The organism is Parabacteroides sp. AF39-10AC, from assembly GCF_003635405.1.
Classification (GTDB): Bacteria; Bacteroidota; Bacteroidia; order Bacteroidales; family Tannerellaceae; genus Parabacteroides; species Parabacteroides distasonis.
Genome location: NZ_QTLP01000012.1, coordinates 1 through 57,671, shown reverse-complemented (window position 1 = coordinate 57,671; position 57,671 = coordinate 1). Strand labels below are relative to the sequence as shown.

Below are 57,671 nucleotides of genomic sequence, written 5' to 3'. Positions count from 1 at the left end.
TTCGCTTGATACTCGTAAGATACAGCTTGTATCACGAAGCAAAGTAAGATCAGCATCCATACCCAATAGGCTCCGCCGAAGCTTGTGGAATAAAATAAAGGGAAAGAGGCGAAGAAAGCACCTCCGAAAGTGACCAACGTAGTGAAAGTAAACTCCCACTTACGCCCGGTCGAGTTCAATAACATTTTTTGCTGTATCTCCGTCTTGCCGATAGTGAAGAGTAGAGATTGGCCTCCTTGTACAAAAAGAAGGAATACTAATAGCGCTCCCAGTAGAGATACCAGAAACCACCAGTAATGTTGTAACAATATATATGTACTATCCATAGGACTTTCTAATTAAGAATTGATATTTGAAAATTGAAAATTAGTGGGCGGCAGCTTCCGGCCCTTTCTTGATGGCCTTAACCATGATTCCAATCTCTGCGATCAGCAGGATCGTAAATAAGATAAGGAACAGGTAGAAAGTGGTCTGTACCGAGGACGGGTTTAACTTGGATATCGAAGCGCTGGTCGGCAAGATATCCTGTATAGCCCAAGGCTGACGTCCTACCTCCGCTACGATCCAACCGGCTTGTCCCGCTATATATCCTAAAGGTATAGACCATAGGCCCACGTATTGCAACCAACGTGTATTAGCGATTTTCCCTTTTTTATCCCATATCAACGTAATAATGAATAGTAAGATGAAGAAACAACCAAGGATCACCATCACACGGAAAGAATAGAATGTCAATCCTACATGCGGGATTAACTCTGCCGGATCCTTAATATAACCATATCCGAAATAGGGGAAATTCTCTTCCAAAGTTACCCTGTATTGCCCGGCGGCTGCGGTATCTTTATCTTTGACCGCTTTACGATAATCAGCTAACGCTTTGATAGCGGCTTTACCTTTCTCAATTTTTTCTTTGGCGGAGAGCGCTACCGTTCCCTTATTGGTCGTATAGCCTCCCTCTATCAAGTTTACGATACCCGGAACGTATGCGTTGATGTCACGTTCTGCTAAGAAGGAGAGGAGCTTGGGGAACTTAATGTCAAAAATAAATGCGTTCTGGTTATCCAGATAACTCGTCTTTGCCGGATTTAAGATGCCGATACCTACGAGTCCTACTCCGTTGCCACCCTCATAAAGACCTTCCATGGCGGCTAGTTTCATCGGCTGCTTTTGAGCGACTTGGTAAGCGGAGCCATCACCCGTCCAGATAATAAGGATGGAGGCTACCAACCCGAATATAGCGCTGACCTTGATACTTGACAAAGCGAATTCGGTATTCCGTTTCTTTAATAAATACCAGCAGCTGATTCCTAGTACGAACAAGGCGCCTACGATCCAACCGGACAATACCGTATGGAAAAACTTATTAATGGCGACAGGCGATAAGGCTACGGCCCAGAAATCGAACATCTCGTTACGGACCGTATCCGGATTGAAATGCATACCGACCGGATATTGCATCCATGCGTTAGCGATCAAGATCCAGAGAGCGGAAAGAGTAGCACCGATAATCGTCAGCCAAGTGGAGGCGAGATGAAAGCGTTTGCTAACCTTGTCCCAACCAAAAAACATAACAGCGATAAAGGTAGCTTCCATAAAGAAGGCGAGAATTCCCTCGATAGCCAAAGGTGCCCCGAAGATATCCCCGACAAACCAACTATAGTTAGACCAGTTGGTTCCGAACTCGAACTCGAGGATCAATCCCGTAGCGACACCGATAGCGAAATTGATACCGAATAATTTCATCCAAAATTGGGCGGTCTTTTTCCATGCCTCATTACCTGTCCGATAATAAATCGTCTCCATAATAGCTTGGATAACGCCAAGTCCTAGTGTTAGTGGCACGAAGAGCCAATGATACATGGCAGTAAGGGCAAATTGAGCCCTCGACCAATCGATCAATGAAGTGTCAATGTTTTCAATCATATTTATTAATGTTTTAAGGATTTATTGCCCGTTGTATGAGTTCGTTCGATACGTGGTTCTCCTTCTCACTATCGCTATCGAATTGCCCGAGATAATTAGGAAAGAAGAATAATCTCAGGATAAAAAACATGATAAACAATTTGACTAGAATGATTAGCCAAAGAGTCTTGCCCAGCTTCATCTCCCGGAATCCTTCCAGATAAAAGCGATATATTCGTATGAATGCAGATTCTTTTTTCATATAGTTGTTCTCATTTAAGATAACAGTTGTTAATATGAATATGTTTTCATGTTTTTACAAATATATCCAAACTGCGTTAATAAAATACCCCCAATCCTATAGATAATATTTATGAAATTATAAATAAGATCTATCCTGTCTGTTAAAAAAAACTATTTTAAATAAGAAAGCGGTCTTTTGATCTTGTCAATAATACAGCATTGGCTATATTTGCGACAATTTGTTGCCTGTAAAGGTGTAAAGACACATGAAATATCATTGTTAAGTGCTAATCTATAAAAAATTATTACTATGTCAAACATTACTAGAAGATCTTTTCTTCAAAAAGGTACGGCTGCCGCAGCAGCTTTGACTATTGTTCCGAGTGCGGTCCTAGGTAAAACCCATGGTCATATCGCTCCAACTGATAAATTGAATATTGCCGGTGTAGGTATCGGAGGTATGGGTAACGCTAACTTAAAGAACATGGAGACTACCGAGAATATCGTAGCTCTTTGTGATATTGACTGGAAGTATGCGAAACCGGTATTCGACCGTCATCCTCAAGCTAAGAAATACTGGGATTATCGTAAGATGTATGATGAGATGGGTAAATCTATCGACGCTGTGTTGGTAGCTACCGCCGACCATACTCATGCCATGATCACGGCTGACGCTATGACGCTTGGCAAACACGTATACACTCAGAAACCGTTGACTCACTCTGTTTATGAGTCCCGTTTGCTTACGAACTTGGCTAAGAAGTATGACGTAGCTACTCAGATGGGTAACCAAGGTTCTTCATTGGCTGAAGGTGTAGATTTGATCTGCGAATGGATTTGGAATGGTGAGATTGGTGAGGTTACTAAAGTAGAATGCGCTACCAACCGTCCTATTTGGCCGCAAGGTTTGAACGCTCCTGAGAAAGTAGATAAGATTCCTTCTACATTGAATTGGGATTTGTTTACGGGTCCTGCTAAATTGAGACCGTTTAATAAGACATATCATCCTTGGAACTGGCGCGGATGGTGGGATTATGGTACAGGTGCGTTGGGTGATATGGCTTGCCACATCTTGCATCCGGTATTCAAAGGCTTGAATTTAGGCTATCCGACAAGAGTACAAGGTTCTTCTACATTGTTATTACAAGACTGTGCTCCTAACGCTCAGCATGTTAAGTTGGTATTCCCGGCTCGTGATAATATGCCGAAGGTAGCTATGCCGGAGGTTGAAGTTCACTGGTATGATGGTGGTATGATGCCGGATCGTCCAGAAGGATTCCCTCAAGGTAAGGAATTGATGGGTGAAGGTGGTGGATTGTGTATCTTCCACGGTACGAAAGATACATTGATCTGCGGTTGCTACGGTGTTAACCCATGGTTGTTATCTGGTCGTAAACCGAACGTTCCTCAAACATTGCGCCGTGTGAAAGATGCTATGAAGGGTGGTCACGAACAAGACTGGATCCGTGCTTGTAAGGAAAGCGCTGGTAGCCGTGTTCAGACGAAGTCTAACTTCTTGGAGGCTGGTCCGTTCAATGAAATGGTTGTAATGGGTGTATTGGCTGTTCGTTTACAAAGATTGAATAAAGAATTGTTGTGGGATGGTCCTAACATGAGATTTACGAATATCGATCCGAATGATACGATCAAGATTATCCAGAAAGATACCTTCGAGGTTATCGATGGCGACCCGAAATTTAAGACAGTGTGGACGGATCCTATCAACGCTCAAGAATTTGCTGCAGGTTTGATTAAGCACAATTATCGTGACGGTTGGAAGCTGGTAGATATGCCGAGATAATAGTTTTAACTCAATAAATAAAATGAAAAAGTCAGTATTATTAGCAAGTGCTGCTATCATGATGTGTTATTTTACATCTTGTGGTGGTGGAAAGAAAACAGAAGAAGCTCCTGCAGCTGCTGAGACTACAACAGAAGCCGCAGCTCCTGAGTACAAGCTCATGACAGATCTTCCTACTGTAGATATCACGACTTTCCCGAAAGATAAAGAGGGTAGATATGTGATCTTCGATGGTAAGACATTCAATGGCTGGAGAGGTTATGACCGTGCTGACGTTCCGGGTGCTTGGACAATCGAGGACGGAGCGATCAAAATCAATGGCTCTGGTGCTGGTGAGGCTGGTGCTTCCAACGGTGGGGACTTGATCTTCGCTCATAAGTTGGGTAACTTCGAGCTTGAGTTCGAATGGAAAGTAGGTAAAGGATCTAACTCTGGTGTATTCATCATGATTCAAGAGGTAGAAGGACAACCTTCTTACATCTCTGCTCCTGAGTACCAAGTATTGGATAACGAGAACCATCCGGACGCTAAGTTAGGTAAGGATGGCAACCGTAAATCTTCTTCTTTGTATGACATGATTCCTGCTAAACCGCAGAACGCAAAACCGTTCGGTGAGTGGAACAAGGGTAAGATCATGTGCTATAAGGGTACAGTTGTTCACTATTTGAATAGCGATGAACCTGTTGTTGAGTATCACTTGTGGACTCCGCAATGGAAAGAAATGTTGGATAACAGCAAATTTAGCAAAGACAAATGGCCGTTGGCTTATGAGTTGTTGTTGAATTGCGGTGGCGCTAACAAAGAAGGTTTCATCGGATTTCAAGACCACGGGGATGATGTTTGGTTCCGTAACATTACTGTTAAAGTTTTGGATTAATCGTATCAAGCACATTTTAGCATAAATAACGCCCGAGGCCTAAATCTATGATTTTAGCTTCGGGTGTTGTGTTTTTAATAATCGACTTTTTCTAAACCAATTTTTTAGGACCAAGAAATGAAAATAGAACAAGGTTACACGAAAGCGCAGATGACTTGGCTGATGATGCTGCGTCTTTTTATAGGTTGGCACTTTATGTATGAAGGCCTAGTAAAAATCATGAACCCAAAATGGACATCTCTACCCTATCTACTCGATTCAAAGGGTCCCGCTGCTTCATTTTTTATCAAATTGACTCAAGACGACAGTTTGATGACGACCATCAACTTCTTGAATGAGTGGGCTCTGTTATTGATCGGCCTAGGCTTGACTTTAGGCTGTTTGTATCGTTTATCTTCTGTTGGAGGTATGATTCTTCTTGCTATGTACACGTTATCCCACCCTTCTTTCGTGGGAGCAAGCTATATGATGCCGTTTGAAGGCTCTTATTTATGGATTGACAAGAACCTTGTGGAGTTCGCCGCTTTAGGCTTGATGTGCGTATTCCCTACATCACAAATCATAGGATTCGATCGTGTGTTAGGACGTGTGTGTCCGATATTGCATAAACTTAAATTTATTTGATACCCATGGCAACAGAAGATGCAAAAAATACTCCTTCTCAGGAGCAAATGCCCGATAAAGGACGTCGGGACACATTGAAGACGTTGGCTACAGTGCCTATCTTAGGTGCTTTGGCATATGGCGTTTACCAAAAAAGGAAAGACGCTTTAAGAGGCCGTAACATATCAGATGTATTTCAGGTAAGTAACAGACAGGCCTCCTATTTGGAGCCGCAAGGCGATGGCAAGAAAATCCGTATCGGTTTGGTCGGCTTTGGTATTCGTGGAAAGCAATTGATGCGTGCCGCAGGTTTCGCTGAGCCTTCTTGGATCGATAAGATGAATGAGGCTAATAAGCTGAATAAGAAGGATACGCGTTATCAGCAATATATGGAGCAAGATGATCTGAATATTGAGATAACCGCGGTTTGTGATATATTTGATGTATATGGTGAGGCCGCTGTATTGACTGGTTCCAATATCCATCGTGAGGGTAGCGGCGGTAAGTTCGGGCCTGCTCCGAAACGTTACCGGACTTATCAAGAGCTGGTAACGGCTCCGGATGTGGATGCCGTTATTATCGCTGGTCCGGACCACTGGCATAGCACGATCGCTATGGCTGCGGCACGTGCCGGAAAGCATGTGTATTGCGAGAAACCGTTATCATGGACGGTTCCTGAGACGTATATGGTTCGCCAAGTGATCAAAGAGACCGGCGTTGTATTTCAGTTAGGTCACCAAGGACGTCAGACCGACTGTTATCAGAAGGCCGAGGAGATTATCGGTAACGGATTATTAGGCCCTGTTAACTTGATCGAGGTTTGTACGAACCGTAACTCTCCAAATGGTGCTTGGGTATATGATATTATCGAAGGCTCAAATCCTAATACGATTGATTGGAAGCAGTTCGAGGGTGATCCTGAGCGTATTAAGGAATATATGGATTATATGACATCCAACAAGCTTGAAAGATATATCGGTCCGGACGAGCGTAGCAAGTTCAGTCTGGAACGTTTCTTCCGCTGGCGTTGCTGGTGGGATTATAGTACAGGTCTTTCCGGTGACTTGTTGACACATGAGTATGACGCTGTCAACCAGATCATGCATGTGGGTATACCTCATTCCGCTACTTCATCCGGCGGTGTTTATTTCTTCAAGGACGGACGTACGGTACCTGATGTATTGCAGACTACTTTCGAGTGGCCGGATCGTGACTTGACGATGTTGTATAGCGCTACATTGGCAAGTAGCCGTAACCGTGGCAAGGTGTTCATGGGGCATGATGCTTCTATGGAGGTTTCCAATATCTTGGCTATTACGGTTGACCAAGATTCCACTCGTTATGCGGATAAGATCAAGGAAGGTATTATTCCTACAGATACTCCGTTCTATACCTATGTACCGGGACAAAATAGCTCGGATTCCGTTACATCTCCTACGGAGTTGTATTTCGCTAAACGTGGTTTGCTGTATACGTATGTAAATGGTAAACGTTATGATACGACTCACTTGCATATCCGTGAGTGGCTGGAATGTATCCGTCAAGGCAAGACTCCTAGCTGTAATATCGACGCTGCTTTCCAAGAAGCTATGACTGCCCACATGGGTACGCGTGCTTATCTGGAAGGACGTACGATGTACTGGGATAAGGACAAAGAAGAGATTGTAAGAGGTGAACTTGCGTAAGTATCTAAAAAGACGATAAATAACTTTCCCAAGAAGCGAACTTCATAAATGGATGGAGTTCGCTTCTTTTATTTGTGCATGTATAAAATTTCTTCTCTTTTTTGTAACCGATTTGTGATTACTCATGTCTTATTGATAAAAGCGAATAATTTATTAAACCTTTAAAGAATAAAAGATATGAACGAGTTGTGGATTCCTATTTTAGGTGTTATTTGTGCGGTAGGTATGCCGGTATTGTTAGGTATTATCGCTAGTTACATGACCATTAAAAGTAAGCATGAGGAAAAGATGGCGATGATCGAGAAAGGAATTGTGCTGGAAGAGGCTATGCGCCCCGAGAGAAGGCCTAATCGTTATAATACCCTGCGTAACGGTATTTTTATGATCGGTTTGTCATTGGGTGTGATTGTCGGTATGATGCTCGACTCTGCTTTCACTTACGATAGCGATTGGTTCTTTTTGTTAGTTCCGGCTATTACGATTATGTTCGGTGGAGTAGCTTTTATAATTTATTTCTTTCTTTCCCGTTCTTTAATGGAGAAGGAGAGATTGGAGGACGAGAAGAAAATGCGTCTGGAAGAATAAACGATACCGAATGGATGAGCGAAAGTGGATAGAACGTATTTTGGCAGGGGACACGCAAAGTTTCTCCTGCCTTGTCGCGAAGTATGAGAAGATGGCTTATACCATCGCTCTTCGTATCTTGGAAAATCGCGAGGAGGCAGAAGAGGCCGTACAGGATGCGTTCGTGAAGATGTATCGTGCTCTTTCCGATTTTCATTTCGATAGTAAGTTCTCAACATGGTTTTATAGGATCGTGTATCGTACGGCGTTGACGGCCTTGAGACAACAGCGTATGTTCGTGAGTTATGAGGAGGCGGGCCCTGTAGACCTTTCGAATGACGAGGTTGAATCGGCTACGGCTTTATTAGAGCGTGAGGACCGGAAAGAGATGATCGCACGTACGCTGAAAAAGCTTCCGGCTGATGAGGCCTTGTTGCTTACTCTTTATTATTTGGAGGAATGCTCGGTGGAAGAGATCTGTCAGATCACTGAATTGAGCGCTTCTAATGTGAAAGTAAAACTATTCCGTGGGCGGAAACGGTTTTATGAAGTGTTGCAAGATAAAATGAAATTAGAGACAGCTGATTTGTTATGAATATGAATGAGAAAGATATTGATCATTTGACACGTAAGTTGATGCGAGGGACGGCGGAACAACCTTCGGCCTCATTAAACTCCCGTATTATGGCATTGATTATACAAGAGAAGAAGCGGGTATATAAGTACTATATCAAGAAACGATTTACACCTGTAGGCATTTTTAGCATATTTGTCGCTTATATGCTTGTGTTAGTAGGCATCTTGTATTTGGTTAAGCTTTCTCCGGGCGGGGCGGAAACGGTTTTAGGCTCTTTGCGAGCCTATTTCCCGATTGTTTTAACGATTGCTTCCGGGATCTCTTGTTTCTTCCTGTTTACACAACTCGATAACTGGTTGAAGAGAGAAGAGATACGCCGGCAAAACACCTCAAAATAAAAATATCCGGTTGTAGAGACGGGGCATGCCCCGTCTCTACAACCGATTAATTGGCCTTGACTTTTAGATTTCCATATCGATTTCCTTCGAAGTGAATCGTCGGTTGCTTTCCACCATTAATCTCATAGGTGTAATTCTTGTCACGATCCTCATCGTCAAAATGCTTGCGGGTGATATTGAAACCGTTCACGTCGCAGCTTGAATACTTCATGTTCTCCGCTACTATCCGGAAAGAAGTTTTTGCGGGAAGCGCTACCTCTAAATTCCCATAATGAGATTCTACGTTCACCTTCGAGAAAGAGGGAGACAAGTTTCGTATCTTTAAGTTACTATAGCTAAGGCTACTTACATTCAAGGCATCTTTAAGGGTCCCAATTTTAGCGTCGCTGTACTTAATCTCCATGTCTAGTCTGCTTACGCTTTCAATGGTGAGATTACCATATTTAATCTCCATGCGTAAAGATTGTATATCCTGTATATCCAGATTGGAATATTTGCTGTCTATCGTTAAATCTTTAGCGTTGCGAATCTTGGCGGTTCCTACGTAGCCCAGATCCAGTTGGGCGTCCTGCAGATTTCCTACCTCGATGTTACCATATTTGGCCTCTATCATTGCGTTGGCTGTGAAATTACCCGCATTCAGGTTGCCGTATTTTACATGGATATCCATGTTGCCGTTATTATCGCTTGGCAAGTTGATATTTCCATATTTCTGGTTCAAGTCTGCGGCGAGCTTAGGAGGCATCTGGATATAATAATTGATCGTCATGGACTCATTATTTGAATTGCTATTCATCTCCTTCTTTATCGTAGTGACCGCTGAGACAATACCACCTATCTTCTTGGTCTCGATTTGGATACGGTCCAAGTTCTCTTGAGCACGTTCCTCGCTGCGAGCCTTACATTCTACCTCAACCCGTATAGCTACCGTATTCTGATTCCAGTGGGTAACGGTGATGTTTCCATAACGATTTTCTACTTGGAGACGATCACCGGCGCTTACGCTGTAGGATTGGGATATCTCTTTTTTCTTGATCTTCTCTTGTGGCCTAGCTATTGCCGATAGATTGCATAGCAGCAATACGAAAGTCAGCAATACGGCGGGACTCAATTTTACGTGTGTCGTGTTCATGATTGATATGTATTAATTGTTATTACTATTTCTGGTTATCCGTGACTTGTTCCATTTGCTTAAGCATCAGCGTGAGGCCCTCCAAGCTATTGCTGTAATGCTGGGTCATGGCGAAGAGACCGTCGTTGGAACAAGGCAAGGTAGGGAGTATCGTTTCCTCGAACATATAATTATCCGTGAGGATCCGTTTGCTCTCTTGCAATAACTCTTCCGCTCCCGGTGTCCGGTCCTGTTTATACAACTTCTTCATCTGCGTCAATACGTCGTTCATTTGCATATTGTAATATAGACGTAGTTCCTCGATCTCTTCTTGGGCCTCGCAGGTCTGGGCCGTGGTCTTTTGCGCGGGTTCCGGCAGACCGGTCCCTCCCGGCAAGCGGAATAAGAGCAACAAAGCGATAGAGGCAGCTATGGCAAAGGCCGATAGGTTGTATAGGGCCGCACGGTTTTTCCGTGGCTTCGGCAGTTTCTGCTCGAAACGTTCGAAGTGACCTTCGGGAAGCATCTCATCTTCCTCGAATGCGTCACGGTTTGCGTCTATGAAATTCTTTAGTTTATCCATGTTTAATTGGCTGCTATAATGTCTAACAATTTCCGCTTAGCGCGTAGGTACTGGCTACGGACACTTGGCGGTTGGATTTTCAGGATAGAGGCGATCTCTTCCATATCATATCCCTCAAAGAGGTAAAGCGAGAGGATTATGCGGTAGCCTGCCGGCAACTTCTTGGTAGCTTCCTTTATCTGTGCCACGGAATATTGGATTTCTTCCTCGTCCGGTCCGTCCGTTTCCGGTTCGGCCAGATTGTCGGAAAGCTCCTCTTGGTCCGGTGCTTGGCGGCGTACATAATCGATGGCCGTATGGATGGCGATGCGATGCATCCATGCCTCAAAGCATTGCCCGTCATGATATTGGTCCAAGCGTGTGAAGATCTTGAGGAACGAGTCCTGCATGGCTTCTTCCGCCTCGGATGAGTTGCCTACGATACGCGAGCAGGCTATATACAATCGCTGTGCGTATTGTTTGTACAACTTCAGTTGCGAGCTCCGGTCTCCCCGGCGGCAACCCTCGATCAGATGTTCGGTTACTTTGTCCATTTGTTTATATAAACGAGAGTGATGCCTTGACCGTTGCATCTTGTAGCGTAAAAATACAAAAAAAAGAAAGGCATCATCTCGACGCCTCTCCTCCTGAACTAAATGATAAAAATAAAAGTTATGTGGGAAGGTTTATTTCATGTCTGTTATATTGGAGATACTATCGTTCGTATAGCCTTGCGAAGTATCCTCCATTTTGGTCTTATCCGAATTATATTTTAATTTATAAGCCTGTTTCCCTTCGGAAGTCCAATAGTTTACGACAAGATCGACCGTCTCTCCTTTGGTATCCGGCAAGGAAGACAAATTGAACGCCACACGTCCGGCCCCGATCGTATATTGGGGATCATCGTAAGCGTTATGCCTAAACTCCAGCGTATAAGGATCATTCTCGGCATCCGGTTGGATCAGGTTGATAAAGTGGGCGGTCTTGCCTCCCCAGAGTGTCTCGAAATAGATATTCAAATATCCGTCTCCGATCCACATATTATTGTTATAAATACTTACCGGGTCCGTACCATAGATAGAATCATTAGCCGCTCCCTCGTTCTTAGCGATGGATTTCGTAAGGATGTTATGGATCGCATTCACCTTGATATAGTGGGAGAAACCTCCTAGGTTACTTTGGGTGGAATCCGCCAATATCGTGAAGTTAACCAAGGCACGTTGGTTAGGCTTCGGCTGATAGTTCGGATAGTTGGTGGCGGCGGGCCATAGCTTATCACCGTCATCCAGCCGTAAGTAATATACGTTATTGCCTTCCGGTACTACGGTAGCGACCGCTATCCAGATATCACCTAAAGAATACGAGTTATCGTCATCTAAGCAAGAGGGTAGGGTGAGGGATACTAAAGCGATCCCGATAACCAATAAAAAAGCTCTCAACGTCTTCATTCCTTTTGTTTCTTAAAAAGTTCACATTTCATCGTTCTATGAAGAAAGATGTAAGTTCGGGGTGAAATGCTGCAAAAGACGTTAATAAAAGATGTTAAGAACCAAGGGATTCAACGATTAGCCGTGCCGTACGCTTTGAAGCCCCGGGCATTCCTAGCGTATGGATAATCTTGTCGTATCCGTCTAGCATTCGTTTTCGATAGGCTGGATCTTGTAGGATGCGTCCTAGCTCGTCTTGTATTTGCGATTCGGAGAAGCGGGCTCCGAATAGTTCTTGTACGATCTCCCGTCCCCCGATCAGGTTCACGAGGGATATGTATTTCGTATGGAAGAAATGCTTGAAAATAAAGCTGGCCAACTGTCCGGCTACGACGTAGTAGCAAACGACTTGCGGAACCCGGAACAGGGCGGTTTCCAAGGTTGCCGTGCCGGAGGTTACCAAGGCGGCGGCACTATGTTGTAGCAAGGGATAGGTTTTACCGAACACGATCTTGGCAGGATAAGAGCCTATGTATTCTTGATAGTAGGCAGGATCGATGCCTGGTGCTCCGGCTATTACCGGCTGGTAGTCGGGATATGCGGAGGCTACTTTCAGCATGGTCGGTAAATTATCCTTGATCTCTTGTTTGCGGCTACCAGATAGCAAGGCGAGGATAGGCTTGTCGGCCAATCCTTCCTCTTTGATAAATGTATCTTTGGGGATCGCTTGATGCTCCTTGTAATAGGCTACGGAGTCTACAGAAGGATTTCCTACGTAATCTACCGAATAATTAAGCTTCCGGAAAAACTCGGTCTCGAACGGCAGGATGCAGAACATACGATCTACATAACGCCGGAAGTCCCTGATGCGGTATTGTTTCCAGGCCCATATCTTGGGGGATATATAGTAATATACCGGGAGACCCAATTGGGTTTTCACATATTTGGCGATCTTCAGGTTGAATCCCGGGTAGTCAATTAAGATGACGACATCTGGTTGATAGCGGCGGATATCCTCTTGGCACGTCTTCATGTTATTTAAGATGGTGCGCAAGTTCAGCAATACCGGGATAAAGCCCATGAACGCCATTTCCCGGTAATGTTTGACAAGGGTTCCTCCGACGGCTCTCATCAGATCGCCGCCCAGAAAGCGGAACTCGGCCTTCGGGTCATTCTCTTTCAAGGCTGCCATCAAATTCGAGGCGTGCAGGTCTCCGGAGGCTTCTCCGGCTATCAGGTAATACTTCATGAATTGAAAATTGAGAATTGAAAATTAAAGGATCCAGTTGTTTAGGGTGGCCATGAAGTTGTAGTCCGTAACGTCGATCTTGCAGGGGACTAGGGAGGCGTATCCGCTGTCCAGCGCAAGCATATCATTGTCCGGGTGGATGGGTTTGGCGCTTTCGAAAGCTCCTGTCAACCAGAATACGGGCTCTCCGCTGGCGTTCTCGGAACGCTTGAATTCACGTACCCAACGACCGTCAGCTTGGCGACAAACTTTCAATCCTTTCACTTGCGGTAGCTTCGGCACGTTGAGGTTTAAGTAGGTTCCGTGCGGTAAGCCTTCTTTTAATACCCGGCGTGCCAGCATACGTCCAAGACGGCAGCATTCGGAGAAGTCGGCATCGGCCGCATGGTCCAGTAAGGATACACCCATGGAAGGGACGTTGAAAATACAGCCTTCGGCGGTGGCACCCATCGTTCCGGAATAATTTACGCAGATAGCCATATTCCCCCCGTGGTTGATACCGGAGACTAACAGATCGGGCTTGCGCTCCAAAACCTCATTAATCGCTAATTTAACGCAATCAACCGGTGTCCCGGTGCAACTATAGATGGTAAGTCCTTCCTCCTTTTTCAACAAGGTATACTTGATAGGAACTAAAGATGTAATGGCACTACCCATCCCGGAACGAGGTCCATCGGGAGCGAATACCACCAAATCGCCTAGATCTTTCAGGCACTCAATCAATTCGTTAATACCTTTGGCCCATACGCCATCATCATTCGTGATCAGAATCAACGGTCTCTCGTTTGTCATATCGTTTTATCCTTATAGTTGTCGTACAAAGGTAACAATAATTTGCGAACAATGGTTGGGGTGTGAGGGATGGGAGTTGTCCTTTCGCCTAATCAGTTGTTGATCAAGCGAAAGGTCTCAGATTATTATAGTTTCTCTATTTCTTCTATGGAGAGGCCGGTGGCAAAGGCGATTTGCTCTATACTAACTCCTAATTTCTTAAGATTAAGTGCTATGGAGTGTTTCTCTTCCTGTCGTCCTTCTGCTTTTCCTTTTTGCAAACCTTTCTGTAGCCCTTCCTCCAATCCTTTTTGCAATCCTTTTTCCATGCCTTCTTCCATCCCTTTTTTCATGCCTTTCTCAACGGCGAAGTCCAAGGTGTTATAATAATCATTATACATCTTCCACTCCGCCTCGTACTGCGCCCGTTGTTTGGGGGTGAGGTTCGCCATGGATCCGATGCGTTCCAACCGCTCGAATATGGCCTTGCGTGCCTTGAATGGCATTCTGTCTAATGTGTCCATATGCTTTAGTACATAAATCCAACGTTCAAAATCGGTCTCGCATTCTTCCTCCTCTTTGTTGAATCGGGGAAGCTCAATATAGATCTGGCGGAACTTGGGGTTGAATACCTGTCCGTTCTCTCGGTCCGCCAGCACGATGTCCCTTCGGAACTTTCCTTCGTTCCTGTTATTGTTTGGCCTGTTCTCCTCGTCTAGCGTGAAGTTCAAGAAAAAAACACCGTACACGGCCGCCAGCTCATAGTCCCATGTTCCCTTTATCCCCTGTTCCACCACCGAGTGCGAGAGGTAATACAAGGCCCTGTCCTTGAAGTGGGGCTGTTCCCTGTTCTGCATCTCGATTATGATCCGTTCGCCCTTGTCGGTCTCGCAATGAATGTCAAAGATGACTTTCCTTCCTTGCTCTGTCTCGGGCAATCGCTCATTGTTCATGATCCTCAAGTCCATGATCGTATGCTCCCCTTCGAGGAGGTCGTTCAGGAACTCGATTAGTATGTCCTTGTCCATTTCCCTACCGAATATGTGCTTGAAGCCGAAATCGGTGAAGGGATTGATAAATTTTCCCATAGTGTTTATAGGTTTTAGTGATTAATAATGAATAATAGTATAATGAGACGGGGCATCCTGTCTTCCGGTTGTAAAGATACTACTTTTTTAATAGGATAGGCATCGTTTTAGCTTTTAAGAAAACACGTACGAGTTTTTTCGGAAACACGTACATGTTTTTCGAAAAACTCGTACGTGTTTTTTGAGAGGCATAATGTAACTACTTCAAATACCGGATCAGCCGATAAATCGTGGGGATAATTTTCCTGAATGTATATTCCACCAAGGGATAGTATGGCCAGGCACTACATGATCTGATTATTTCGCATAGGTGAAAAGATTGTATCACAACCGTGAAACGATTTCATGGGCAGATAGAGCAAGCGACAGCCGATAATGTTTGTATTAAATAGAAAGGCTCAACGGTAACAACTCTTCGTAGGCATCTCTGCGCTCCCTTTCACATCCTTCACAACATATCACTGACATAAAGCAAGTTGGCCGACGTGAAACGTGTGATAAACAAATTAAAGTGTAGATAAAAGTACATTGCGAGATTATCCTCACTATTTATCGGGTGAGCTTGAAAAAGTCGATTCTCCGGGAGTTAAGAATACAAAATGTCAAAGTGCTATATTTTGATATAGATATAAAATGTACGTGCATACATTAGTATAGAAGAGTAAAGTTTGTATGATTAGTAAATATTTTTCATTAGATGAAACGACTAGTTTAAACGATCGATTCTTTTAGTCATTTGCAAAGGTACGCGTTTCTTCGATACTTGCAACCCTTCCAGACGATTTTTTTATCGCTTATTCTCTTTCTTATCAATAGGATAGGTTATCCTTCACGAAACAAGCGATTCCTTCAACGAACCTCCCGTTTCGACGCTCAAAAAACGCAAGATTTAGACGATCGTTTAGACTAGTCGTTTTTAATAGCAAACGACGATTTTCAATTAGTCTAACAGGTTGATTATCTTAATAAACACTAGTATTAATATTAATTTATTTATTATGAACAAAAAGTTTTCTACTCTTTTGGCAGGTGCTGCGCTTGTTGCTGCGGTATCTGCTAATGCGCAGAATCTTGCTGATGTTAAGGACGGAGTGGCTCTTAACATTAACAAAAGTGCACAAGCTTTGCCTACGTATGACAAAGATACCAAGGGCGGTCTTTATCAATTGAGAGATGCGAATGATCAGATCTTGATGATGAAGGAAGTGAATGGCGAATATTCATTGGTCGCAATGAGTGCCAATGATAAGGATTTCGTTTTGAAAAATACGTTATGGTGTGTGACTACTCAGCCGTATAGTCAAGGTCAAGCGGTAAAATTCGATTTCATGAACAAGGGTACTGGCATGATGTTGGATATCGCTATGGGTGATGATCTGAAAAGTGCGGATGGTAAGAAGGGCTATTGGTGGAAGCCTATAATCGGTGGTGAGATCTCTGGTTGGGCCTTTTCTTCTGTATTGAATAAGTTGGAGAAGAATGTTCCTTTGTATTCTCACTTTAGCACAGACTCTGTTATTGGTTTGTTGAACGATAACGGAACTATCAAGGTCGCTAAATATGCCTTGAATGATGTAAAGGTAGATCCTACAGCTGCTACAGACGTTACAGATCTTTCAAACCTTTCAACTGAAGCGAAGAATACGTTCTCTGGCTTTACTTTGTATCAAGCAGAAGATATCGTATTAGATGCGGATCAATTGAATAAGATTTTCGATTTGCAGGATGCTGATGCGGGTGTTAAATTGAATTTCTCTCCGGATGTTAAGGGTACCAGCTTAAAGAATCCGTTCAACGAGAAGGAATTTATCGCTGAATCTACAGGTGATAACAAGTATTACGATGTGAATGCTAGCAGTACTGCGACTTTGACAAATGGCGAATGGCTTTATGTGACACGTAAGAACGATGATAATAAGGACACTTATTTGAAGGTCGATACAGCTTATACAAATGAGACCGGTGCCAAGTTCTTGGCTTATGGCTGGACTGGTCCTAGCAAAACACAAGAGGCTATTGATCGCTTAGGGGATTTACAAGATCAACATAAGTTCTTATTTGTTTATTCTCCTAGCAAAGATGAATTGAAGATCTATGTAAAAAAGATCACTTGGAGAGGTGATGATGATAAGGTAAAATATTGGAAAGAGATTTATCAAAAGACAGACAACCAAAGAAATAACTGGCGTGTGTCTTTGCAAGATTTGATCAAGGATGAGACTCGTATCTTGACCGTTGATTATTCCAAACAGAATACAACCATCAAATTAGGTTATGGTGGTTGCGAGGCTGATCAATCAAAGACCTCTGTTAAGGATGGTGTTTACTACATCATGAACAAGAAGGGTGAGTACTTAGCTTCTCCGATCTATGAGAATGGCGTGATTCGTTGGACTACCGTGAATGCTGATGAGCAAAATGTAGCTCATATGCCAGCCTATCAATGGGTTGTTTTGAAGACAAACGCTAAAGATCAGAATAATCTGTCTTCAGTAACAGCTACTAACCGTGAGTTTGAGGATGCGAAAGGAACATTTAGTTTGTATAAGAATGCTGATACGGAATATGTATATACAAAAAGCAATGTAGAATTAACACAAGATGGTGTTTCTTCTAAATTTACAGTAGCAGCGAAGAGTGACTTACGTTTTGTAGAGGTTCCGGCCGAGGCTGTATCTGATTCTTTGTTAGGTTATAAGAACTTAACGAACGATGAGTTGAAGGTTAATAAATATACATTTAATTACTGGCATCCGTATGCGACGGATAAATACATCGCTAAGTCTTCTAAAGACTCAACTTTGACAGTTAATGTTGGTGTATCTGCCTTTAATGTAGATACTGCTAAGAGAAGTGCAAACAGCTCTGTATATGCGGTAGAGAAGTTTGGTTTCAAGGTAGAGAAAGAACATCAAGATCGTATCAAAGGCTTGAAACAACTTTATAGAACGGCTTATGTAGTGAAATTAAATGGTATTGGCTTAGCTATCAATAAAGAGGATAAGTTCAATGTACCTACTCATAACGATTATCGGACTACAGGCGAAAATGAGGAGGTTACTCCGTTCTTCTTCAAGGAGAATAATGAGATCAAAGAAACGGGTAAGTGTTATTATGCGATCTTGTCTACTGAAAAAGACACTAAAGATGTAAACGATGTACATTATTCAATTTCAGATGACAACAAGGCTGGTGTATCTGACTATGATGGCTCTGCTACATTGAAATCTCAAGTATTGAAAGAATCCAGAACATCCGCATTCGCTATCGAACCGGATGAGACTCCACTGTACCGTCGTTTCAACTCTCTTGAGCTTGAAGGCAACGAAGGTGACAAGGCTGATACATTACGTTTCATCGAGAAATATCGTAAAGAGTACTTGCAAGTTGAGAACAACAAGAATTTCATGAATGGTGATATCGATTTCTTAGGTATCTACACTCCGGATAAGACGGAAGATGGCTTGTCATTCATCGTTGATACGGCATGGGTAAATCGTGGCGCTGGTAATATCAAACCTCAGTATTTGATCTCAATCGATCGTAACGACTTCGAGGGTACACCGGGTGTTGCTTGTACATATACTCATAATCACTATGACAATGAAGGTAACAAGGTAGACGCAGCGCACTGTTCACATGCTACTCCGGCTATCCCCGGTTTCGAGAGAGGTAAGTATTTGATCAACTTCCATGATTTCGCTTTGAAACATGATAAGGCTAATACTTCCGATGCGAAGAAAGACGCCGCTTATATGTGGAAGAAATATGATCGTGCCGGTTTCGTAGAGGCTGTTCGTGTAGCTGATACATTGTTCATCTTGAGAGACGAATTCAAGAACTTGAAGAATGAGGAGATCACGATTGAGGCTTTAAATAAGGCTGAGGAAGCAGCTTGGGCTGCCGCTAAGAAGGCTGGTGTAAGCAAGGATAACTTCGTATCTTACAAATATGTTTTATCTGGTGACAACCACAAGTATGTGACTTGGTCAATGCGTTTCGTTAACAGAAATGCTGCCGCTAATGAGGTTGAGGCTGATAGATCATTCTTGTTTGAATCAATGCAGGCAGACGGTCTTGACATCGCTCCTACAAAAGCTGCTTGGTTGAAAATGCAGAATGGTTGCTTGGTATTGTCTGATAAAGATGATTCTAAGTTTGACGAAACTGCTACCGGTGGTGACGACGCTTTGATCTTCAACGTAGAGCAAGGTGACGATATCGCTACAGACAACGAGACAATCGAAGCTGTGGAAGGTGTTTCCATCACAACTGATAACGGTACTGTAACTATCCAAGGCGCCGTTGGTAAGTCAGTAGTTATCTCTAACATCTTAGGTAAGGTAGTCGCTGAGACAGTTCTTACATCTGATAACGCAACAATTGCCGTACCTGCCGGTATCGTAGCTGTAGCTGTTGATGGTGAGGAAGCTGTTAAAGTGGTTGTTAAATAATTAAACAAATAGATAGGTCAAGAGATGGGGGAATCCCCCATCTCTTCCTTTAAGAAGATATTTATAATTCTGAAATTCCCGTGTGGAGATAGATTCTTCAAGTACACCGCGATGGTAGAACATGCGGGGGTATTAATACTAAAGTAATAAATTAAAAGCTCAGGTCACGAGAACTTCTGTGAAGAAATGTCGTGACCTTTTTTTGTACTCTTAAATCTCTTGCTATGATTATATCTACTCAAGAAACATTGATCTATAAATCAATTAGTCCGGAAGACATTTATTGTTATACTCCCGGAATCACCGTGACTTCGACGGGACGCTTGGTCGTGACTTTCGACTTGGGCGGCAAGGGGGTAAAAGAAATCTATGCTTCTTCGCAGCTGTACACGGAAAGGACAAGACGGTTAGGTATCGGTAAGATTTTTGTATCGGACGACCAAGGCGCTAGTTGGTGTTTTATCTCGGATTTTAATTTTTGGCATGCCCGCCCTTTTTGTATAGGGGAAAAGATATATATCATAGGAAATGCGGGCGATTTATGTATTATATGCTCGGAAGATGATGGGAATACGTGGAGCGTTCCCTCGTTTCTCTCCCAAGGTGAGAAATGGCATTCTTCTGCCTGTAATGTTCTTTTCGCTAACGAGCGGGTTTACTTGGCGATGGAACAGCGTTTTTATAACTCGGAGATAGAAGGCTGGAATGTGGCGGGTTTGAGCCCTACCTTGCTATCTTGCTCTATTCACGATGATTTACTGGATGCGTCTTCTTGGCGACGTTCCGATCCTTTTGTTTTCAGGGATAAGGTACATTTCCCGGAAGGGGTTGGTATTCCTTTTTACGAGTCATTGACCAATAAGCCGCTGGAATTGGCTCCCGGTCGTTTTAATGCGCCCACTGGATGGCTGGAGGCTCAAGTGGTTCAAATAAAGGATAAACATCATATTTGGTATGATCCAGAGGGGAAAACGTTCCATATGTTTCTTCGTGCGCATACCGGAGGGATTGGATACGCTTGTTTATTAAAAGTGAGGGAAGATAAGAACGGCCAGATGGTAACCGGCTTTCAAGAGACTCCTTCCGGACAGACCTTGCTTTTCTTGCCCTTTCCCGGTGGCCATTTGAAATTCTTTATAGTGTATGATGAGATATCCCGGTTGTATTGGATGGCATCCAATCAATCTTTCGATTCTATGCGGACGATAAGCTCATTACCTGAGACTTCCCGGTATGGACTCCCGAATAATGAGAGGCATCGTTTACAATTATTATTCTCGAAGAATTGTGTGGACTGGTGTATGGCTGGGATGATCGCTTGCCAAGGGAATGAATTATATTCAAGAAATTATCCTTCGCTATGTATCGTAGGTGAGGATATGCACGTGGTTTGCCGTGCGGCGGATGATCATACAAAGGACCCTCAATACTCTGATTGTATTACATATTATAAAATTAAACGGTTTAGAATGTTAATCTATTAAATGAAGTGATTATGGAAAAAGTACTGATTGTAATACCGGCTCGATATGGTTCAAGCCGGTTGCCGGGTAAGCCTTTGGTTAAGATTAAAGGTATAGAGATGATAAAACGGGTCTCGGATATAGCGGATTTTGTATGTCGCAAAAATGAGTCTTGTTCTTATTTGGTAGCTACGGATGATGAGCGCATCGTCTCGTTTTGCGAATCCCGGGAGATTCCGGTGATGATGACTTCCACGAATTGTAAAAGTGGTACGGAACGTTGCTATGAGGCGGTAAGGAAACAGGACACCAATCCCGGACTGATAATAAATCTGCAAGGCGATAATCCCACGTGTCCTCCTTGGATCTTGCAAGATCTGATCGATACATGGAGAAAGGAGAAGGCGGATGTCCTTACCGCCTCGGTCTTGTTGGGATGGAGCGAATACGATCAATTACTGGCGATGAAAAAGGAAACCCCTTATTCCGGCACGACGGTATTGGTGGATCGGCTGGGATATGCCTTAGCTTTTTCGAAACAAACCATACCCGCTATCCGTAAGGAGGATCAGGCTAGGGATCTTTTGCCTAAAAGCCCTGTCAGGCGGCATGTGGGTTTATATGCGTATAGCGGTCGAGCCCTCGAGTCTTATTTCTCATTACCTCCGTCTGTGTATGAACGCTCTTATATAGAAGGATTGGAACAGATGCGCTTCTTAGAGAATGGCATCAAAATGAGGGTCGTAGACGTCGATTATCGGGGACGTGAGACAACAAGCGGGGTTGATTCCCCGGAAGATGTCAAACGGGTTGAGGAAATACTTGAGAAGTATGGAGAGTTCGATCTTTCGTGACTTAGATGGAATCGTAGATTCTATTTTATCTCCCTACCATACTTTGGAGGAGGTTCTACCTTCTGGCTGTGATGCTGGTCCGGTATGGATGGATTTTGACTGTTGGGTAGACAGCCAAAAGGTGGATATGCGGACATCGGAATCACCCTTACTCTTGAATATATGTGGTATACCCGCATCCGGTAAATCGTATTGGGCGGAGGAATGGCTATCAGAGAATGGACCTTGTTTGCATATCGCTTTCGACGCTATTATGGAGGCATTATCCGGGTATCAAGCGGATTGCTCGCTAGATAGGGAGAAAGCGTTCTTACGTTGGGAACTTCCTGCTCGTTTTTTAGGTTACCGTCTTCTTTTGTTGGGATTGAGGAATGGGTGGCCTATTTTATTTGAACATAGTAATGCGTTGAGAGAACATGTGGATTTGTATAAGAAGATAAAGAGTCTTGGATATCGGATTCATATGGTGTGCATCGATGCGACACCAGAAATGGTTATCAAAAGATTGGCTCGGAGGAATCGTTTTTTCCCGGAGGAGCAAGTGAAAAAACGTTGGGATTGCTTGATAGATTTGTTACCTGAATATCAAAAAATAGTAGATGACTTTAAATTAATACAACCATGGAAAAATGTAGAAAACTTGTGATCGTACGGCATGGTAATACGTTTCGTGCGGGAGAGACTCCGACTCGGGTTGGAGCTAGAACTGATTTGCCTCTGGTAGAGGAGGAACGAGCTAGATCTGCGGGACGTTATTTACGTGAAAAGGGGATTGTGATCGACAAGGTGATTTCGGCCCCCTTAAAACGCACCTTGGAGACCGCTAACTATATCTTGGAGGAAATGAATGTGGATTTGCCTATCATTCAAGACTTACGTCTTAAAGAGATTGATTATGGGCCGGATGAGAATATGGTAGAAGATCATGTAATAAAACGTTTGGGATCTCTCTATTTAGAAAAGGAGGGAATGGACCGGAAAGACCTAACGGAAGATCGGATCGTGGAGAGGGGACTTTCCGTGATCGCCCAATGGAATGAGAAGGCCGTGGTACCGTTAGGATGGAACGTAGATGTAGAGAAACTGATAAGCGGTTGGCAGGATTTGGCGGCTAGTATCCCTGATGGTGAGACTTGGTTACTAGTCTCTTCCAATGGAGTGATGCGTTTCTCCCCCTATATTCTGGGGAATTATGAGGATTTCTGTGCGACTCATGATATTAAGGTTCCGACAGGTGGGGTTTGTATATTCGATTGTGTGGGTGATCATTGGAGGTGTACGGATTGGGGAATAAAGGCTTATAAACTTTTTAAATGATAAATCATGGAAGATATATGGAATATAACAGCTTTGGTAGTTAGTGTATTAAGTGTGCTTTTGTCTCTTTATGCTTTAAGACAGGCTACCACTAAAAATACCTCGGATATGTATCTGTTCTTTATCTCGCAATATGCGAAGGAGGACATGAAATTGGCTTTACGTAAATTGAAAGATATAAAGCGGGGGGTATATCGGTTGGAACAATGGGAGAGTGATATGAAAAATAATTTGCCGAAAGCCTTTGAGTATGACGAGGCGAGACGTTTGGTGAAATATTTTTATGATACTTTAGCCTATATGAAGTTGGAGAAACTAATAGAGGCTCGTTTTGTAAGATTGATTTGCTTGAAGAAAGGGGCATGGCTTTATCTGGACACAGTCGAAGCCATGGAAAAATTTTTTGACAGTGGCTATGATAAAAAGCCATATGCGGTTATTCGGGATGTATGCGAAAATTTACGAAAGGAAGGGTGTTGTCCTCCTTAGTTCATTATTTTCGGCTTTTGGTGATTTAATAAAGCCTTGATCGAAGAAACGATCGGGGCTTTTATATTTATTTCTTAATTTGCCATGACAATATTCCGCAAGTCGAAACCGAATTGAATATACTCATCCTCAGTTATTTGCCTCTCTGTTGTCAGGATGATTAACGCATGCCCTCGATAGGTGTTTCTGTAAGGGGGATGGAAATGGTTGTAATGGTTTTCGAAGAAGCCGCATTTTTTATAGAACTTTAATCGCTTGGAGGAAGTTTCATCCGTAATAGGATCGATCTCTAATAAGATAATCTTATTCAGGCGTTTATTAAAATCCTCCAGCAATAAACCGCCGTATCCTTGTCCCCTAAAGTTCTCATGAATGGCGAAATGTTCGATATATACATAGGTGCTAAAATCCCAGTATGAGATAAAGCCGATAAAGAGGTTGTCTTTCAGATAAGCCACTAGATGATAGTTGGGAGATTGGAAGGCCTGTTCTTGTTGTTCTTCTGTTCGCTGCTCAAATAGAGGGAAACTTGCCGTATATATTTGCTCAAAGGTAGGATAGAGAGGATCTTGCTTTCGCGTTATTTCTAGTATGTCCATATGACTTCGCTTTATTTTGATGCGAAGATAATAATCTAAAAACATTGTCATGTCATATTAAAGCTTTATTTTTGGATGATCTTATAATTAAGATATTGTATACGATGATAGCGTGGTTTCGTTATATATGTTTAATTGTTAGCCTTATAATCACCCTGCCGGAATTACTTTCGGCACAACGTCTGGTTTCTCAACGTCAAGAGGATGTAGAGGCCGGTCTTTTATATAACGAGAGCGTCTACATCCTATCTAATTATTCTTGTCTATCCTCCAATTCCCCGGAAAAACTTTCTTTGGACGAGTTATTGCGGAAGCAGATCGAAGGCTTTTATTTCTATTTGAAGCGGGATACGGAGACAAATGTATTGTTACTAAGGAAACCTGATGGTACGTTTACTCCTTTTAGTGAATCATTGGAAGCCATTAAGACGGCCTTGGATGCGGACTCCACTAAGGTTATGACGCTTTTCCTCGATTTCTATGTAGAGATGGAGCTGGAATCCTCTTTTAAGGAAATAGGCTTGATGGAGTATGTACTTGAGTATGATACGAAAAACGGATGGCCATCCCTGAAGGATATGTTGAGTTCCGGAAAGCGACTGGTCGTTTTCGAGGTTCAGAAACATTTGAACAGTCCTTCATGGTTGCATAATATGAGGGATTTTGTGGAGCATACGGACGCTGATTGGGGAAATCAACCGGAAGGGGTTGAGAGTTTTGATGAGCGGCTGAAAAAGAATTTGTCTTTATTTACCGGATATAAGTTCTTGGAGACTTCCCGGGGAAATAGTAATGATATCTCGGCTTTAGCCCGGCAGACACCTTATTTAATAGAATCGTTTAAAAGAGCGTGGATCCGGGATGGAAGGGTTCCTAATTTTGTCTTGGTAGATAAGTATTACGCATGGTTAGATGTCTCGTTGGTTACTTTCCGGAATTTCGATATCATTTACGGCGCGGTTACGAATAACAATGAGTTGCTTAACTACGTGAATTGGGATGGGATGTCTAATTATACGACGGGTAAATATTGCTTTCCGCTAGAGCCCGGAGCCGAGTTGATGCTTTCCCCGATCTCTCCGGGCTATCGGATAGAGCCGGCTACGGTTTATGTCTCCGGTACCCAAAGGAAGGCTTTCGCCGGCGATTTTAAGGCTAGACCTTTGCGGATTGACGAGGATATAGAGATTTATTTACCGTTTGAGGGCGATGAGAAAGATGGTTCGTCCAATCATAATCTCACGGTATCTAGGAATGTCGAGTTTATTCAGGACCCTATACGGGGGCAGGTCGCTTCCTTGGAGAATCAGGCCCGTGTGGATTTGCCGACCGCTTCGGAACTTCATATGCGGGATCATGATTTCACTGTCGGCGTTTGGTTGAAAATACCTAAGTACCTGCCGGAGAAGGAGGATTATTGTATTCTGGGAGCTAAGAACAGTACTTATCAACAAGCGTTGCATCTGTTGATACGGAATCGGAAACCGTATATGGGATTCTTTAACAACGATCTGGTTGGTAACACGGAGATCGAGCCGGGCAAATGGTATAATGTCGTATGGCGGTATAATAAGCGGAATGGGGAGCAGGCTATATTCGTAAATGGAAAACTGGACGCGATCTCTTTTGATCGTCCGGCTTATCTGGGTAGTGATAGCTTATATGTCGGTTTCGTGAATTTCAGCCAGTCCTCGAACTTCGTGGGTGTGCTGGATAATCTTTGTATTTGGTCTCGTGTGTTGAGCGATAAGGAGATATTGGGATTGAGCAACCAGTTATTAGATTTACATATATCGAATGCGATTACTTGGTTGGATGTCCTTGGAATTGGGTTGATTTTGATGGTTCTGGTCTCGATAGCTTATCTAGGCTATCGGAAGGTGAAAGAAAAGCCAAGGCAGGATGAGGCTGATGCGGGAACGGTTGCGGAGGAGGGAATCGAGGACGGAATCGAGGAGCCGGATCGTTCTTCGCAAGAGATGCCGGAGGAGATCGAGAAGGTTCCGGTTCTGCGCAATTATATCCGATTGTTTGGAGAGTTCTATGTGTTGGACCGGGATGGAAATGATATAACCTCTCTATTTACCCCCAAATTAAAACAGCTGTTTATCTTGATTATGCTTCACTCTTCCCGTGGAGGTTTCGGAATATCGAGCAAGGACTTGACACGGATGATTTGGGGGAATGACAACCCCTCGAAAAGTACGAAGAGCCTTCGAAGCGTATCTATATTGAAACTCCGGAAGATATTGGAACGTATCGATACGGTCGAGGTCCTATTTAACGCGAATCGATATATTCTCCAGCTTTCGGAAGATGTCTATTGCGATTATTTGGCTTGTTTGGATTGGCTGAAAGATAAACGGGTACGGACTCAGCCGGACTTTGAATATTTCTATGATATTATCAGCAAAGGAGAAGTGTTCAAAGGGGAATCGTTTGATTGGATGGATGATTTTAAAAGTTATATCTGTAATAGTACGGTGGATGTCTTGTCTCGCTTTATCGACACTTACTCGATCGAGGATGAGGCGGATCGGGTGATCCAGATAGCAGACCAGATCCTTCTGAACGATCCTTGCAACGAGGAGGCTTTGCTCTATAAGATCAAAGCCTTGATTTACCAGAACAACTTCAAATTGGCCCGTTACGTGTACGACCGCTTTTGCGCTTTATACCAAGAGATGTATGGCGAGGCTTTCCCCTCTTCTTTTGAGCAGGTCGTACCGTCTTCGCTGATGAGTCAGCAATCTCCCCAGTAATATTATAGTGTGCCTGCTCATTGGCAGACTGTGCCATCGCTATTGTCACACCTGTGCCATCGTTGTGGCAAGACCGTGCCACCGTTATGGCATGCCTGTGCCATCCGTGTGGCACTCCTCTGGCATTACAGTGACAAATGTATGCGCCCCACTGATAGCGATCCTTTCGAATAGGGAGGCAGGTGCTATGCCTCTGACTTATCGAAGATTTTTATAAATATTTCTTGATTTATTTATATTGCTGTTATTATGTGAATTATGCTTTGTGCTGATATGAAATTAGCCTTAAATTAGCCCTAGGTTAATGTCTTGTTTAGCGTTCGTTAACTCATGGTTTACTGCTCATCCCTATATTCGCTCTCGTTGTTTCGCACGAGGAAGCGAGGAAGCGAGGAAGCGAGGAAGCGAAGTTGTGTTTTACTATATATTTTTTCTTACGATGAATATCGTAAAGGTTGAAGTCTGTAAGGGCCTTTCTTCTAAGAGTTGATATTTATGTATAAACTGAATAGTTATGAGTAAAGATGTGAACAATGGTCAGTCCAGACGTGAGTTTCTAGGAAGATCGGTCGCTGCTTTGGCGGCCGCATCTTTCCTTCCGAGTGCTTTCTCTTGTACGGGGAAGAGTGTGGCGGCTCCCGCTCCGGTTGATACGGCGGCGGAGGCAGGCAAGGTTAACTCGAAGTTCGGTGGCGTGCAAATCGGCACGATCACTTATAGTTGGCGTTCCATGCCGGGTGGATTGGAGAATATCATCAAGTATTGCCAAGAGGCGAATATCAGTTCCATCGAGTTGATGGGAGGTGATCTGGAAGCTTATTTAGGAGCTCCGGAGAATCCGATGATGAAATTCTTCCGTCAGCAAGCTTCTCAACCCACGGCGAAACCGGGTGAGAAACCTGCGGCTCCTCGTCGGATGGGTCCCCCGAAGTTTACTCCGGAGCAGCAGGCTGAGATCGATAAATATAAGGAAGCGGTGAAAGCGTGGCGTCTCGGGTTGGATCTATCAAAGGTAGAAGGTGCCCGTAAGTTATTGAGCGACGCAGGAATATCGGCGCATATCGTGAAGATGGAACCTTCCCGTATGGGTTCGGACGAGGAAATCGATTATGCGTTCAAGGTAGCCAAGGCCATGGGCGCTAAAGCCGTGACGGACGAGATTAATTTGGAGACGGCGAAAAGAGTCGCTCCATTTGCCGAGAAGCATGGGATGTATATGGCTTTCCATAATCATATGCAATATGCCGAAGAAGGGTTTAGTTGCGATCCGATCTTAGCGGTCTCTCCTTCTATTATGTTGAATTTTGACGCGGGCCACTTCTTTGGCTCTACAGGTATCCACCCGAATGAGATGATCAAGAAATATCATGATCGGATCTATAGTATCCACTTGAAAGACAAGACGGGGCCTACGACAGGGGACCAGCCGAATACGAATCAAGTATGGGGACAAGGGGAGATGCCGTTGGAAGACGTACTCTTGTTGATCAAACAAGAGAAATGGCCTATCTATTGCGATATAGAACTGGAATATGATATCAAGCCTTGGTCTGACTCCGTGAAAGAGGTAGGCACTTGCGTGAAATATGCTCGACAAATATTGATGTAGATTATAGAAAGTTGTCTTTGGTATGTCATTAATAGGTATAACGAAAGGGCCGGTTCCTGATGGAGCCGACCCTTTATTTTTCATTTATTGATCTCTTTTACCAAATTGGGCGCGCACTTAAAATGGACAATGGTTCTGGGGATCAACATTAAAGTCTCTCCGCTTTTCGGGTTTCTAGCCAACCTGCTTGTCTGCAAGCGGGGAGTATAAACACCAAAACCCTGTATACATACCTTTTCTCCGGCTCTCGTTTTCTCTAAGATGATGTTATTCAGTTCTTCCAATATGTACCGGATTTCTTCTTTGTCATTACCGACTCTTTTCGATAATTCCTCGATTAGCTGACTTTTATTCATATCGTATTATTTTTTGAGAAGTTTGTTCTTTGCTCTGTTGTTAAATATTTTTTCCTGTATTGCAAAGGCGATAAGCCCGTGTGCCTCCGAAAGAAGCGTCCCAACGAAGATTGGTTCGAGAACTGCGTCTTCTCAACAATCTCTTGGATATTCAAGGTAGAGTTGGTGAGTAATCCTTTTAATTCTAGGATCATATATTCCGTAATCCAATCTTTGGCGGATTTGCCGCTTACCTCCTTAACAACCATGGTCAAGTATTTAGGGGTGATGCATAGAGAGTTCGCGTAGAACGTCACGCTTCTGTTCACTTTGTAATTACTCATGACCAATTGAAAGAATTTGTGGGTCAGTTCTTTCTTGTGTACATCTATCGTTGCCGTACTGTCTAAAGAATTGACTTTATAATGGTTATATATATCAAGGAATAATATGCGAAGTAAGAGTATAACCGACTCTCTTCGATACTGGTTTTCCGGATCGACGGCTTTTCTTATAAGTAATTCAAAGAAGTCTACAAAGGAAAGAGTTTCCACGTCTTCCATCTTGAAATAGTAATGTTGCCTCATATAGAAAAAGAAATGTGGCGAGAAACGACTGATACCGCTTAATATATCAGTATAAAAGGATTCCGTGATCGTGAAATATCTGATTTGGAAATCTACGCTAACGTCCGTTAATGCGACCAATTGCCCCGGCAAGATGATGATGAGCTCTTTGGGGGTTATAATGTGCTTGTTGGAATAGATATCAATTTTAGCGTTTCCTTTTACACAATAGATGACAATCCCTAATCTTATATAAGAAGGGTAAGTGGTAATAGGGAGTTCTTTGGAAAGTGTAAAGATCTTGAAGTCCTTCTCCAAAGAATAATCAATACCACTATTCGGCTCAACTATTTTTTTAATATTTCCCGACATTCTTTTTGTCTATGTTTCTTATGTAAAATTATAACTTCGTCTTTTACTATATTTATCTAGTGGTTGTTTGGTATAATATTACAGAAATATAGGTCTCGTTTTGGCGTTTTTTAAAGTTTGGTTTAAATGATACCTTGAAAAATAACCGCTATTGGATGTTTTTGTTTGTAGGTCTAATACTTTTTTGCAAGTACGGTTGAGGTGATGTTAGGGATAACTTGTATTCTAAGGGCTGTGCGAGCTGGATGGAATATGTGTTAGGAAATATTAGTAATTCAGGTTAAGGACAAGCGTGCGAGACAAGAACGGGAAGGATTGCCTCGCACGACAGGCTTAGGTCGTCTTTTAGATAAACTTGAGTATATCTTCTGCCTTTTCCGCTATATGATCGGGTGCGTATTTCTCTAATTCCGTACGAGGGCGAAAGCCCCATGTTACCCCACAGGAGGTCACTTTGCTGTTGATGGCGGTTTGCATGTCTACGTCCGAGTCACCGACATAAAGAGCGTACTCTTTGGATATGCTCGCTCGTTCTACGATCTCATTGACGATACTGGGATCTGGCTTCGCCTTTACTCCTTCACGCTGTCCGAGAACCTCCGTAAATTGTATGGAAGGGAAGAAATGGGCGATGAGCTTACGGGTAGCGGCTTGATATTTATTAGAAGCGACCGCCAGTTTTATCCCTCTTTCCTGCAACAAGGCTAATAACTCAGGGATACCGGGGTAGGGAACGCTGCGATCTGTGTTATGCAGATCGTAATGCTTCAAGAACTCTTCCCTTACCTTTAGTATATTCTCTTCCGTCTTTTCACCTTCGGGTAACGCACGTTCGAATAATTTGTTGATGCCGTTTCCTACGAAGAAGTTATACTCCTTTACGTCATGTGTCGGAAAGCCGTTTTGCCGCAACGCATGGTTCGTGCTATGGGCTAAATCCGCGATCGTATTTAATAATGTTCCGTCAAGATCGAATATTACTAACTTTTTCATTTTAGTTTTCTGGCAAAATTAATGGAATGTAGAGATATACTTTCTCTTTCGACTGATAAAATAGATGAACCGATTTAAAAATAGATAAAAGTATTAGGTCATATATAAGATATTTGTATCTTTAGGACAGGAATAGAAATCCTTTGTAATATATTGTATAACCTAAAATTGGAACATCATGGGAAAGAATCAATTAATTCACGGGAATGAATTTCATTTGCTGAAACAAGCTGAGATTCATAAAGCTACAGGTAAATTAGTCGAGTCACTAAACTTGGCAGCCGGTTCTACGGGAGGTTTTGATATTTATAAAGTTGTAGAGGCTTATTTTACGGATTTAGAGAAAAGAAAGGAGATCAATGATTTGTTGGGTATTTCCGAGCCATGTGAGACACGTGTCACGGAAGAATGCTTTTCTTAAATAAGCCGCAGTAGGAATAACATAGAAAAAGGAGATACCTGAATCAGATATCTCCTTTTATTATATCTCAAAGAAGGATCAATTACTTACCAGAAAGTTTTTCTTTCAAAGCAGCCAATTCCTCGATGTCACCTAATGTAGTCTTTTCAACCGGACCGGTTACCATTCCAGATTCCTCTTCTTTTTTACCACCACGTTTTGAGGATGCCTTCTTTTCAGAAGTTGCCTTAGCGCCTTTTTGCTCATCTTCAAAGATGCGGCTGTGAGAAAGGATGATACGTTTAGCTTCCTTGTTGAACTCGATTACCTTGAATGAAAGTTTCTCATCTACTTGAGCTTGAGAACCATCTTCTTTTACAAGGTGCTTCGGAGTAGCGAAACCTTCTACGCCGTAAGGCAAAGAGATTACGGCACCCTTATCCAATACTTCGATGATTGTACCTTCGTGGATAGAACCAACCGTGAAGATTGTCTCGAATACATCCCAAGGATTCTCTTCCAATTGCTTGTGGCCTAAGCTTAAGCGACGGTTTTCCTTATCGATTTCCAATACTTGAACTTCGATCTCTGCTCCGATCTGAGTGAATTCAGACGGATGTTTGATCTTCTTCGTCCAAGACAAATCAGAGATGTGGATCAAGCCATCAACACCTTCCTCGATTTCTACGAATACACCGAAGTTAGTGAAGTTACGAACCTTAGCCGCATGACGAGAACCTACCGGGAAGCGCTCCTCGATGTTTTCCCAAGGATCAGCCTTCAATTGCTTGATACCAAGAGACATCTTACGCTCGTCGCGATCCAAAGTCAAGATTACGGCCTCAATCTCGTCACCAACCTTCATGAAGTCTTGAGCGGAACGCAAGTGCTGTGTCCAAGACATCTCTGAAACGTGGATCAAACCTTCTACGCCCGGAGCGATCTCGATGAACGCACCGTAGTCAGCCATAACGACAACTTTACCCTTAACCTTGTCACCAACCTTCAAGTTCGTATCCAAAGCATCCCATGGGTGCGGAGTCAATTGCTTCAAGCCAAGAGCGATACGTTTCTTCTCGTCGTCGAAGTCCAAGATAACAACATTGATCTTCTGGTCAAGCTGAACGATTTCTTCCGGATGAGAAACACGTCCCCAAGAAAGGTCTGTGATGTGGATCAAACCGTCTACGCCACCCAAGTCGATGAATACACCGTAAGAAGTGATGTTCTTGACAGTTCCTTCCAATACCTGTCCTTTCTCCAATTTGGAGATGATATCTTTCTTCTGTTGTTCCAACTCTGCCTCGATAAGAGCCTTATGAGATACAACAACATTCTTGAATTCTTGATTGATCTTAACAATCTTGAATTCCATAGTCTTACCTACAAATACATCGTAGTCGCGGATCGGCTTCACATCGATCTGAGAACCCGGCAAGAACGCTTCGATGCCGAATACGTCGACAATCATACCGCCCTTCGTACGACATTTGATGTAACCTTTGATAATTTCGTCTTTTTCAAGAGCCTCGTTAACACGATCCCAAGAACGTGTAGCGCGTGCTTTCTTGTGTGAAAGGATCAATTGTCCTTTTTTGTCTTCTTGGCTCTCGATGTAAACCTCTACCTCGTCACCAATCTTTAAATCCGGGTTATAACGGAACTCGGACATAGGAACAACACCGTCAGATTTGAAACCGATGTTTACAACAACCTCACGTTTGTTCATAGAAGTAACGGTACCCATAACCACTTCTTTGTCTTTTACCGTGTTCAGGGTCTCGTCATACGTTTTTACAAGATCGTCCTTGCTTACTTCGGTGTAAGTCTCGCCTTGCTCGAAAGCGTCCCAGTTGAAATCTTCAACCGGCTGGATGTTTTTTAAATTTTCCATTCTTTAATTGTTAATACTAAGTTTGTTTTAATTAGTAAGTTAGACTTTATGTTGTCATCTCTCAAAAATCGGGGCAAAGGTAATGCTTTTTTTCTGATTGACAAGAGTTTTGAGGGGTAAAAACATTCATTTGGGCCGTGTTGGCTGTAATTACGGAAAGCTGTTGATTTTTATTGATATTTATTTTGTAAGTTTGCGAATTGTAAGCGATAAATCAATGAGTAGAGGATTTTTAAGAAAGTCCAGCGTCAATACTTTTATAGGAATAGTGTGGATTTTGTTTGCGGTGGGCACAAGTGCGCAGAATGCCGTGAGTAAATTTCGTGCGGATAGCATACGCCAATCTTTATCACGTATCCAAAAACCTCAGGATAAGATACCCCTTCTTAAAGAATTAATCGGCTTGTACTGGCAATTGCCGGAGGAGGTGCCAGCGTTGAAAGAGATAATCGATATCGCGATGCCTTTGGATTCCATCGGGATCGTATACGATGCGATGGCTGGCTTGAGTCGTTATTATTATAATGTAGAAAATAGGGATAGCCTATTATATTGGGTGGGGCAATTGGATTCGTTGGCCTCAAAAAGGCATGAGAGTCCCAGAGGGTTGTTTTTATCCGGTAGCTTGGTTTGTCAGGATTATCTATGGTCCGGCAATTATGAGCTGGCTATGGACAAGGCCATGCAATATCTGGATTTGGCCCGGGAAAGTAAGAACGATTACGGCCTGCTACGGGCTTATCGCGATCTAGGGATGGTGTACCAGCGGATTAAGAAAGACAGTGACGCGGTAGAGATCTTCGGGAAAGGCCTGCACTTATTGAAAGGGGAGAAGGCGAATCCTGCTTTCCGGATTATGTATTTGTCTAATATGTTGGAATCTACCCTGCTATTAGGACGTTTGTCCGAGTCGGAGGCGCTCTTGAAACAGTATGATCATTTATTGGATTCCTTGGAAAGGAAGTATAATGGGGAGGGAAAGATTTTTCCGGTAAAACGTCATCGTTGCTTGATGAGTTGCTATTATTGCGAGCTGTATACCATGAATGGGAATTCGGGAAAGGCACAGGCGTATTTGGATCAGGCGACCGCTTATTTGGATAGTTCTTTTGGGGATAGGGTGGAGGCTCAATATCTGCGGACAAAATCATTTTATTATTGGAAGGAGAAAGATTATAGGCATGCGTTGTCCGCTGTCAATCTGGCTTTAAAGATCAATCGTGATCTGGATAAGTTGGAGATGAAGAAAGCGATATTGCAATCATCCGGCCAATTGCAAGAGGCGGTCACTATCTATGAGGAGATCATCAATAAGACGGAGACGATCAACACGGATGCCTTCGACCGGCAAATCGAGCAACTCCGTGTATTGAATGACTTGAATGACCTGGAAAAGCAAGATCGGGAGTTGAAGCTGAAATCGGAGCAAGAAGCTTTGAAGCAGAAGCAGATTGTCGTATCTATCGGTCTTCTATTGGTCTTGATGGGCCTACTCTATATGTTGTGGCGTATTTATATGCATACTAAGAGGTTGAGAAATGAGTTGCTTCAGGAGAAAGACTCCTTGATCGCTTCGGAGAAGCAACTGCGGGTCGTGACGAAAGAGGCGGAGGCGGCGAACAAGAAGAAAAGCGCCTTTATCGCCAATATCAGCCATGAGGTGCGTACGCCGTTGAACGCCATTGTCGGGTTCTCGGAATTATTGGCGAGTAGCGAGTATAGCGAGGAGGAGAAGATCCGGTTTGCCGGGGAGGTGAACCATAGTTCCGAGTTGCTATTGAATCTGGTGAACGATGTCCTGGATTTATCCCGTTTGGAATCCGGCAAGATCAAGTTCAGCGTGAAGCCAAACGATCTGGTCGCCTGTTGCCAGAGGGCGTTGGATTCGATTCGCCATCGGGTGAAGCCCGGGGTCCGATTGACGTTTACTCCCTCGCTTGAATCTTATACCTTGAATACGGATGCCTTGCGTTTGCAGCAGTTGTTGACAAATTTGTTGTCGAATGCCGCTAAATTCACTTCCGAGGGAGAGATTAATCTCTCATTTGCCGTGGATGAGAGCAAAGGTGAGGTTCGTTTCTTCGTTACGGATACGGGCTGTGGAATCCCTGAGGATAAGTGTAAGAAGATATTCGAGCGTTTTGAGAAATTAGACGACTTTGTTCAAGGTACCGGTTTGGGACTTTCTGTTTGCCAGATCATCTCGGAACAGCTTAAAGGTTCTTTATCCGTAGATGTCTCTTATAAGGGCGGTGCCCGGTTTGTCTTTATACATTCAACGAATTTAATTGAAACCCCTATATGAGACTGATGAATCTATTCAATAACAGGATATCTATACGTATAGGGGTGGTTATTATGATCTCCCTTGTATTTTGCGGCTCGATGAAATCTTCCACGCCTCCTCCCGGCAAGGATCGTTTAACAGAGATCGACAGCTTGGAGAGGGTATTACCGGGCTGCCCGACGATAGCGTCTACTTTACCTATATTGCAGCGGTTGGCTTTGCTTTATCGGCAAGATCCCAAAATGAAAGATTATTATCAACGTCTTTATGAGAACGCGATGGCGGTGGATTCCATATCTATCGCATATAGGGGATTGAAAGGTATGGCCGAGTATTATTACAATCAGTCTAAGCGTGATAGTTTGGTCTATTGTTGTAATATCGTAGATTCTATGGCGAAGGCCCGCCATGAATATCCGTATGTCTTGTTTGAGGTGAAGAGTTATTCCAGTCAAGATCTCCTTTGGCTAGGGAATTATGAGTTGGCAATGAGTGAGGCGATGAATCTGTATCGGTTGGCGAGCAATCTGAATCATAAATACGGCTTGCTTCGCTGTTCGGAGACTTTGGGGCTGATTTACCAACGTATCCGTAGGGATAGCGATGCCGTAGTCTCTTTTCAGGAAGGTTTGGATTTATTGAAGGATATAAAAGATGTTCCCGATATCATGGATACTAAAATCCGGTTAACTTCTTATCAATTGGAAAGTAGTGTCCGAACGAAACAATATACGTTGACGGAACGAATCTTGGAACAATATAAAGCCCTGCTGGATGAGCAATATGAGATTAATCAAGAAAAAGGTGATGTTTTGCTACTAGAGCGGGAGTATTGGCTGCTTTATTCTTTTTACACGAGCTTTTATCTTTCGAAAGGAGATTTGGCAAATGCCAAGAAAGCGTTGGATAAAGCCTCTTCCTATGTCGGCAATAGTTTGGTAGAGGAGGACTATGCAATCAATACTTATCTAGCGGTTAAGGCTCGTTATTATAAGGCGGCTGGAGATATCCCGTTGGCACTGCGTTATATAAATGAAGTGTTGGAGACAGAGCGATTACCCGAAGATATTCAGTTCAAGGCGGATATCTTAAAGGAGCAGGGCCGACTCAAGGAGGTTATGGCTCTATATGATGAACTTTATAGAACGCTGACGAAAAGGCGGGGAACTTCTTTTCTCCGGCAGGTGAATCAATTGCGAACCTTGCATGAGTTGCATGAAAAGGAATTGAAAGAAACGGAACTGAAGGAAGCCGGGTTACGTATCGCCCGGAAACAAGATTTGTTGGTGTTTATCTTATCTATATCGGTCGTGTTATCGATCCTCCTCTATATCTCGTTTTTATACTACCGCCATCTACGATCCTTGAAAAACCAATTACAGCGAGAGAAAGACTTGCTTTTGGAATCCCAAAGACGATTGATGAGGGAGAAAGCCCGTGCGGAAGAGGCCAGCCTGATGAAAAGCGCTTTTCTCGCTAATATGAGCCATGAGATCCGGACCCCGTTAAATGCGATCGTAGGTTTCTCCAGTTTGCTGGTGGAACCTTCTACCGATGCGAAAGAGCGGGAGGAATATTCGTCTATCATCCGGAATAATACGGATTTGATGTTGAATCTGGTAAACGACGTATTGGATTTATCCCGGATGGAGACTGGAGACCTTCATTTCAATATCAAGGATTATCCGCTTTTGGAGTGTTGCCAAATGGCATTGGAGAGTGTACGCTACCGGATGCCGGATGGGGTTAAATTGACTTTTTCTCCCGCTGGGGAACCAATCGTGGTACATGTAGATAATCTGCGCCTGCAACAACTGTTGACAAACCTGTTGACAAACGCCGCTAAATTTACGGAGAAAGGTGAGATTAACCTATCGTTCCAACTTGCGCCGGATCGGGAAAAGGTATACATAGCCGTTACGGATACGGGTGCCGGTATTCCCCTTGAAAAACAAGCTGCGGTATTCAATCGCTTTGAGAAGCTGGATGATTACAAACCCGGTGCGGGTTTAGGACTTTCTATCTGTCTTTTGATCGCCGAGCGGCTGAATGGTTCCTTGTCCATAGATTCCTCGTATACGGACGGAGCTCGCTTCGTGCTTATCCTTTCTTGTGAAATAGATTCCTCAATTTATAATCCGCCAATAGAAGTATGAGCGTGATGGCCCCTATGTATAAATAGAAAGCCAAGGCCGATGTGCTTATTGTGGGGACGGCTATCTTGGGTATCTCCATATATACGAAAGATACGATCGCAAGGGAAATCATGATAAGCGAGGCCACGATCGCTGCTAACAGGCTGAACCGTTCGTCACGTTTCTTCGCCTTTGCGGACTCAAGCATGATTTGTCGCATTACGTTCGAACGGAACGAGGCGGGAAGCTCCTCCTCCGGTATGCGTTTGAATAAATCCCCCAATAAATCGGGTTGTTCCTTATTTGTGTTTATCTTACTCATGATCCATTCCTTTTAATAATACAAACAATTTTTTTCGGATGCGATGTAGCTTGACTTTAATATTCGAGGCGGTCAAGCCGGTGATAGAGACCAGTTCTTCTATTGTCTTTTCTTTCCAATAAAAGAGCAAGATCAAGGCCCGTTCGTCCGGTAGAAGTTGTTCAAGGGCGACTTCCAATCTTTGAACCTGTTCCGTGGATTCGGTTTGTCCGAACAGGTTCGTGACCTCCTCCTCCGATACGTTTTCAAGTGTAGTCTCCTCAATCGCTAGAAACTCATATCTCTTCTTCCTGACCGATGATATCGCCGTGTTATAGGCAATCCGGTAAATCCATGTGGAGAAACTACAATCCCCTTTGAATGAGGCTAGGTTTTTGAATACCTTCATAAACGTATCTTGCGCCAACTCCTCAGCCTCCTCTTGGCTTCGTACCACTTTGAGGATCAACGAGTGAATCGGACGGCTATACTTGTCCAAAAGGCAAGCGAAACATGCCACGTCCCCTGCTTGTATCCTTTGTATGTAATATGTATCGGTATACAATTCCATTGTACTTAATGGACGCAAGCCGGGTAAATAGGTTACAACTTGCGGTAACAAAAATAAAAAATATTTTTCAGCCCGGAGGTGTAACCTATGGGAAACTGTTGCGTCAAATTAGCAAACAATATGAATGAATCAATTAAAATTATACAGTTATGATGGATTTTATTTCTGTTCCGCTAGTTGTCGGAATCGTTTGTGCAGGTATTTACGGATTATTTGAGTTGTTTGTTCGCAAGAGGGAACGTTTGGCGATTATCGAGAAGATCGGTGATAAACTGGATGCCTCTGCTTTCGATGGTAAATTGGGACTGCCTAACTACATGCGAAACTTCTCGTTCAGTAGCTTAAAGGCCGGGTGCCTTTTGGCGGGAATCGGATTAGGTTTGTTGGTAGGCTTTATTATTAATATGTGTATGGCGACAAATTCTTATTATGATGATGGTTGGTACAGGCATGAGGTAGCGGGTACGGCTTATGGGGCTTCGGTTCTTTTGTTCGGGGGAATCGGCTTGATAATAGCCTTCGTCATTGAGCTGAAACTAGGTAAGAATAATAAATAGCCATAGGCTTGCCTGTATAGACGTAGCGTGCTGCATGCAGCACGCTACGTCTATACTACAGGTAGATCTCCCCGAAGAATTCAGGACAATGGAAATTAGGCTCGGGAAGGTCGATCGGACTCCAACTTACGAAATGCGGATTCATTGTCTCATCGGCGCATTTATAGAAGTTCCCTAGTATTTTCTCCGGCAGATTACTAGGATCTAACCCCATCAACTTGAGTGGTATGACTACGATCAAGTTCCATGTATGAATACCTTTAATCTCCTCGAATGCCCTTCTTCTCACGGATGGGAGTCTTATGATGCTTTTATACTCTTCTTGCGAAAGCGACGTCTTGATATCCCGTGAGGTACGGCGGGCGGCATCGCAAGTCCCGATACAATTAAACTCGAAATTCATATAATGCGAGTCACCTTCCTTTTTCATGAAGAACTCCACGCAACTATCCTTATGGACCGAGGAATTGTCCATCTCATAAGACGCCTTTAGCGAATTACCCTGCACGCTATATCGTATATATAGATTTTTCTCTGTCCGGGCTATATTAAAAGCGGTGATCGGCTTATATGGATACTCATGCCAATTGGCATGGGTGAGGAACTCACGTTGGGATTGCACCTCAAGAATCGGTTCTATGGATGTTATATCGAGTACATCCAGAACGGGGATAACAGGAACTTTCAGTCTTTTCATTTTAACTATAGATTTGAAGTAAAGGCCATTGTAAGTAGGAGGTCAATAAAACCGATAGGGCACCGATAATAGACAATACGATAATGACAGAGCCCACGATCCGGTTCAGTAACCAAATACCTCTAACGTTGAACCATTTTCTCAGTTTTCCAATAATATATGTTATGCCGAACCACCAAAGAACGGCCCCTAACCCTATGCAAACAATGCCCAATACCAGCAGCCAAAACGAATGTTCCGGTAACACGAAACCGAACCGGGCGAATAATCCGATATAGAGCAAGACGATTAACACGTTGCTAAAGGTAAGTAGAAAAGCTGTAATAAAGTCTTGGGTGAACGATAATTTTTTTTCTCGGTGTTTCTTTAGGTTCCTAGTCGGGTTGCTTTGGAAGATATAATACCCGAAAATGCCGAGAACGATACTTCCGATCAATTGCAGGGGCGCTTGGTTCGCCTCCACGAAGTTGACCACAACTCCCATGCCCAGACAAGTCAGTGCCGCATAAATCACGTCGGATAGAGCGGCCCCTAATCCGGTGACGAACCCGTGCCAACGTCCTTTATTTAGTGTTCTTTGTATACAGAGCATACCGATGGGGCCCATGGGGGCCGAAACCAATACACCTATAATGATTCCTTTACTAACGATTCCTAGCATTAAGTTGAGTCTCTTCTAGTTTCTTGGGCAAAGATACATCCATTCCGCGATAAAAAAAAGGTAAAAAACGTAAGATACTGTAGGGACGAGGCTCGCTCGTCCCTTATTTCGGGAAATTGGGACTGTACAATAGGGTCGTATCGAGAGTCATCAATTTACCGTCTTTCACGAATGAGTCTCCTCGCTCGGACAGATGCTCTACCATCATCTTGCGTAATTCGGACAACTTATTCTGATAGGCTGCGTCCTCACTAAGGTTATGTGTCTCTCCCGGGTCTTCCCGTAAATCGAACAACTGCTCGCTTCCGTTGTGGAAATTCCAGATATACTTAATCTTCCCATCGGTAAGGGCTGCCCAGTAATTATCGTCGCTATAGCAAGTGGCATGCTCCATGTCTATATAGGGGCGCCATTGTTCCTGCTGGCCTTGGATCAGCTTGAGTAAAGACCGCCCGTCCATATCGGGAGGAACCGACCCGCCGGCGATATCGATAAAGGTAGGCAAGAAGTCTCTCAGTTCTACAGGTTGTTCTATGCTGCTTCCGTCCGGTATGGATTTGGATATACCGGCGGGCCATTTTACGATATAAGGAATATGGGCCGAACCCTCGTACGGATAGGTTTTCCGCCAATGATAATGATCGCCCAACATATCGCCATGATCCGCCGTGAAACAAATCAGGGCATTGTCGTACATACCTTTGTCTTTTAGGGTCTGGATGATTTGCCCTACTTGATCGTCGATAAAGGTGATATTGGCGTAATAATGGCGACGGGAGTTTATGGCATACGCATCCCCGAAATTACCGAATGGGGCATCCGATGCTCCTTGGAGAGGATCTTTCGGCTCGGCGTATTGTCCGCACCAATCTCCTATATGGGGTTTCGGGATATCCGCGTCCTTATACATATCCAGATAACGTTGAGGCGGATCATAAGGACTATGCGGGCGGGCGAATGATACCTTGAGGAATAAGGGCTTGTCGTTGTCGTAGTTCCGGATCAACTCGCAAGCGGTCTGTCCGGTCCAAGCCGTAGGATGAAGCCGTTCGTCTAACTTATAGACACCGGCGGCATGGTCGTTCCAGCCGATACCCGTAAGATCCGGGTCTTTGCCGGGTGCCTGCAATTGAAACCATTCCCGGTAATCGCTGATGAAATCGGGACTTTCCACCCGGCCACTCTCGTCGATCAAGGTCGCGTGGAATCCGTGAAGCGCTTTCTGCGGAAACCAATGCATCTTACCGATCCCGAAGGTATAATACCCCAGATTCCGCATCATCTGAGGCATCTCGTAACGATACTTCAAGGCCATGCGTCCGTATCCCAGCATACCATGATGCCAAGGAGACATCCCGGTCAATAAACCGGCCCGTCCCGGAGTACTACTTGGAGCGGAGGAATATCCGCTCACGAACAACGAGCCTTCTTGCGCCAGCCGGTCGATATTCGGTGAGATCACCGCCTTGTTTCCCATGCAGCCGAGGGCGTCGCCCCGTTGTTGATCGGTCATGATCAAGATGATATGCGGCTTACCGCTCTTTACGGGCATGGCGGGAGAGACGGCGGTCTCTGCCTCTTTCCCGCTTTTGCTATGCGTCATCCCCGGAAGTGTCGCACCCAGACCGATTCCGAGGGATGATTTAATGAAGTTTCTTCTTTCCATTATTTAGCCTTGATTGTGTGATCCCGAACTCCTTTTAAGATTCCCTGCAATTGGAAAACGATCTCCGGATGTTGCAAGGCCTTGTTTCCTTCCTCGTAGACCTTCGTCATGTCGTATAACTGAGGCTCGGGGGAATATCCGGTCTCAATCTTCTCATATTCCATGATAGCGGAACCTACACTCGGCTCGATATATTTCCAATCTTTCGTACGGACGGAAAGTGCCTTATTAAGCGCTTGCTCGATTACCCACGGGCGGTCTTCCTTGCTTTTCCCGATCCAAGTATCCAGATAATCATAGCTATCCGGCGCGCTTCCTTCCGGAAGACGGGAATTCGTCAGTGAGGCAAGGGAGGCGAACCAGTCGATCTGGCTCACTAGCGCATCTGATACGGCGGCTTGCTTGATCTCCTTTGGCCAATGTACGATAGCCGGGATACGGGTTCCCCCTTCGAAGGCACTGTATTTATTACCTCTAAGCGGTCCGGCGGGTTTATGATCGCCTAGTAGCTCCACGGCCCGGTCCGCGTAACCATCATCTACGACAGGTCCGTTATCGCTTGACAAGATGATCAAGGTGTTTTCCGTCAATCCCATCTCATCCAATGTTTTCATCAATTGGCCTACGCTCCAGTCGAATTGCTCGATAGCGTCGCCCCTCACGCCCATCGGGTTCTTTCCCCGGAAACGGTCGTGCGGGAAGCGGGGTACATGCACGTCGTTCGTGGCGAAATACATGAAGAAAGGCTTCTCTTTATTCTCCTTGATAAAATCGATGGCGTGTGTCACGATAGAATCGGCGATATTCTCGTCTTTCCAAAGCGCCTTGCCGCCACCTTTCATGTAACCGATACGGCTGATTCCGTTTACGATGGATTGGTCGTGCCCGAAACTAGGCTTCTGGTTGTATAATAATTCCGGATTATCTTTTCCGGTCGGCTCTCCGGGAAAGTTCTGCTGGTAACTGACATAGATCGGGGCATCCGGATCGTAGTTCGCCACCTGCCCGTTCTCGATGAATACGCAGGGGACGCGGTCTGCCGTCGCCGCCATGATATAGGAATAATCAAATCCCAGATCGCCAAGGGCGGTGGGGAGTGGGGCGTTCCAGTCTTGCTCTCCCGCTTTGTCTCCTAGGCCAAGGTGCCATTTGCCGATAGCGGCCGTGGCGTATCCTGCGTTCTTGAACATATCGGCTATCGTATAACGCTCCGGTCGTATGATCATTCCGGCGTTTCCCGCGGCGATGTCCGTTCCCGGGCGGCGCCATGCGTACTCTCCGGTTAGCATGGAATATCGGGAGGGCGTACTGGTAGAGGCGGTCGCGTGAGCGTTGGTGAAGCGGATACCGTTCTTGGCGAGCCGGTTGATATTCGGGGTTTTCACTTGCGTGCCGTCGTAGCATTCCAAGTCTCCATATCCCAAGTCATCCGCATAGATGAACAATACGTTTGGCGTTCTAGGTGTAATGTCTTGTCTCTGTTGGGCTTTTGCGATACCGGCTGTAAGAAGCGAGGCACCGATCCCTACGATAAGTGTTGATTTCATGTTGTTTATTATTTAGATGTTCTATAAAGAGTTTGTATTATGACTCTATTTCGTTATCAAAATCAAGAAGGTTATCTGTCTGGTATTTATCAAAATCGGATTGGAATAGACGGTCTTGAATGATACGGTATTTCTCAAATCTTTTCTTATCAACGACATAGCCGCGAATGGCAAACTTGTAATATTTAGTTGCGTAGCTTTTGCCATCGGAAGCAGTTCGTCGGAATTTCCGACAGACTGAGTCTTCTTGTAATTCTTGGCTTTGAAATATATTTTGTAGATGTTCCGTGATAGTGGAACGGCTTTTATCGAACAATACGGCAATAGCATCCTGCGTCAGCCAAAGGCTTTCGTCTTGATATAAGACTTCTATACCTTCTTCTTTATTTTCTATTTGGAAAATCAAGAATTCAGCCGTGCTGTTGTGTATCTGCAATTTCTTATTCATGGCATGTTCTATGGACATTAATTATATACAAAAATAACCAAATTATTTCAGAATCAGGGTAACTACACCAAAATATCAATGAGATGGAGCTTAGGAAGAAATGCTTTTTGGCTCTGGTTAAAAGGGGGGCTTATCGTATATTTTCATGTACGCTCTTGCTCCTTATCGAATGATGCTGTAAAAAGTCGTACGCGTTTCCCGAAAAACATGTACGACTTTTTACAGAAACACGTACGTGTTTTTCAAAAATCACAATCGTGTTTTTAAGGTGTTGATATTAAACAATTTATATATTTGTGCCATTTGTATACCTTATTGTATATTATTATTACCAAGACGGAACACGCACTGCCTATACAAGAGTGGGTAATATTGATATTGAAGGGTATGCACATGACATGGGATTCACTTCCTACCCAAGTGGATGCCAGCAAACATTCTTGTAAATGAAGAAAAGTTCGGAGAGTGAGTTCGGAGACACTGCGGATAAGCCTAAAAATATAGGTAGAACAGCACAGAAGATCATCGACCTTGTCATTTCCGACCTTTCTATGTCAGCCGAAGCTATGGCTTATAAAATTAGGTATAAGTTCCCGTGCTGTAGAAAAACAAATCGCAAAATTGCGTTCTATGGGTATATTGTCTCGTGAAGGCGCAGACTTTGGTGGTTATTGGCGTATTATTTTAAGTTACCATTTTGAGGGGATGAGACGCAGCACGCTGCGTCTCTACAACTGGAGACAAAATTGGGCGAAAAAAGTAAGTTAGCTTGCTTTGGAAGTGAGGTATTGGAGTTTGAAAATCAAATAAAATATTATACATTTGCATGACTGGATAAGTCAAAGCGAATAATTGGTATCAAACAATGATAAACTAAAAAACATATGGATTATCTTAGGTTGAAATATTATTAATACGTATATTTGCGACAAGAAAAGGCTTTTTAATTAAGAGCCTCGTGTTGCGTGTGATATTTGTGCTGTAGGACGAAAATCGGCTAATTTTCTTAAATCTCCCTATGCACGAAGAAGGCCCCGCAACCCTTTACTGGATATACGTGTTATCTATGCTAATATAGTATGGATATATTTTGTATACAGATAAAGGGGGCGTGTGGCTGACTTTATTGGGAGTTGGGTCTTAGCCGAACCTTCGTCTACATAAATGTTCAGTCCTCGCCCTTCCTTTATTTTATAAGAAAGGACCACTACTTAACAAAAGCCATATAGCGCTCGTCTTTACGAAGGACATCTTTTCTAAAACATGTCCGGATCTTGTAAATCTAATAATTAATCATGTAAAGTGAATGGCTTATGGACGCTTGTAATATTGATGAGATCCAGAATCTCTTTATTTACTACTCCGCTTGTTTCAGCAAGTATTTTCCAGAGTTAGGGTTTTATTGTAATGAGAGGGAATTCCAGATACATGGTATCGTGCGGAGATATAGTGACATTACGGGAGTGTCCCATGATGGCTCTTATTTCTTAATTGAGATGCGAAAAGAATACCTGATCTACTTACCGTTATTGGTCGGTTCCAAATTCCGCATTTTAACTAAACAAAAACAACTTTATTCGTAATACAATCTTATGCTTATGCCAGAACTCATATCCATAGAAGAAGCCGCCCGTATTACCGGTTTCCCGTACGAGGAGATTGAAGATTGGGTAAAATCCCGAAAGATAACCTCTTTCCATACGAGAACCGGTACACGTATGGTAGATCCTGAGAACCTACGTGATTTCATTGCCCATATCGAACATCTAGGGATTCAAAAACTATACTTGCAACTGGTCATTCAAGACAAGGAGGAGGAAGCCGACGAGATTATCGCCCAGTACGACGATTACCTTTTCTGCCTACGATCCTTAAAGAACATCTCTCCCCTACTTAAACAAATCATCGCCGAACTATCCACATTTATAGATGATAAGCAAGATCGGTATATATTCACGGAAATAACCTCTGGGGCAAAAATACTGGACGTAGCCAAACGCTGCGATATATCTTACGATAGGATGTGCTACCGATATAAGAACATAGTACTCCGCTTGCAGGAAAACACCGGATTCTTAGCCGAATATAAGAAAACGATCAGCTGTCAAGACCTAGAGATAGAGCGCCTGCGACTTGAGAAGCGAAACATGGAATATGAGCTGAGAACGCTCTATAAAGCAGTCCTCAAAAGTGGCTTGAGTCTCGATGCTCCGAAATCATCGTTCGATATCCCCACGGATGCGGCCAAACGGATCTCCCTACCGGTCACAAGCCTAACCCTGTCTCCCTACATCCGTAAATGCCTCCAAAAATTGGAACTGGAGACTATGGAGGACCTATTGCGCTACGCTAGGAAGAAAGGGCTCGATTCTTTGTTGAAGATTTCGGGATTCGGCCCTCTCGGTTTAGACCAGTTAAAATTTCAGCTGGAAAAGCATAAGATCATGAATAAGGCCGGAGACTCGGATCTCTATCAATACATCATCAATGAACCGGATAGCTGAACACAAAAAGAGCCTCTCTTCACAGGGAGGCCCTTTTTATGTGATGCCGGAAATAACCAATAAAAACTTCCCGACACTACGGTGTTAATCATCTTATATGCTTACATAAAATTAGCAGAAGGCTTTGGTTTGCGATATACTAATAGTGTTACATTCTTTTTGACATTGCAAAGATACGTCGGCCTATAAGGGTGCGCAATACCTATATATATGTAAAAAAGGAGAGCTCATACCTATTAATTGTTATATATCTTTTCATGGAGATCGATTTTTAGAACTAATGATCTTCTCGCTTGTAATAACTAACGCTTACCTCTGAAATAATACAAAACCGTATTTTCCAAAATTAACTATCAAGTTGTCTTGCGGGTCAATAATGGGGCCTATTGGGTGTGACGTCCTGAAAATATTCTTCCGGGATACCTATGAGTAGGTAATTAGGGTCTTATTTTACCTACTTCGGGCGATTGTAGCAAATTCTCAGCCCCTGTAATTTTGCCAAAAATTATAAAACGCAATGAGAACGTTAACAAATTTATTAGCGATTGGATTACTTTCCTTTACCGCTCTACATGCTCAAGAGAGTAATATGAGCTCTACCGTAAAGGCATCGGAGATGTATGCCGACGGTTTTTCTAAATTCCGTTTTGGAGGATATGGTGAGATGGCTGCCAGTTATATGGATTATGATTGGAATTGGGTGACACCTCAAGGTACATCACATATGAATCGGGCTACTGTCTCTATCCCTCGTTTTATTTTAGCTTTTGATTATAAGTTCTCTCCCAAATGGGTACTGAGTTCCGAGATTGAGTTTGAGTATGGAGGAACAGGCGCCGCACGGGAAGTGGAGTGGTACGAGGAGAATGGAGAATATGAGACCGAGATCGAGAAAGGTGGCGAGGTCGCCTTGGAGCAGTTCCATATCTCTTATCTGATGAACAAGCATTTAAACTTCCGTTTTGGACATATGATCGTACCGGTAGGCTTGACCAACGCACATCATGAACCCTTGAACTTTTTCGGTGTATATCGTCCGGAAGGAGAGACTACCATATTACCTTCTACTTGGCATGAGACGGGTGTGGCTCTATTTGGTGATTTAGGAAATTTCGATTACGAGTTACAAGTCGTTTCCGGTCTGGACCCACAAGGTTTCCGTATGGAGAACTGGGTTGGCAAAGGTACGCAAGGCGCTTTCGAGGAAACTCAATTTACGCATCCTGCCTTTGTGGCTCGTGTCAACTATAATGGAGTGAAGAAATTTAAAGGCTTACGTGTGGGCGCTTCTTTTTATTATAACCAACCCTCTAAGAATAGTAGCAAACCGCTGCGTAACCAAGGTGAGAAATATCCGCTTACTATCGTGACGGCGGACGCTCAATATAAAAGTCCGAACAATAATTTGATCGCCAGAGGTAATATCGTTTACGGCCATCTGGGCAACAGCAACGCTTTGACAAAGGTAAACAATAACTCATCTTCAGCTTCCGGATATCCTAATTCAACCGTGGCGGAGACCGCTGTCAGTTATGCGGCTGAGGTTGGCTATAATGTAGGTTCCTTCTTTAGTCGGAAAGCCCCTAGAATTTATCCTTTCGTTCGCTACGAATATTATAATCCGATGCAATCCGTGGAGAAAGGCAGTAATAAACTGGCGGATAGACGTCTTCAAAAGAGCGTGATTACGGCTGGCCTTAACTATTACGCATTGCCTAATCTGGTCGTAAAGGCGGATTATGCGCACCGTATTGTAGGTAAGGGTGATTATAATAGCCAGAATATGGTTTCTGTCGGTATCGCTTATATCGGCTGGTTCTTATCAAGATAATAGACTATTAACAAATATATATGTAAGAATATGAAAAAAGTACTTTTATTACCCATGATGTTGATGGGTGTGGCTTTGAGCTTCACTTCTTGTGGAGACAACGATGATCCGGGCAAGGACCCCGATGTTGTAACTTATGACTTTAAGAATCTTCCTGCGGATTCGGGTGCAAAACCAACAGAAGATCAGATGAGTGCGGTTGTCGCTACTTTCGTTGATGAGGTAGCTTTGCCTACCTATAAGGACATGTTGACAAAGATGACCGCCTATAAAAATGCGGTAGACAAGTTCATCGCGTCTGGTTCTAAGAATGATTTAGCGGATGCCTGCGACGCTTGGCGTGCGGTTCGTGTACCTTGGGAACAAAGTGAGGCATTCTTGTTCGGTGTGGCGGATTTGGCACAGCTCGACCCGAGCTTGGATAGCTGGCCTTTGGATAAGAACGGTATAGAGGAGATTATAGCTACAGGAGAATTCAGCAAGATTTCAGGAGCTGTAGACGAAGATGCGGAAGATGGTCCTCAAAATTTACGTGGATTCCATACGGCGGAAAAGATGTTATTCTTAGACGGCGAGCCTCGTGATCTGGAAACAAGCCCGTTCGCAAAGAATGAATTGGAGTATTTGAAGTTAGTGTCCGAACGTATGTTATCTGATACTCAAGACTTATACAATGGTTGGTTGAAAGGCTTAGGAACTTCGGATGTTCCTTCTTCTTATGCGGAGGCTATGAAGAAACATGACGGTTCTGCCTATTCCATTGGTAATGTGTATCAGGCGATTGAGCTTATGCTGAATGGAAATAATGGTATGGCTGGAATCTCCAATGAAGTAGGTTCCGCTAAGATAACTGACCCGGTGACCGCATGGAATGGAAGTAATAAAGACGCTACTGACCCGAATAACCCCGGTGTCTTGGCTGTAGAGTCTTGGTATAGCTGGAATTCCTTGGACGACTATAAGAACAATATCGTAAGTATCAAGAACGCTTATTTCGGCGGTCGTGATTTGGATGAGAAATCCGCTTCCGAGAGTAGCTTGCATGCGTTGACTAAAATGATTAATCCTACGTTGGATAGTTTGATGGTAGTTCAAATTGATAAGACAATCGACGCTATCAATGCGATCGGCTATCCTTTCCGTAACAATCTAGGGGATACGGAGCATATCAATACAGCTACAGAAGCTTGCGCTGATTTAACGACAGGTTTGGGCGTTGTTAAGTCTAAGTTCACGAACTAATCGGACAAGCCGATACGATGAAACGAAGATTACTTCTATTATTCGCTTTATCCGGTAGTCTGCTGTGTAGTTGCGAATCCGAGGACTTGGAAAATTGGCAGGTTAAGAAACCCAATGGGCAGGTAGCTTCCGAGAAGGAATTGTCCGCGGGTATCTCAACCATTTTCTCCAATGCCCCGGATGCGTACGATACGCAGGCAAACTGGGTTACGGGCGAATTAGAGACGCGATTTAATCGTGGTGATGGATTGTACGACGATGCTCGCGGTGTTGAGAATGTGGATGGTGGAGGACTAGGGCCGCTTTATGCCGGATATTCTTGCGGTTCCTGTCATAAAAGTACCGGGCGGACCCGTCCGGCTATAGCCGATGGAGGGTCCGGCCCCGGCTTCTCATCCATGCTTATTTATATATCACGTAAAAGTGGCGGCTATTTTCAAGATTACGGCCGGGTACTACATGATCAAGCGATATACGGAACGAAACCGGAGGGAAGGGTTAAGATTACTACTACTTCCCAAAAATATACGTTCCCCGATGGGGAGGAATATGAGTTGGTCACCCCTCATTATGAGATAAAGGAATGGTATGCTGATAGTATCCCGATGTCGGATTTACGGATTTCCGTACGTCAACCCTTACGGCATGTCGGAATGGGGCAGATGATGGCGCTCGACTTGGATATGCTAAAGCAGATCGCTGCTAAAAGCAATTATCCGGAATATGGTATTAGTGGACGTATAAACTATGTGACGGAAAAGGGAAAGAAGCAGATCGGTATCTCTGGTAATAAGGCGAATCATGCCGACTTAACGGTGGAATTGGGATTCTCTTCCGACCTCGGTGTAACGAACGATCGTTTCCCGCATGAGGTAGGAGAAGGACAGAGTAATATGATGGGTTTTGCCATGACCGGGGCGCAGGTCTCTACGGAAGATATGGAAGATGTGGATTTATACCTCCAGACCTTGGGGGTACCCGCCCGTCGGAATGTGGATGATCCTACGGTTCTTCAAGGAGAGCAACTTTTCTATCAAGCGAAATGTCATTTATGCCATGTGACTTCCTTGAAGACACGCCCTCGCGGATCTGTCCTTTTGAATAATACGGAATTGCCTCAATTAGGTAATCAGGTGATCCATCCTTATTCGGACTTTTTATTGCATGATATGGGGGTTGAGCTAGGGGATGATTATCCCAGTGGCTTGGCCAACGGTAATGAATGGAGGACTACCCCGTTATGGGGATTGGGATTACAAGAGGTCGTAAACGGCCATACCTATTATTTACATGATGGCCGTGCCCGGAACCTGACGGAGGCTATTATGTGGCATGGTGGGGAAGGGGCTGCGTCGCGTACCCTATTCTCTCGCATGACAAAAGACGAGCGGGCCGCTTTGATTAAATTCCTACAAAGTTTATGAATAAATAACGCATAGAATCGAAATGAAAAAAATATATAGGACGTTGCTTGTGGTGCTTCTATCAGCAGGTGTTTTCTCCGTGAAAGCTCAAGATACAAAGAAAGAGATGGATGATAAATATGTAGAGAACGATGTGGTTTCACTAGCGGGAAAGAAGGGCTTTTCCTTTTCTACCAAGGCCGGTGACTTTTTGTTTAAGCCCTATGCGTTGGTACAGGCAAGCGCTTGCTACAACCGGTATGACGACCAAGGGCTGGAAAGCCATTATGCCAAAAGCGTAGCGAACTCTGGTTTCGCGATCCCTAACGCTATTCTCGGTTTTACGGGTAAGGCTTTTGGACGGGTTACTTTCAATTTATCGCTGAATGCCGCTAAGAGTGGAGGGGCCTTATTGCAACAGGCTTGGTTCGACGTAGCGATCAAGGAGTCGTTTCGTATCCGTGTCGGTAAGTTCAAGACACCGTTTATGCATGGCTATTTAAGTACTTTGGGGGAGACGTTGTTTCCGGTACTGCCTTATTCCACTTCCCAATCCGTATTGCTTCCTTACGACGTGAATTATGTCATACCGAATATGTCCACGGGATTCGACTTGGGTGTACAGGTTCATGGTTTGATCAATGATAAATGGAATTATCAAGTCGGTATTTTTAATGGTACGGGTATCGACGTGAATTTGGCGACTAAGACAAACTGCGATGATCATAAATGGTTGCCTTCGCTGTTATATGCGGGTCGTCTGGCCTTTATGCCGAAGGGGGAGATGCCAACGTCTCAAGGCTCGCCGGAGAATCTGAACGACGATAAGATGTCTATCGCCGTATCTGCCTCTTATAATGCGGAGGCTGAGTTCTTGACCAGTAGCGACACCCGTGTGGGCGTTGAGTTCGCATGGATCAAGAACCGCTGGTATGTAGCAGCCGAAGGTTATTATATGAATATGCATTTTACCAAGATCATGCAAAAGCCGGATAAGAATTTCTGGGGAGCTTACGCTCAATTGGGCTATTTCATCACTCCGAAATTACAGGGTGCTTTGCGATATGATTTCTATGATCGAAACGCTACGGATGAGGGTGGTTTGTTAAATATGCCCGCCGCTGGTTTGAATTATTATTTCTTTAATAATAATTTGAAACTACAGGTTATGTATCAATATTTAGGTCGTAGCGGTCATGCTACGCAGAATGACCGGGATGAGGACGCTATTGGATTGGCTCGTCACTCCGCTACGGCTATGTTGCAGTTCACGTTCTAATCTTTGGGTATGAAACGATATAGTCTATATATAATGTATGCCGTATTCCTGTTATTCGGGCTGGGTTGTGATGAGGGTAAGATTTATCCGGATGAGACGGTTGATTCCGGGCGAACCGCTACCGTGTCACTTTCTTTCACTGGCCTGAAAGCTTGGCCGAAGGAGAATATGCTCTCGTTATGCGCTTTTGGCGAGGATAAGTCGAAACCTTTGCAAACCCAGCGTATCAGTAAGCCGGCGGAAGACGGCAAAAGACTAAAACTCCGATTGAATAATGTCACTCCGGATACGAGGAGTATAGAGGTCGCTGTGATTAGTAGGGGATTGCGGTTGGTTTACTCCTATTATACGTCTCCGGTGGATGATTCGGACGAACCGCTTGATTTGTCTGTGGGCGAATTGGATTTAGCGAGCTTCAAACGTGTACAAGCGCAGGTGTTCGACTTGAATTGCCTGTCTTGTCATGGCGGAGGATCGGGATTGGCCGGTCAGCTGGATCTTAGGGACGATGTAGCCTATAAATCCTTAGTGAATGTCAAGGCGCCCCTTTCGGAAGAGGGTAAGAACTACGTGACCCCGGGTGATATAAACGATAGTTTCTTGCTGGATATATTGGAAGATAATCCGGTACATAAGGATATGTTCAATAGTTCTGGGAAACAGGAGGTCTTTGCTTTGATCCAAGGTTGGATCTTAGGAGGGGCATTGGATAATTGATAAGAAAGAAAATGATGAATTATACGAGAAAAATAGATACGGATAAAGCGGTAGAGGTTCAGATCTCTTCATTCACGGGCAAAGGTGGAACAACGGAATATCAGGTGATGGTATCGATTACAGACCCTTGTTTGTCTTTCGTGGAGCAATTGCAAAACCTTTTGCGGGTTTATGTGACTGTCGTGAAGGAAGAGCTATCGAATGACGCTACCGCCGTTTTCCGCCGTTATTTTTTAAGTGACGCAGCTAATCAGACGGATAGCGTGATGGAGTGGGAGTGCGAGAGCGCCTTTTGTCCGCTCTCTATCGTGCAGCAACCGCCTTTGAATGGAACAAAGATCGCTATGTGGACTTATTTGCAAACGGGCATGTCGGTACAAACGTACGATTCCGGTTTACTGGAAGCGTCGCATAACGGTTATAGGCACCTCTGGGGGGGAGGTGCCTTCAATAAGGCGGCCAATTCAGAATACCAGACCCGGCTTTTATTGAATGACTATGTGATGCAATTGATGGGGCAGCGTTGTACGTTGGCCTCTCATTGTGTCCGTACTTGGTTCTTTGTGCAAAACGTAGACGTGAATTACGCCGGTGTGGTGAAAGCCCGGAAAGAAGTTTTTATCACGCAGAATCTTACGGAGAAGACGCATTATATCGCTAGTACGGGTATCGAGGGACGTCATGCCGATCCCTCGGTGTTGGTACAGATGGACAGTTATGCGGTGGATGGGTTGGAGCCGGGACAGATTCAGTTCCTTTACGCTCCCACGCACTTGAATCCTACTTATGAATATGGAGTAACCTTCGAGCGGGGTACGGCTGTTACGTATGGGGATCGTAAACAGGTCTTCATCTCGGGTACGGCGAGTATAGATAACCGGGGAGAGATTGTCTATCCGGGCGATATCGTAAAACAAACCGAGCGGATGATGGAAAATATCAGCGTGTTGCTGAAAGAGGCGGACGCTACTACTCGTGATATTACGCAGGCGATCACCTATTTGAGAGATATGGCTGATTATGCGGTGGTTAAGAAGTATTTTGAGGCGCATTACCCGGATTTGCCACATTTGATAGTCTTGGCCCCCGTTTGCCGTCCCGGATGGTTGATAGAGACTGAGTGTATAGCGGTCGTGCCGACGGAGTCGTCCTTTAAGCCTTTGTGAAATAATAATAAATGTACGAGATATGGAAGAAAAAGGAGTATATTTGGCTATTCAAACACCAAGACAAGTTAGAAAGAAGCCTATGTATAAAAATGGAATGTACCGGGAAACCGATAAAATGAGTGATCTGATCTGCGAGAACTATCCGATGGTTTTAGTCATGAGCCGCTTTGGTATAGCGCTCGGGTTCGGAGAGAAGAATATCGGGGAGGTTTGCCGGCAGAATGGGGTGGATGCTTGTACTTTCCTGACGGTCGTGAATTTCTTGGTCGAGGAAGTGAATACGCCTGTCGAGAATATCAGCAAATGCCTGTCGATCGAGAACTTGATCCGCTATTTGCATAATGCCCATGATTACTTCTTGAACTTCCGCTTGCCACATATCCGTCGTAAATTGGTAGACGCTATATCCGGGTGCCCGGAGGATGTCGCTTTTGTGATCACGAAGTTTTTCGATGAGTATGCGGAGGAGGTAAATAAACATATGTCTTATGAGGAACGTGCTGTTTTCCCTTATGTCCGTAATTTGTTGGAAGGAAAGAGAGATCCGAAATACAATATTACGATCTTCCGTAAGCGTCATGATCAGATCGAGATGAAGATCACGGAGTTGAAAAATATCCTGATCAAATACTATCCGGGAGCGGGTACGAATATGCTGAATAGTGTCTTGTTCGATATTTTTGCCACGGAGGAAGACTTGGCTTCACATACCCGTGTGGAGGATTATTTGTTTGTACCGGCCATATTGGCTTTGGAAAAACAATTATAAGCATGAATCGATGAGTACAAATCTAAAGATTGCGATAGCCGAACCTTCTGTTATCATAAGGAGCGGACTGGAGAACCTGTTGAAACGGTTACCGGGTTTCCGTATCCAGATGGTGGAGATTCATTCGGTGGAATCTCTTTTCGACTCGCTTCGTATGCACAAACCGGATGTGTTGATCGTGAATCCGGCTTTGCCCGGCTATTTCACGTTGCAACATTTGAAGGAGGAAAGCGGCTGTGCCGAGATGAAATGTATCGCTTTATTATATTCTGTCTCAGACAGTGTGTTATTGCGTTCTTATGATGAACAAATTAACATATACGATAGCCCTGATGAGATCAAGCACAAATTGGAACGGTTGAACGCCGAGGTACTTCCGGATAACGAGCCGGAAGGGGATGACGAGCAACAATCGTTAAGCTCGAGGGAAAAAGAGATCGTAGTCTGCGTCGTGAAGGGAATGACAAACCGGGAGATAGCGGATCGTTTGTTTCTTTCTACGCATACGGTCATCACCCACCGCCGTAATATCGCTCGGAAACTTCAAATTCATAGTGCCAGCGGTCTTACGATCTATGCGATTGTCAATAAGCTGGTCGAATTAGGCGACATTAAACAGTAATCGTATATTTATAAGTAAGTTAAAGGGAATGTGGATAAGCGATAAAAGCGCCTTCCGCATTCCCTTTACTATTAATATAATTAAATTTAATGATCATATCTTATTAACGCTTATCGAAAACTAAAACCCGTTTATTCCTGTTTCTTCTTCAAATCATTAAGCTTATAAGAAATGAAGAAAGCATTTTTACTTGGATTAGCATTGTTATTTTCCTTATCTATGAGCGCACAACATTTCGCGTTGAAGAACAATCTTCTCTACGACGCGACTACGACTCCGAACTTAGGATTCGAGGTGGGCTTAAGCAAAAAGGTTACATTGGATGTCTCGGCGGGATATAATCCTTTCAAGTTCAATGACGGTAAGAAACTGAAGCATTGGCTTGTCATGCCGGAAGTGCGTTATTGGACTTGCGAGAAATTCAACGGTACGTTTATTGGCGTGCATGCGTTGGGCGGACAGTATAATATCGCCGGGATTAAATTACCCTTTGGCATATTCCCTAATTTGAAGGACCATCGTTATGATGGTTATTTGTACGGTGGCGGACTTACGTTGGGACATCAATGGATACTGAATAAGCGTTGGAGTATAGAAGCCGCTATCGGCGCCGGTTATGCCCGTGTACATTATGATAAGTATAATTGCGGGGAATGTGGCTCCAAGATCGAGACCAAGAACTCGAACTATTGGGGTGTAACGAAAGCGGCCCTTTCTATCATTTATTTTATCCACTAAAAAACGATCTAGAGAGATATGAGACATTTATTGAGTATATGTATCGCTTTATTGTTCCTCGGAGGTGTGAGCCTACAGGCACAGAACGGTGTGCGAGGAACTGTTAGTTTCGAGAATGTAAGCGCAAAGAAGGACGGAAGCCAGCTTATGATGAATTTTACGACCAATCTGAGCAATCTGCGTTTGAAATCCCAAGAGATGGTCATCCTGACACCGGTATTGCAATCGGTGGATAAATCGCAGTCTTACCAGTTTAACCCGATCGTGATTACCGGGCGGGCACGTATGAAGGCGTTGAACCGTGAGTTGGGTTTCGATAGTTATGAATTTCCCCAAACTCCTAGCTTGATTATCCGTCAGACGAAGAAGGGGCCGGAATTGATTCCGGTGGAATTGTCCGTACCCTATGCGGGATGGATGCGAAACGCTACCTTGATGGTGGATGAGAATACCACGGGATGCGCTTCTTGTGAGGTCTCAAATGACATCTATGGGGTGATGAGCCGTGTATTGCCTCCGTTAGCTCCTCCCGTTTATGAGCTTAGCTATGTTACTCCTCCGGTAGAACCTGTGAAACAACGGAGCGAGACGCATTCCGCTTATTTAAACTTTGAGGTAGGCAAGTCCGTATTGTTACGTGATTTCAAGGATAACGCTACCGTGCTGAATGAGGTGAATAAGATTGTAACGGAAGTCCGTAACGATAAGAATCTTAGCTTTACCGAATTTAAGGTTACCGGATACGCTTCCCCGGAAGGTGGCTACGATTATAATATGAGATTGTCCGAGAGCCGTGCCAAGGCTTTTGTCGCTTACATGAAAGATAAGGAGAAGATGGACCCTTCCTTGATGAAAGTAAATTGGATGGGTGAGGATTGGATCGGATTGCGTCAAGAGGTTACGAAATCGGATTTGGCGAATAAGAAGGAGATTCTGGAGATCTTGGATATTCAAGATATAAACAAGCGCAAGGCTAAACTACATGCCTTGAACGGAGGTCGGACTTATAAGATATTATTGGATAAATACTATCCTCCTTTAAGACGTATTGATTATACCTTGGCTTATATCGCACGTCCGTTCGACGTGAACGAGGCCAAGCAAGTGATCAAGACGAAACCTCAATATTTAAGTTTGAATGAGATGTTCTTGGTAGCCAATTCTTATGATAAAGGTAGCGATCAGTTCAAGGAGGTATTCGATATCGCCGTTCGTCTTTATCCGACCGACCCGATCGCTCAATTAAATACGGCGGCCCTTGAGATTGAGACTGGTGCTTACGATCCGGCCATCAGTCGTTTGCAAGGTATTAATTTGCCGGAAGCATGGAATAACCTAGGTGTCGCTTATGCGATGAAGAAGGATTATACGACCGCTATGCAATATTTCGATCAAGCTGCCCAAGCCGGCGTGCAAGATGCCGCCGCGAACCGGGATGAGCTGGCCGCTTGGTTGGCCGAGCAATAATGGAGATACTTACCTTCGAATATAAAAAAAGCCCCCGTTTCCGAGGGTACTGAAAAAGTAATCACTATTCAGAGTTCTCTGAGGATTATATGAAA

General features: G+C 43.9%; 52 protein-coding genes and 1 pseudogene (1 of these 53 running past the window's edge). 31 read left to right on the top strand and 22 right to left on the bottom strand.

Translation table 11 applies throughout. The features are described from left to right. The 3 genes in view from DW033_RS12460 to DW033_RS12450 are tightly spaced (at most 40 nt apart) and all read right to left on the bottom strand, a layout consistent with a single transcriptional unit that may run on beyond the window. On the bottom strand, positions 1 to 326 hold the 5' end (the start) of the coding sequence (locus DW033_RS12460; RefSeq protein ID WP_005861074.1) for a cytochrome d ubiquinol oxidase subunit II. Its footprint begins 826 nt before the window's first position; only the first 326 of its 1,152 coding nucleotides appear in the window; it begins with the start codon at positions 324 to 326; its stop codon lies beyond the left edge, outside the window. A gap of 40 nt (positions 327 to 366) precedes the next feature. Then, the gene (locus DW033_RS12455) at positions 367 to 1,923 is read right to left on the bottom strand and encodes a cytochrome ubiquinol oxidase subunit I (RefSeq protein WP_011966930.1); all 1,557 of its coding nucleotides are present in this window, start codon (positions 1,921 to 1,923) and stop codon (positions 367 to 369) included. Between the two features lie 13 nt (positions 1,924 to 1,936). Next, positions 1,937 to 2,164, bottom strand: a complete 228-nt coding sequence (locus DW033_RS12450; protein WP_005861078.1) for a DUF4492 domain-containing protein — start codon at positions 2,162 to 2,164, stop codon at positions 1,937 to 1,939. A 291-nt stretch (positions 2,165 to 2,455) separates the two neighbouring features. Between DW033_RS12450 and DW033_RS12445 the strand changes: the two genes are divergently transcribed. From DW033_RS12445 to DW033_RS12415, 7 genes are all read left to right on the top strand, one after another. Then, complete coding sequence (locus DW033_RS12445; RefSeq protein ID WP_036615329.1) at positions 2,456 to 3,946, top strand: Gfo/Idh/MocA family protein; 1,491 nt, start codon at positions 2,456 to 2,458, stop codon at positions 3,944 to 3,946. Between the two features lie 22 nt (positions 3,947 to 3,968). Next, entirely contained in the window at positions 3,969 to 4,823 is an 855-nt protein-coding gene (locus tag DW033_RS12440) for a DUF1080 domain-containing protein (protein ID WP_005861081.1), read from the top strand. Positions 4,824 to 4,940: 117 nt separating this feature from the next. Continuing rightward, positions 4,941 to 5,447 (top strand): DoxX family membrane protein, encoded by a 507-nt coding sequence (locus DW033_RS12435; RefSeq protein ID WP_005861083.1) that lies wholly within the window; start codon positions 4,941 to 4,943, stop codon positions 5,445 to 5,447. A 5-nt stretch (positions 5,448 to 5,452) separates the two neighbouring features. After that, positions 5,453 to 7,111: a Gfo/Idh/MocA family protein gene (locus tag DW033_RS12430; protein WP_122382783.1), complete on the top strand. Its 1,659-nt coding sequence runs from the start codon at positions 5,453 to 5,455 to the stop codon at positions 7,109 to 7,111. A 177-nt stretch (positions 7,112 to 7,288) separates the two neighbouring features. Next, positions 7,289 to 7,696 (top strand): DUF6249 domain-containing protein, encoded by a 408-nt coding sequence (locus DW033_RS12425; protein WP_005861087.1) that lies wholly within the window; start codon positions 7,289 to 7,291, stop codon positions 7,694 to 7,696. A gap of 10 nt (positions 7,697 to 7,706) precedes the next feature. Further along, on the top strand, positions 7,707 to 8,270 hold the full coding sequence (locus DW033_RS12420; protein WP_008773926.1) for an RNA polymerase sigma factor: 564 nt from the start codon (positions 7,707 to 7,709) through the stop codon (positions 8,268 to 8,270). A 2-nt stretch (positions 8,271 to 8,272) separates the two neighbouring features. After that, positions 8,273 to 8,650 (top strand): hypothetical protein, encoded by a 378-nt coding sequence (locus DW033_RS12415; protein WP_226769929.1) that lies wholly within the window; start codon positions 8,273 to 8,275, stop codon positions 8,648 to 8,650. A gap of 46 nt (positions 8,651 to 8,696) precedes the next feature. Here the strand turns inward: DW033_RS12415 and DW033_RS12410 are convergent, their stop codons facing one another. From DW033_RS12410 to DW033_RS12380, 7 genes are all read right to left on the bottom strand, one after another. Then, positions 8,697 to 9,782 carry a hypothetical protein gene (locus tag DW033_RS12410; RefSeq protein ID WP_005861094.1) on the bottom strand — a complete coding sequence of 362 codons (1,086 nt, stop codon included), beginning with the start codon at positions 9,780 to 9,782 and terminating at the stop codon, positions 8,697 to 8,699. Between the two features lie 25 nt (positions 9,783 to 9,807). Beyond that, the gene (locus tag DW033_RS12405) at positions 9,808 to 10,344 is read right to left on the bottom strand and encodes a hypothetical protein (protein ID WP_048927914.1); all 537 of its coding nucleotides are present in this window, start codon (positions 10,342 to 10,344) and stop codon (positions 9,808 to 9,810) included. Positions 10,345 to 10,346: 2 nt separating this feature from the next. Then, positions 10,347 to 10,877 (bottom strand): RNA polymerase sigma factor, encoded by a 531-nt coding sequence (locus DW033_RS12400; RefSeq protein WP_022192943.1) that lies wholly within the window; start codon positions 10,875 to 10,877, stop codon positions 10,347 to 10,349. Between the two features lie 132 nt (positions 10,878 to 11,009). Continuing rightward, positions 11,010 to 11,771 (bottom strand): NigD-like protein, encoded by a 762-nt coding sequence (locus DW033_RS12395; RefSeq protein WP_005861100.1) that lies wholly within the window; start codon positions 11,769 to 11,771, stop codon positions 11,010 to 11,012. 94 nt (positions 11,772 to 11,865) lie between these two features. Beyond that, positions 11,866 to 12,999 (bottom strand): lipid-A-disaccharide synthase, encoded by a 1,134-nt coding sequence (gene lpxB / locus DW033_RS12390; protein WP_122382782.1) that lies wholly within the window; start codon positions 12,997 to 12,999, stop codon positions 11,866 to 11,868. Positions 13,000 to 13,023: 24 nt separating this feature from the next. Continuing rightward, positions 13,024 to 13,791 (bottom strand): 5'/3'-nucleotidase SurE, encoded by a 768-nt coding sequence (gene surE / locus DW033_RS12385; protein ID WP_122382781.1) that lies wholly within the window; start codon positions 13,789 to 13,791, stop codon positions 13,024 to 13,026. A 125-nt stretch (positions 13,792 to 13,916) separates the two neighbouring features. Next, on the bottom strand, positions 13,917 to 14,858 hold the full coding sequence (locus tag DW033_RS12380; protein WP_122297529.1) for an Rpn family recombination-promoting nuclease/putative transposase: 942 nt from the start codon (positions 14,856 to 14,858) through the stop codon (positions 13,917 to 13,919). Positions 14,859 to 15,856: 998 nt separating this feature from the next. On the opposite strand from DW033_RS12380, the gene DW033_RS12375 reads away from it, so the two are divergent. The 6 genes from DW033_RS12375 (at position 15,857) to DW033_RS12350 (ending at position 23,435) form a co-directional block, all read left to right on the top strand. Beyond that, on the top strand, positions 15,857 to 19,312 hold the full coding sequence (locus DW033_RS12375) for a DUF6383 domain-containing protein (RefSeq protein WP_122382780.1): 3,456 nt from the start codon (positions 15,857 to 15,859) through the stop codon (positions 19,310 to 19,312). Between the two features lie 224 nt (positions 19,313 to 19,536). Beyond that, a complete protein-coding gene (locus tag DW033_RS12370; protein WP_122144450.1) occupies positions 19,537 to 20,796 on the top strand; it encodes a sialidase family protein in 1,260 nt (419 codons plus the stop codon). Positions 20,797 to 20,807: 11 nt separating this feature from the next. After that, positions 20,808 to 21,629, top strand: a complete 822-nt coding sequence (locus DW033_RS12365; protein WP_122144449.1) for a manno-octulosonate cytidylyltransferase — start codon at positions 20,808 to 20,810, stop codon at positions 21,627 to 21,629. Beyond that, complete coding sequence (locus DW033_RS12360) at positions 21,607 to 22,275, top strand: AAA family ATPase (protein WP_009018373.1); 669 nt, start codon at positions 21,607 to 21,609, stop codon at positions 22,273 to 22,275. The genes DW033_RS12365 and DW033_RS12360 overlap by 23 nt, the downstream gene beginning before the upstream one ends. Continuing rightward, positions 22,251 to 22,946 (top strand): histidine phosphatase family protein, encoded by a 696-nt coding sequence (locus tag DW033_RS12355; RefSeq protein ID WP_008773916.1) that lies wholly within the window; start codon positions 22,251 to 22,253, stop codon positions 22,944 to 22,946. The genes DW033_RS12360 and DW033_RS12355 overlap by 25 nt, the downstream gene beginning before the upstream one ends. A gap of 6 nt (positions 22,947 to 22,952) precedes the next feature. Further along, complete coding sequence (locus DW033_RS12350; RefSeq protein WP_005861117.1) at positions 22,953 to 23,435, top strand: hypothetical protein; 483 nt, start codon at positions 22,953 to 22,955, stop codon at positions 23,433 to 23,435. Positions 23,436 to 23,509: 74 nt separating this feature from the next. Here the strand turns inward: DW033_RS12350 and DW033_RS12345 are convergent, their stop codons facing one another. Next, positions 23,510 to 24,034: a GNAT family N-acetyltransferase gene (locus tag DW033_RS12345; RefSeq protein WP_121961257.1), complete on the bottom strand. Its 525-nt coding sequence runs from the start codon at positions 24,032 to 24,034 to the stop codon at positions 23,510 to 23,512. A gap of 71 nt (positions 24,035 to 24,105) precedes the next feature. Between DW033_RS12345 and DW033_RS12340 the strand changes: the two genes are divergently transcribed. Both DW033_RS12340 and DW033_RS12335 read left to right on the top strand, forming a co-directional pair. Further along, entirely contained in the window at positions 24,106 to 26,796 is a 2,691-nt protein-coding gene (locus DW033_RS12340; protein ID WP_122382809.1) for a LamG-like jellyroll fold domain-containing protein, read from the top strand. Between the two features lie 514 nt (positions 26,797 to 27,310). Beyond that, on the top strand, positions 27,311 to 28,405 hold the full coding sequence (locus tag DW033_RS12335; protein ID WP_122382779.1) for a sugar phosphate isomerase/epimerase: 1,095 nt from the start codon (positions 27,311 to 27,313) through the stop codon (positions 28,403 to 28,405). Positions 28,406 to 28,485: 80 nt separating this feature from the next. Here the strand turns inward: DW033_RS12335 and DW033_RS12330 are convergent, their stop codons facing one another. The 3 genes from DW033_RS12330 to DW033_RS12320 form a co-directional block, all read right to left on the bottom strand. Further along, entirely contained in the window at positions 28,486 to 28,761 is a 276-nt protein-coding gene (locus tag DW033_RS12330; RefSeq protein ID WP_005866712.1) for an HU family DNA-binding protein, read from the bottom strand. Then, on the bottom strand, positions 28,758 to 29,678 hold the full coding sequence (locus DW033_RS12325) for a helix-turn-helix domain-containing protein (protein ID WP_005866714.1): 921 nt from the start codon (positions 29,676 to 29,678) through the stop codon (positions 28,758 to 28,760). Before DW033_RS12325 ends, DW033_RS12330 begins: the two co-directional genes overlap by 4 nt. Before the next feature lie 345 nt (positions 29,679 to 30,023). Continuing rightward, the gene (locus DW033_RS12320; protein WP_036615292.1) at positions 30,024 to 30,671 is read right to left on the bottom strand and encodes an HAD family hydrolase; all 648 of its coding nucleotides are present in this window, start codon (positions 30,669 to 30,671) and stop codon (positions 30,024 to 30,026) included. Between the two features lie 178 nt (positions 30,672 to 30,849). Here DW033_RS12320 and DW033_RS12315 point away from each other — a divergent pair, with 178 nt between their 5' ends. Further along, positions 30,850 to 31,092 (top strand): hypothetical protein, encoded by a 243-nt coding sequence (locus DW033_RS12315; RefSeq protein ID WP_005861135.1) that lies wholly within the window; start codon positions 30,850 to 30,852, stop codon positions 31,090 to 31,092. An 82-nt stretch (positions 31,093 to 31,174) separates the two neighbouring features. Here DW033_RS12315 and rpsA read toward each other — a convergent pair whose 3' ends face one another. Then, entirely contained in the window at positions 31,175 to 32,965 is a 1,791-nt protein-coding gene (gene rpsA / locus DW033_RS12310) for a 30S ribosomal protein S1 (RefSeq protein WP_005861137.1), read from the bottom strand. Positions 32,966 to 33,182: 217 nt separating this feature from the next. Between rpsA and DW033_RS24900 the strand changes: the two genes are divergently transcribed. Both DW033_RS24900 and DW033_RS12295 read left to right on the top strand, forming a co-directional pair. Continuing rightward, entirely contained in the window at positions 33,183 to 35,270 is a 2,088-nt protein-coding gene (locus tag DW033_RS24900; RefSeq protein ID WP_229040438.1) for a HAMP domain-containing sensor histidine kinase, read from the top strand. Further along, complete coding sequence (locus DW033_RS12295; RefSeq protein ID WP_122382778.1) at positions 35,267 to 37,408, top strand: sensor histidine kinase KdpD; 2,142 nt, start codon at positions 35,267 to 35,269, stop codon at positions 37,406 to 37,408. Before DW033_RS24900 ends, DW033_RS12295 begins: the two co-directional genes overlap by 4 nt. Here the strand turns inward: DW033_RS12295 and DW033_RS12290 are convergent. Next, positions 37,353 to 37,709, bottom strand: coding sequence for a hypothetical protein (locus DW033_RS12290; protein WP_005866723.1), 357 nt, complete (start codon positions 37,707 to 37,709; stop codon positions 37,353 to 37,355). The genes DW033_RS12295 and DW033_RS12290 overlap by 56 nt on opposite strands. Beyond that, the gene (locus DW033_RS12285) at positions 37,702 to 38,259 is read right to left on the bottom strand and encodes an RNA polymerase sigma factor (protein WP_036615402.1); all 558 of its coding nucleotides are present in this window, start codon (positions 38,257 to 38,259) and stop codon (positions 37,702 to 37,704) included. The genes DW033_RS12290 and DW033_RS12285 overlap by 8 nt, the downstream gene beginning before the upstream one ends. 149 nt (positions 38,260 to 38,408) lie before the next feature. Between DW033_RS12285 and DW033_RS12280 the strand changes: the two genes are divergently transcribed. Further along, complete coding sequence (locus DW033_RS12280) at positions 38,409 to 38,816, top strand: DUF6249 domain-containing protein (RefSeq protein WP_008780672.1); 408 nt, start codon at positions 38,409 to 38,411, stop codon at positions 38,814 to 38,816. A 55-nt stretch (positions 38,817 to 38,871) separates the two neighbouring features. On the opposite strand, the gene DW033_RS12275 is transcribed toward DW033_RS12280, so the two are convergent. The 5 genes from DW033_RS12275 to DW033_RS12255 all read right to left on the bottom strand — a co-directional run bounded on the left by DW033_RS12275 (position 38,872) and on the right by DW033_RS12255 (position 43,835). Further along, positions 38,872 to 39,513: a carbohydrate-binding family 9-like protein gene (locus tag DW033_RS12275; protein WP_005861151.1), complete on the bottom strand. Its 642-nt coding sequence runs from the start codon at positions 39,511 to 39,513 to the stop codon at positions 38,872 to 38,874. 1 nt (position 39,514) lies between these two features. Beyond that, positions 39,515 to 40,174, bottom strand: coding sequence for a LysE family translocator (locus DW033_RS12270; protein WP_005861153.1), 660 nt, complete (start codon positions 40,172 to 40,174; stop codon positions 39,515 to 39,517). A gap of 103 nt (positions 40,175 to 40,277) precedes the next feature. After that, the gene (locus DW033_RS12265) at positions 40,278 to 41,840 is read right to left on the bottom strand and encodes an arylsulfatase (RefSeq protein WP_005861155.1); all 1,563 of its coding nucleotides are present in this window, start codon (positions 41,838 to 41,840) and stop codon (positions 40,278 to 40,280) included. Further along, positions 41,840 to 43,387: an arylsulfatase gene (locus DW033_RS12260; protein ID WP_022192541.1), complete on the bottom strand. Its 1,548-nt coding sequence runs from the start codon at positions 43,385 to 43,387 to the stop codon at positions 41,840 to 41,842. The genes DW033_RS12265 and DW033_RS12260 overlap by 1 nt, the downstream gene beginning before the upstream one ends. 37 nt (positions 43,388 to 43,424) lie before the next feature. After that, positions 43,425 to 43,835: a phosphoribosylaminoimidazolesuccinocarboxamide synthase gene (locus DW033_RS12255; RefSeq protein WP_009276445.1), complete on the bottom strand. Its 411-nt coding sequence runs from the start codon at positions 43,833 to 43,835 to the stop codon at positions 43,425 to 43,427. Between the two features lie 452 nt (positions 43,836 to 44,287). Between DW033_RS12255 and DW033_RS25325 the strand changes: the two are divergent. The 12 genes and pseudogenes from DW033_RS25325 to DW033_RS12180 form a co-directional block, all read left to right on the top strand. Then, positions 44,288 to 44,525 (top strand): annotated as a pseudogene (locus DW033_RS25325) (HTH domain-containing protein); the annotation flags it as partial. A 908-nt stretch (positions 44,526 to 45,433) separates the two neighbouring features. Continuing rightward, entirely contained in the window at positions 45,434 to 46,339 is a 906-nt protein-coding gene (locus tag DW033_RS12230; RefSeq protein ID WP_048927927.1) for a transcriptional regulator, read from the top strand. Between the two features lie 517 nt (positions 46,340 to 46,856). Beyond that, positions 46,857 to 48,170 (top strand): porin, encoded by a 1,314-nt coding sequence (locus DW033_RS12225; RefSeq protein ID WP_005861166.1) that lies wholly within the window; start codon positions 46,857 to 46,859, stop codon positions 48,168 to 48,170. Between the two features lie 30 nt (positions 48,171 to 48,200). Then, a complete protein-coding gene (locus DW033_RS12220) occupies positions 48,201 to 49,412 on the top strand; it encodes an imelysin family protein (protein ID WP_008778472.1) in 1,212 nt (403 codons plus the stop codon). A 17-nt stretch (positions 49,413 to 49,429) separates the two neighbouring features. After that, positions 49,430 to 50,836: a di-heme oxidoredictase family protein gene (locus DW033_RS12215; protein ID WP_005866749.1), complete on the top strand. Its 1,407-nt coding sequence runs from the start codon at positions 49,430 to 49,432 to the stop codon at positions 50,834 to 50,836. 22 nt (positions 50,837 to 50,858) lie between these two features. After that, positions 50,859 to 52,094, top strand: coding sequence for a porin (locus DW033_RS12210; protein ID WP_122382777.1), 1,236 nt, complete (start codon positions 50,859 to 50,861; stop codon positions 52,092 to 52,094). 9 nt (positions 52,095 to 52,103) lie between these two features. After that, positions 52,104 to 52,811, top strand: coding sequence for a hypothetical protein (locus DW033_RS12205; RefSeq protein WP_122382776.1), 708 nt, complete (start codon positions 52,104 to 52,106; stop codon positions 52,809 to 52,811). An 11-nt stretch (positions 52,812 to 52,822) separates the two neighbouring features. Continuing rightward, the gene (locus DW033_RS12200; protein ID WP_081031951.1) at positions 52,823 to 53,977 is read left to right on the top strand and encodes a Rid family hydrolase; all 1,155 of its coding nucleotides are present in this window, start codon (positions 52,823 to 52,825) and stop codon (positions 53,975 to 53,977) included. An 82-nt stretch (positions 53,978 to 54,059) separates the two neighbouring features. Beyond that, positions 54,060 to 54,749: a hemerythrin domain-containing protein gene (locus tag DW033_RS12195; RefSeq protein ID WP_010185248.1), complete on the top strand. Its 690-nt coding sequence runs from the start codon at positions 54,060 to 54,062 to the stop codon at positions 54,747 to 54,749. Positions 54,750 to 54,759: 10 nt separating this feature from the next. Continuing rightward, complete coding sequence (locus DW033_RS12190; RefSeq protein WP_044546250.1) at positions 54,760 to 55,371, top strand: response regulator transcription factor; 612 nt, start codon at positions 54,760 to 54,762, stop codon at positions 55,369 to 55,371. 171 nt (positions 55,372 to 55,542) lie between these two features. Beyond that, positions 55,543 to 56,109, top strand: a complete 567-nt coding sequence (locus DW033_RS12185) for a DUF3575 domain-containing protein (protein ID WP_005861186.1) — start codon at positions 55,543 to 55,545, stop codon at positions 56,107 to 56,109. Between the two features lie 18 nt (positions 56,110 to 56,127). Then, entirely contained in the window at positions 56,128 to 57,576 is a 1,449-nt protein-coding gene (locus DW033_RS12180; RefSeq protein WP_005866758.1) for a DUF3868 domain-containing protein, read from the top strand. Positions 57,577 to 57,671 lie beyond the last annotated feature (95 nt).

Excerpts from the sequence above, each read along its gene's own strand:
- DW033_RS12455 (WP_011966930.1), bottom strand. The coding sequence starts at position 1,923 with ATGATTGAAAACATTGACACTTCATTGATCGATTGGTCGAGGGCTCAA.
- DW033_RS12450 (WP_005861078.1), bottom strand. The coding sequence starts at position 2,164 with ATGAAAAAAGAATCTGCATTCATACGAATATATCGCTTTTATCTGGAA.
- DW033_RS12445 (WP_036615329.1), top strand. The coding sequence starts at position 2,456 with ATGTCAAACATTACTAGAAGATCTTTTCTTCAAAAAGGTACGGCTGCC.
- DW033_RS12440 (WP_005861081.1), top strand. The coding sequence starts at position 3,969 with ATGAAAAAGTCAGTATTATTAGCAAGTGCTGCTATCATGATGTGTTAT.
- DW033_RS12435 (WP_005861083.1), top strand. The coding sequence starts at position 4,941 with ATGAAAATAGAACAAGGTTACACGAAAGCGCAGATGACTTGGCTGATG.
- DW033_RS12430 (WP_122382783.1), top strand. The coding sequence starts at position 5,453 with ATGGCAACAGAAGATGCAAAAAATACTCCTTCTCAGGAGCAAATGCCC.
- DW033_RS12425 (WP_005861087.1), top strand. The coding sequence starts at position 7,289 with ATGAACGAGTTGTGGATTCCTATTTTAGGTGTTATTTGTGCGGTAGGT.
- DW033_RS12420 (WP_008773926.1), top strand. The coding sequence starts at position 7,707 with ATGGATGAGCGAAAGTGGATAGAACGTATTTTGGCAGGGGACACGCAA.
- DW033_RS12415 (WP_226769929.1), top strand. The coding sequence starts at position 8,273 with ATGAATGAGAAAGATATTGATCATTTGACACGTAAGTTGATGCGAGGG.
- DW033_RS12410 (WP_005861094.1), bottom strand. The coding sequence starts at position 9,782 with ATGAACACGACACACGTAAAATTGAGTCCCGCCGTATTGCTGACTTTC.
- DW033_RS12405 (WP_048927914.1), bottom strand. The coding sequence starts at position 10,344 with ATGGATAAACTAAAGAATTTCATAGACGCAAACCGTGACGCATTCGAG.
- DW033_RS12400 (WP_022192943.1), bottom strand. The coding sequence starts at position 10,877 with ATGGACAAAGTAACCGAACATCTGATCGAGGGTTGCCGCCGGGGAGAC.
- DW033_RS12395 (WP_005861100.1), bottom strand. The coding sequence starts at position 11,771 with ATGAAGACGTTGAGAGCTTTTTTATTGGTTATCGGGATCGCTTTAGTA.
- lpxB (WP_122382782.1), bottom strand. The coding sequence starts at position 12,999 with ATGAAGTATTACCTGATAGCCGGAGAAGCCTCCGGAGACCTGCACGCC.
- surE (WP_122382781.1), bottom strand. The coding sequence starts at position 13,791 with ATGACAAACGAGAGACCGTTGATTCTGATCACGAATGATGATGGCGTA.
- DW033_RS12380 (WP_122297529.1), bottom strand. The coding sequence starts at position 14,858 with ATGGGAAAATTTATCAATCCCTTCACCGATTTCGGCTTCAAGCACATA.
- DW033_RS12375 (WP_122382780.1), top strand. The coding sequence starts at position 15,857 with ATGAACAAAAAGTTTTCTACTCTTTTGGCAGGTGCTGCGCTTGTTGCT.
- DW033_RS12370 (WP_122144450.1), top strand. The coding sequence starts at position 19,537 with ATGATTATATCTACTCAAGAAACATTGATCTATAAATCAATTAGTCCG.
- DW033_RS12365 (WP_122144449.1), top strand. The coding sequence starts at position 20,808 with ATGGAAAAAGTACTGATTGTAATACCGGCTCGATATGGTTCAAGCCGG.
- DW033_RS12360 (WP_009018373.1), top strand. The coding sequence starts at position 21,607 with ATGGAGAGTTCGATCTTTCGTGACTTAGATGGAATCGTAGATTCTATT.
- DW033_RS12355 (WP_008773916.1), top strand. The coding sequence starts at position 22,251 with ATGGAAAAATGTAGAAAACTTGTGATCGTACGGCATGGTAATACGTTT.
- DW033_RS12350 (WP_005861117.1), top strand. The coding sequence starts at position 22,953 with ATGGAAGATATATGGAATATAACAGCTTTGGTAGTTAGTGTATTAAGT.
- DW033_RS12345 (WP_121961257.1), bottom strand. The coding sequence starts at position 24,034 with ATGGACATACTAGAAATAACGCGAAAGCAAGATCCTCTCTATCCTACC.
- DW033_RS12335 (WP_122382779.1), top strand. The coding sequence starts at position 27,311 with ATGAGTAAAGATGTGAACAATGGTCAGTCCAGACGTGAGTTTCTAGGA.
- DW033_RS12330 (WP_005866712.1), bottom strand. The coding sequence starts at position 28,761 with ATGAATAAAAGTCAGCTAATCGAGGAATTATCGAAAAGAGTCGGTAAT.
- DW033_RS12325 (WP_005866714.1), bottom strand. The coding sequence starts at position 29,678 with ATGTCGGGAAATATTAAAAAAATAGTTGAGCCGAATAGTGGTATTGAT.
- DW033_RS12320 (WP_036615292.1), bottom strand. The coding sequence starts at position 30,671 with ATGAAAAAGTTAGTAATATTCGATCTTGACGGAACATTATTAAATACG.
- DW033_RS12315 (WP_005861135.1), top strand. The coding sequence starts at position 30,850 with ATGGGAAAGAATCAATTAATTCACGGGAATGAATTTCATTTGCTGAAA.
- rpsA (WP_005861137.1), bottom strand. The coding sequence starts at position 32,965 with ATGGAAAATTTAAAAAACATCCAGCCGGTTGAAGATTTCAACTGGGAC.
- DW033_RS24900 (WP_229040438.1), top strand. The coding sequence starts at position 33,183 with ATGAGTAGAGGATTTTTAAGAAAGTCCAGCGTCAATACTTTTATAGGA.
- DW033_RS12295 (WP_122382778.1), top strand. The coding sequence starts at position 35,267 with ATGAGACTGATGAATCTATTCAATAACAGGATATCTATACGTATAGGG.
- DW033_RS12290 (WP_005866723.1), bottom strand. The coding sequence starts at position 37,709 with ATGAGTAAGATAAACACAAATAAGGAACAACCCGATTTATTGGGGGAT.
- DW033_RS12285 (WP_036615402.1), bottom strand. The coding sequence starts at position 38,259 with ATGGAATTGTATACCGATACATATTACATACAAAGGATACAAGCAGGG.
- DW033_RS12280 (WP_008780672.1), top strand. The coding sequence starts at position 38,409 with ATGATGGATTTTATTTCTGTTCCGCTAGTTGTCGGAATCGTTTGTGCA.
- DW033_RS12275 (WP_005861151.1), bottom strand. The coding sequence starts at position 39,513 with ATGAAAAGACTGAAAGTTCCTGTTATCCCCGTTCTGGATGTACTCGAT.
- DW033_RS12270 (WP_005861153.1), bottom strand. The coding sequence starts at position 40,174 with ATGCTAGGAATCGTTAGTAAAGGAATCATTATAGGTGTATTGGTTTCG.
- DW033_RS12265 (WP_005861155.1), bottom strand. The coding sequence starts at position 41,840 with ATGGAAAGAAGAAACTTCATTAAATCATCCCTCGGAATCGGTCTGGGT.
- DW033_RS12260 (WP_022192541.1), bottom strand. The coding sequence starts at position 43,387 with ATGAAATCAACACTTATCGTAGGGATCGGTGCCTCGCTTCTTACAGCC.
- DW033_RS12255 (WP_009276445.1), bottom strand. The coding sequence starts at position 43,835 with ATGAATAAGAAATTGCAGATACACAACAGCACGGCTGAATTCTTGATT.
- DW033_RS12230 (WP_048927927.1), top strand. The coding sequence starts at position 45,434 with ATGCCAGAACTCATATCCATAGAAGAAGCCGCCCGTATTACCGGTTTC.
- DW033_RS12225 (WP_005861166.1), top strand. The coding sequence starts at position 46,857 with ATGAGAACGTTAACAAATTTATTAGCGATTGGATTACTTTCCTTTACC.
- DW033_RS12220 (WP_008778472.1), top strand. The coding sequence starts at position 48,201 with ATGAAAAAAGTACTTTTATTACCCATGATGTTGATGGGTGTGGCTTTG.
- DW033_RS12215 (WP_005866749.1), top strand. The coding sequence starts at position 49,430 with ATGAAACGAAGATTACTTCTATTATTCGCTTTATCCGGTAGTCTGCTG.
- DW033_RS12210 (WP_122382777.1), top strand. The coding sequence starts at position 50,859 with ATGAAAAAAATATATAGGACGTTGCTTGTGGTGCTTCTATCAGCAGGT.
- DW033_RS12205 (WP_122382776.1), top strand. The coding sequence starts at position 52,104 with ATGAAACGATATAGTCTATATATAATGTATGCCGTATTCCTGTTATTC.
- DW033_RS12200 (WP_081031951.1), top strand. The coding sequence starts at position 52,823 with ATGATGAATTATACGAGAAAAATAGATACGGATAAAGCGGTAGAGGTT.
- DW033_RS12195 (WP_010185248.1), top strand. The coding sequence starts at position 54,060 with ATGTATAAAAATGGAATGTACCGGGAAACCGATAAAATGAGTGATCTG.
- DW033_RS12190 (WP_044546250.1), top strand. The coding sequence starts at position 54,760 with ATGAGTACAAATCTAAAGATTGCGATAGCCGAACCTTCTGTTATCATA.
- DW033_RS12185 (WP_005861186.1), top strand. The coding sequence starts at position 55,543 with ATGAAGAAAGCATTTTTACTTGGATTAGCATTGTTATTTTCCTTATCT.
- DW033_RS12180 (WP_005866758.1), top strand. The coding sequence starts at position 56,128 with ATGAGACATTTATTGAGTATATGTATCGCTTTATTGTTCCTCGGAGGT.